The following is a 56959-nucleotide window of genomic DNA, read 5'->3' on the forward strand; positions in this document are numbered from 1 at the left end:
ATCATGGCGAGCGTCTCGAGCAGGATCGACACGCCGATCGCGGTGATGAGCGGCGCGAGGCGCGGTGCGCGGCGCAGCGGCCGGTAAGCGATTTTCTCGATCGCGTACCCGACGACCGCGCAGACGATCGCCGCGACGATCAGCGCGATGGTCAGCGTCGCGATGTTCCCGAGGCCCGGGAAATGATTGTGCAGCACGTTGATGGCGGACAGCGCAACCATCGCCCCGACCATCAGCACGTCGCCGTGCGCGAAGTTGATGATGCCCAGAATCCCGTACACCATGGTGTAGCCCAGTGCGATGATGGCGTAGATGCTGCCAAGCACCAGCCCATTCAGGATCTGCTGGATGAAGATATCCATTTAATGCTCCTTAGCCCGTGCGACCGGATTCGCGCTGTGCATCGGCCGGTGGGCGATGTTTTACGGAACCGCAACGACACTCTCGGGTACTGAAGTAAAAGACCGGTTACGGTTACCCACACCCGGTTCGAATCGCCGCTGTGTTACAGCGGCGGACTCCCCGGAAGCAGATGCAAAAACGGCACCGCCGGATGGTTCGGTGCCGTCGTGTTCAACTACCTGTAACGTTCGCGACGACACTATGGCCAATAGCCTCGCGGCCAACCATGGATGCGTCACGCGTCATGACTCCCTTCTGCATCCCGTCCTCGCTGCCGGGGTTGGCCGAAAACGCCGCATCGCTGCGAGCGGCTTCGGTCAGACCAGCCAACGAACCCCATTGCCGCGACGCGCCATTGTGAAAAATGGCGACGACGCGCGCTCTGCGGCTCGTCACGAAAACAGCGCTCGCGCCGGTGCGTGCACGAGCAAGTTGCATACCATTTGTCATGACTACGGGAACCGCGGTCATCCTTGTCCCCTTTGCAGCACGCGCGCTAAAAAGATGCGGCTTGCCGTTTTCATCGTCATGTCCTGAATGCACGTCGGTCTGCACGTCGGTCCCTGCCAGGCGCGCGGCCACCTTCGCCGCCGCCCCACCCGTCCCGGCACTGCTGTCGTGCCACGCATTGCGCAGCACAACCGCAGTCGCCGAAAACGCGGCGTAAGCAAAATCAACTTGCATTAATCAGGTCTCCTGCACCTACCGAATTATTCGCTGAAAGGCCGTCAAGCCTTCAGGACGCGCGCATTGTAACTCCAATTATGCGGGCAGCAATATGGTTGAACCGGCAGGGTTTTCCTGCATTGCAACCGCACTCCCAGACCAGCGAACAATATGGGTTGCACCGTCGGTAGCACCGGATTTTCGGTCATCAGTTGCACCAAAAGAACCAGGATTTGCACCAAGTGTTGCAGGCAGTGGCCGCAAGGCCTTGTCAGGCGGCGGCCTTTCGGAGCATTTAAGAGCACGAACGCAGCGGGTCGTCATGCGCCGTGTCGGCGCACTTTCTGTTCAGGTCGGCTGGAGGGTCGTCAGTAAATGGGGCCGCATTTAAAAATTCGGTTCGATTTTCGACCCGGGACGACCAAAAACCCCCAACTTTGTACGGGTTGATCGCCGCTTTACGCTGTTACGCCCCCATTTTATTGACTGTTTATGGCATGGTGGAGCGATCAACGGGCGAAAAAAACGCGCCGGCGGCGCGCTTTTCTGATCCGAACCTGAAAGCTTCAGCCCGGCAAACCGAGCCCGCGCGGCAACGGAAACGCGATGTTCTCCTCGATGCCTTCCAGCGCGCGCACATTGCGCACACCCAATTCGCGCAGACGCAGGATGATCTCCTGCGCAAGCGCCTCCGGCGCCGAGGCGCCCGCCGTCAGACCGATCCGGTGCTTGCCCACGAGCCATTGCGGGTCGATCTGGGAGGCGGCGTCCACCATATAGGCAGTGACGCCGCGCTTCTCGGCGACTTCGCGCAACCGGTTGGAATTCGAGCTGTTCGGGCTGCCGACCACGATCACGAGGTCGCACTGGGGCGCCATGAATTTCACGGCGTCCTGGCGATTTTGCGTGGCGTAACAGATGTCCTGCTTCTTCGGCTCGCGGATGGTGGGAAAACGCGCCTTGAGCGCCGCGATGATATCGGCCGCGTCGTCGACGGAGAGCGTGGTCTGCGTGACGAACGCCACGCGCGACGGATCGCGCAGCTGCAGCGCCGCTACGTCGGCGGCGTCTTCCACGAGATACATGCCCTCTTCGGCCTGCCCCATCGTGCCTTCGACTTCGGGGTGGCCCTTGTGGCCGATCATCACGATGTCGAGGCCCTCGTCGCGCATCTTCGCGACTTCGACATGCACTTTGGTGACGAGCGGGCACGTGGCGTCGTAGACGCGCAGCCCGCGCGCCTCGGCATCCGCGCGCACCGCCTTGGAAACGCCGTGCGCACTGAATATGACCGTGTTGCCGGACGGCACCTCATCGAGCTGCTCGATGAAGATCGCCCCTTTCTTGCGCAGATCTTCGACCACGTAGGCGTTGTGGACAATTTCGTGGCGCACGTAGATAGGTGCGCCGTGCTGCTTGATCGCGCGCTCGACGATTTCGATGGCGCGATCGACACCGGCACAGAAGCCGCGCGGCTGCGCGAGCAGGATTTCGGTGTCGGCAATCAAGGACGTGTCCGGGGAGGTCATGGGCTTACAGAATTCCGATGATTTTCACTTCAAACTCAACCGCCTGGCCTGCGAGCGGGTGATTGAAATCGAACAGTACCGAGGTCTCGTCGATCTCCTTGACCACGCCCGCAATGCGGCCGCCATCGGCTGCATTGAATTCGATCAGATCGCCGGGAGTGAACTCTTCGCGTTCCATGCCGTGTTCGTGCAGCGTGCCAAGCGAGATGCGCTGGATCAGTAAGGGGCTGCGCTGGCCGAAAGCGACGTCCGGCCCTAGCTGAAAGGTCGAATGGTGCCCCACCTTCAGGCCCTGCAAAATCTCTTCCAGCGGCGGTGCGATCTGTCCGGCGCCGATCATCAGGGTCGCCGGGTGCTCGGTGAACGTATTGACGACGTCGGTGCCGTCGGCGAGTGCGAGCCGGTAATGCAGCGTTACGTGGGAACCCGATTTCACCTCGGAGATGTCGATGATGGTCATACGGTACTCATTGTCGTCTGGTCGCACCCGTAAGGCGCCGGTCCGGCCGCGCTGGCGCAGCCGCAAAACCCGTATTGTAAGCCACTTATCCGAGGCGGTTGGGGCGTGCGTGCGCGATCCGGCGAAGCCCGGTTGTCGCACCAGGCGCGATCCGGCCGCCTTCCAGCCGCCCCATGGAGGTCGCAATGCTGGAAGCTGCCTGCGCAAAGCCAGTCTGGCCCAGCGCCGAAACACCGACGGGCGCTCCTCGCCCTGTTCATCCCGCTCGCCCTGTTCCCGCCAGGCGAGACGCGCCGCCCCCCGCCTGCGGCAACGCGGCGCAAGCGCACGCACGAAGCATGCCGCGAGAGCGCCTGCGCACGTCCGGCCCAGGCGCGCTTTCGGACGTGGAGCTGCTCGCCTTGCTGCTAGGCTCGGGCTTGCCGGGCCACGATGTCTTCGATGTCGCGCGCTCGCTCATCGACCGGTTCGGCTCGCTGCGCGTCATGCTCGACGCGCAACGCGAGGAGTTCGATGGCCTGCGCGGCATCGGTCCGGCGAAAGCCGCCAAGCTGCTTGCCGTGCTCGAACTTGCCCGCCGCGCACTGGCCGAGCAGCTCGACGAAAAACCGCTCGTCGATACACCGGGCGCGGTGGAGGACTATCTGCGCCTGATGATCGGCGCCCGGCCCTATGAAGTCTTCGTGTGCCTTTATCTGGACGTGCGGCATCGCCTGATCCGCCCAGAAGAAAGCTCGCGTGGCTCGCTCACGCGCATGGTGGTGTATCCTCGCGAAATCGTGCGGCGTGCGCTGATGCTCAATGCCGCGAGTCTGATCGTCGCGCACAACCATCCTTCGGGAGCCGTCCAGCCGAGCGCGAGCGACCGGCGCCTCACCCGGGTGCTGCGCGAAACGCTTGCGCTCGTGGACGTCCAACTGGTCGACCATCTCGTGATCGGCGCGCGGGAGACTTATTCGTTCGCCCGCAACGGCTGGAACTGACAGGCTCCATGCAAGCCGGCGCCACGAACGCCGGCACGGTCCGCACTATTGCCGTTGCAAATCGGGCTTGATTTTCCTGCGGTTTTTCCGCTAGAATTACGGTTTGCCTGTTTCCAACCCTGTTCCGAAGCCTGTCAAGGCGTTCCAGGGGGGAATGAGCTGGGTTCGAGGTTGTTTCTCATCCATACGTGAGCGCCCCCTTGCCCGCCATATCTCGCCTGGGAAACTTTAGCGGCTCACGAACTCAGAATTAGCGTATTAGGAGTGCTCTCATGGCACGCGTATGCCAAGTAACTGGGAAAGCGCCGATGAGCGGCAACAACGTTTCCCACGCGAACAACAAGACCAAGCGTCGTTTTCTCCCGAATCTGCAAAACCGCCGTTTCTGGGTTGAAAGCGAAAACCGTTGGGTGCGTCTGCGCCTGTCGAATGCAGGCCTGCGCCTGATCGACAAGAACGGTATCGATTCCGTGCTCGCAGATCTGCGCGCACGTGGCGAAGTCTAAGGAGTAAATCATGGCCAAGGGCATCCGCGACAAGATCAAGCTCGAGTCGACCGCAGGTACGGGTCACTTCTACACGACCACGAAGAACAAGCGCAACATGCCGGAAAAAATGTCGATCAAGAAGTTCGACCCGGTTGTTCGCAAGCACGTCGAGTACAAGGAAACCAAGATCAAGTAATCTGGTTCCGAGCCTGACGAAGACAGAAAACCCCGCACTTGTGCGGGGTTTTTCTTTTTCCGGTTCGCCACATCACTTCGCGCAAGACAGCTTTGCTCATCGTGGCATTCGTTCGGCTTTTCCTCTCGCCGCCGTTGGGAGTATGCTTCCCGCTTCATCGGCCGCACCGCGCGCCGCAATAGGACAAGAGATGGAGAAGCAGGACCATGAATTTCGATGTTGCGATCGTCGGCAGCGGCCTGGCGGGCCTGAGCGTCGCGCTTAACCTCGCCGACACACGGCGCGTCGTGGTGATCGCGAAACGCGATATGACCGAAGGCGCGAGCGATCGGGCGCAAGGCGGCATCGCCGCGGTACTCGATCCGACCGACAGCGTCGAGAATCACATCGGCGACACGCTGGTTGCCGGCGGCGGCCTGTGCGATGAAGGCGCGACGCGCTACATCGTCGAAAATGGCCGCGCCGCGATCGAGTGGCTGATCCAGCAGCAGGTGCCGTTCACGAAGGACGCCGCCGCCGAGCTGGGCTATCACCTCACGCGCGAAGGCGGCCACAGCCATCGCCGGATCATCCACGCCGCCGATGCAACCGGCCACGCCGTCGTGCAGACGCTCATCGAGCGCGCGCGCCAGCATCCGAACATCACGATCCTCGAAGATCACCACGCGATCGACGTGATCACGTCCGACCGCCTCGGCCTGCCCGGGCGCCGCTGTCATGGTCTTTACGCGCTCGATCTCAAGAACGACCGCACCGTGACGATCCAGGCGCCGCACACGGTCCTCGCGACCGGCGGCGCAGGCAAGGTCTATCTCTATACGACGAACCCCGACACGGCCACCGGCGACGGCATTGCCATGGCCTGGCGCGCGGGATGCCGCGTGGCGAACATGGAGTTCATCCAGTTCCATCCGACCTGCCTCTTCCACCCGCATGCGAAGTCGTTCCTGATTTCCGAGGCGGTGCGCGGCGAAGGCGGCGTGCTGCGTCTGCCCGACGGCACCCGGTTCATGCCCGAACACGACGCGCGCGCCGAGCTCGCGCCGCGCGACATCGTTGCGCGCGCCATCGATTTCGAAATCAAGAAGCACGGCATCGACTGCGTGCATCTCGACATCAGCCACCAGCCGGCCGCGTTCCTCGAAGAGCACTTCCCGACGATCCTCGCGCGCTGCCGGGATTTCGGCATCGACATCACGAAGGAGCCGATTCCCGTCGTACCGGCCGCGCACTACACCTGCGGCGGCGTCGTCACCGACCTCGCGGGCCGCACCGACCTCGCGGGCCTCTACGCCGTCGGCGAGACCTCGTACACGGGCCTGCACGGCGCGAACCGGCTCGCCAGCAATTCGCTGCTCGAATGCCTCGTGATCGGGCGTTCGGCGGCCCAGGCGATCGAGGCGGAAGGCTTCGCCGCCGCCGCACACGCACCGCTGCCCGACTGGGACGAAAGCCGCGTTTCTGACTCCGACGAAGAAGTCGTCGTCGCCCACAACTGGGACGAACTGCGCCGCCTGATGTGGAATTACGTCGGCATCGTGCGCACCGACAAGCGGCTCGAGCGCGCCCAGCATCGCCTCTCCCTCCTGCGCGACGAGATTCTCGAGTACTACGCGAACTTCCGCGTGACGCGCGATCTGCTCGAACTGCGCAATCTCGTCGAAGTCGCCTCGCTGATCGTCGAGAGCGCGCGCTCGCGGCGCGAAAGCCGCGGCCTGCACTACAGCCGCGACTGGCCGAACACGCTGCCGAAAGCATTGCCGAGCGTGCTCTCACCGGAGCGCGTGCGCAACCGCACGATCGGCTAGGCGCGCGAACACCGCATCAAAACAAAGGGCCGCCTCTTGCGAGGCGGCCCTTGTCGTTTGCGCTTGTCTTCGCTTGTTTTCGCGTGTCTTCGCCTTGCAGCGCGCGCGCTCAGACGATCCGCATCGAGTAGTCGGTTGCGCGCACGTCCTTCGTGAGCGCGCCGATCGAAATGCGGTCGACGCCCGTTTCGGCAATTGCACGCACGGTGTCGAAATTCACGCCGCCCGATCCTTCGAGCACCGCGCGGCCCGCCGTGAGGCGCACCGCGTCGCGCATCGCGTCGAGCGAGAAGTTGTCGAGCAGGATCGACTTCGCGCCATGCGCAAGCGCTTCGTCGAGTTGCGCGAGCGTCTCCACTTCGATCTGGACCGGCACGGCCGCGTCGAGCGCAAACGCGGCGTCTGCCGCCGCGCCCACGCCGCCCGCAGCGGCGATGTGGTTTTCCTTGATGAGGATGCCGTCGTAGAGCGCGAGCCGCTGGTTCGCCCCGCCGCCCACGCGCACCGCGTACTTCTGCGCGAGGCGCAGGCCAGGCAGCGTCTTGCGCGTGTCGACGATGCGCGTTTGCGTGTGCGCAATCGCATCCACGTAGCGGCGCGTCGCGCTCGCCACGCCCGAGAGCAGCTGCAGGAAGTTCATCGCGCTGCGCTCGGCGGTAAGCAGCGCACGCGCCGGACCGCGCAGCGAGCAGACCGTCGAGTCGACGCTCATGTGCTCGCCCTCGCGATAGTGCCAGTGCACCTCGATGCGCGCGTCGACGCTCTTCATCACGCCGTCGAACCACAGCACCCCGCACAGCACCGCTTCTTCGCGCACGATGATGCGTGCATCGCGCATTTCGTCCGCGCTCACGAGACGGCCCGTCTGGTCGCCGGCGCCGATGTCTTCCGCGAGTGCTTCGGCCACGTTGCGGGCGATGGCCGCGTCGAATGCCGCGCCGTACTGCGCGCGCACTTCAGCGAGCAACGGCGATGCCGCCTCGACGCCGATCAGAGCTCTCGCACCCATTTACGCCGCCCCCACGTTCGCGAAGAGCGCGCCGTCGCGCGCGAGGTCGCCGCTCGCCTGCACGCGGCGCTTGTGCTCGGCTGCGAAAGCCAGCATGCGGTCGATCGGCAGACGCGCACGTTCGCCGAGCGCCGCATCGACAAAAATCTCGTTGTGGCCGCGCTCCAGCACGTCCGCGAGATTTTCGAGGCCGTTCATCGCCATCCACGGGCAGTGCGCGCAACTCTTGCAGGTGGCGCTGTTACCGGCCGTGGGCGCGTCGATAAAGGTCTTGTTCGGCGCGGCGAGCCGCATCTTGTGCAGGATGCCGAGATCGGTCGCGACGATGAAGTGCGTCGCGTCGAGCTTCACGGCCGCGTCGATCAACTGCGTGGTCGAGCCGACCACATCGGCAAGTGCGACGACGGCTTCCGGCGATTCGGGATGCACGAGCACCTTTGCATCGGGATACTGGGCGCGCAGCAAATCGAGTTCGATGCCCTTGAACTCGTCGTGCACGAGACACGAGCCTTGCCACATCAGCATGTCGGCGCCGGTCTTCTTCTGGATATAGCTGCCGAGATGGCGGTCCGGCGCCCAGAGGATCTTTTGGCCCGACGCATGCAGATGCGCGACGATCTCAAGACCGATCGACGAGGTCACCATCCAGTCCGCGCGCGCCTTCACGGCGGCGCTGGTGTTGGCATAGACGACGACAGTACGGTCGGGATGTTCGTCGCAGAACGCGGAGAATTCGTCGATGGGGCAGCCGAGGTCGAGCGAGCAGGTCGCTTCGAGGTCCGGCATCAGAATGCGCTTGTTGGGGCTCAGGATCTTGGCCGTCTCGCCCATGAAGCGCACACCGGCCACGACGAGCGTTTGTGCTTCATGATCGCGGCCGAAGCGCGCCATTTCGAGCGAATCGGCCACGCAGCCGCCGGTTTCGTCCGCCAGCTCCTGTAGTTCGGGATCGACGTAATAGTGCGCGACGAGCACTGCCTTCTCGCGCAAGAGCAGCGCACGAATGCGCTCTTTCAATGCCACGCGTTGTGCTGCGCTCGGGGCATCGGGCACGCGTGCCCACGCCTGTCCGACGCTGCAAACGGCGCCCTGCGGCCGGTCGTATTCGACCTTCCTGATCGCCTGACTCATGATCTCCTCCTGTCGACCAGAGTTAGTGCTTTAGCACTTACTCTGGTCCCATGCCGGTAACGCAGTCGACCAGAGTTAGTGCTTCAGCGCTTACTCTGGTCCCATGCAAATTGGGCTGCACTGCCAATGGCTGCCGATAAATCCATGCGAGCGGCACAGGTTTTCGCGGCCCCAAAAGAAAAACCCCGCCAACGCGGGGTTTTGTGACGTACCTGAATTCTAATGGATTTTCTTACGTCTCATGCATAGCGCCGAAGACGCGAAGCGAATTCCTGAAGCGCCTTGATGCCGCTCTGCTCGGCGCGATGACACCAGTCCTGCAGTTGCGTGAGCAGTTGTTCGCGCGACGCGCTGGAACGATCCCAGATTGCCGCGAGTTCGTTGCGCAGTTCGATGAACGTGCGCAGTTGCTGGCTATTCGCGAAGAGCTGCGGAAGCTGGCGCTTCTGCGGCTCGTCGAGGCTCGATTCTTCCTTGTAGAACCATTTGCGCGCGCCGTGCATCAACTGGTACTTCTCGCGCGCGCCCACTTCCTTCAGGTGCGCGAGTTCCTGGCGATACGCCTGCTTCACGGCCTCCGCGTAACGCGCCATCACTTCATAGCGGTTCGACAGCACGGCCTGCAGCGTTTCCTGGTCGGGCACGAGTTTGCCCTTCGTGAGACGCGGCGTGGGCGCGACCTTCTTGACCTTGGCGAGCCCGCACATCGACATCAGGCGGATGTACATCCAGCCGATATCGAACTCGTACCACTTGTTCGACAGCTTCGCCGACGTCGCGAACGTGTGGTGGTTGTTGTGCAGTTCCTCGCCGCCGATGATGATGCCGAGCGGGAACAGGTTCGTGCTCGCATCCGCCGAATTGAAGTTGCGATAGCCGAAGAAGTGGCCGAGACCGTTGACGACGCCGGCCGCCCAGAACGGAATCCACGCCATCTGCACGGCCCAGACGGTCAGACCGACCGCGCCGAACAGCAGCACGTCGATCACCAGCATGATGCTCACGCCGAGGATCGGATACTTCGTGTAGATGTTGCGCTCGATCCAGTCGCTGGGCGTGCCGTGACTGTAGCGGCGCATCGTTTCTTCGTTCTTCGCTTCGGCGCGATACAGCTCCGCGCCTTCGAGCAGCACTTTCCAGAGGCCGCGCGTCTGCGGGCTGTGCGGATCTTCCTCCGTCTCGCACTTCGCATGGTGCTTGCGATGGATCGAGGCCCACTGGCCCGTGAGCATGCCAGTGGTCATCCACAGCCAGAAACGGAAGAAATGGCTGGCGATGGGATGCATGTCGAGCGCGCGGTGCGCCTGGCAGCGGTGGAGATACACGGTCACGCCGACAATCGTGATGTGCGTGACGACGGCCACGTACAGCAGGATCTGCCACCACGAGAAATGCAGCACCCCGTGTGCGAGGAAATCGAGCAGGGAATTCAACAAGGTCTGTACCTGAGAGACGAGTGACTTCAGCCTTACAACGTTGCCAAAGTCAGGGAAGTGAAAGCAGTGAGAAGCTTTGGACGGCATTCTACGCGAACCGTTCCAAGTGTTTGTAACAAATGAAGATTTTTTTCAGTTCCGGCGCGGCCTCGCGCGCCGGAGTGCGCGCTCGCGCACATTTGCGGCACCTTTCAGCCGGCGGTGGGCGTCTCGGTGCGGGCGCTGCGCTGCACAACGCCGGGAATCTCCGCCGCGCCGACGATGCGGATCTCGCGTTGCGCAAACGGGATCGAAATGCCGTGTTCGCCGAAGAGGCGCCAGATATTGACGTTCACGGCCGAGCGCACGCCCGCCGTGCCCGTGGCCGCGTCGGCGACCCAGAAACCCAGTTCGAGATCGATGCCGTCCGAGCCGAAACTCACGAGATACGGGGTCGGAGCAGGATCGGCCAGCACGCGATCCACGCCCTGTGCCGCCCGCGCGAGCAGCGCCATCGCGAAATCGAGGTCCGTGTCGTAGGCCACCTGCACCGCCGCTTTGGCGTAGCCGCGCGTGAGGTACGACGACTGGTTCTGCACGACGTCGGTGATGAGCTTTTCGTTCGGGATCAGCGTTTCGACGCCGTCGAGTCCGCGCACCACCGTGTAGCGCGTGCGGATCTGCGTGACCTTGCCCGCGAGGCCGCTCACGTTGATCGTGTCGCCGAGGTGCAGCGAGCGGTCGATCAGGATGATGAAGCCGGACACATAGTTGCTCGCGATCTTCTGCAGCCCGAAGCCGAGGCCGACGCCGAGCGCGCCGCCGAACACGCCGAGCACGGTGATGTCGATGCCGACGATCGAGAGGCTGAAGAGCACCGCCGCGAACACGAGCAGCGCGCGCCCGACGCGCGCGAGCACGACGCGCAGATTGGCGTCGAGCGTGGTGGCGCGCATCAGGCGGTCTTCGAGCGCCGAGCCCGCCCAGATCGCGACGACCATCGTCACGCAGACCCACAACACGGCGTTCGCGAGCGAGAGCAGGCTGATGTGCGAGGTGCCGACGTGAAAGCGCACGCTCGCCATCCAGTCGAGCGCGTCGTCCTGGATGCCGAGCACGGTCAGCGCCATGACGAGCCAGACAATCAGCGAGACGAGCTTCTCGATGATCGAGAGCCACGCATGCGTCGAGCCCTTGCCGCCGAACACGCGGCGCGCGAAGAAGAACGCGATGTAGATGAGGCCGATGCCGAACAGCGGCACGAGCGCGAGATTGAGGAGCGACGTGTGGAAGAAGTTGCTGGCGATCGCGCGCGCCACCCAGACGCAGCCCGCGCCGATCAGCGGAAAGAGCGCCTTGGTGAGGCTTTCCGCGCCAAAGGGCCGCGCCTCGTGGCGCGCCTTGCGGCGCGCTTCGATCCCGCGCCGCAAGAGCCGCGCGAGCACGAAGGCCACGATGAGCGCGCCGATCAGTACGCCGATCTGCCAGAGCATGACCGGCTGACCGAAGTCGTGAATCACGCCGCCCAGCATGTGAGTCAGCAAACGGTTTTCAATCATGGTGCGTATTGGCGCACGACGCGCGCGGCATGGGCGACGTGCGCGGCAAGCGCGCGCACGACAGGCACGCGTGCGGCGGGCCGTCCGGCGCTCTCCGTCGAACCCGCCGCGCCGCGCATGCGTGCCTGCGACCCGCTCGCGCGGGCGCGGCCGTGAGCCTGGTTATAAGCCAGAAAGTTACTCAGCGACATTCGGCTCGTCGGCGGTTTCGCTCGCCCGCGCAATCGCATCAGCCGCTTGCTGCGGCGCTGCCGATTCGTCCGGGGTGGCCTCTGCCTGCGCCTGCTTCTTCGACGGCCCCGCGTCGCCGCGGCGCTCCAGCACGGCGGCGAAGAAGCCGTCGGTGGCGTGGCGGTGCGGCCACAGCGACAGGTAATCGCCCGTATCGAGGCCCACGCGCTGCTCCGCAAGCACGTCGCGCGCGCTCACCAGCACGAAATCCGGATGCGCCTCCAGGAACTGCTTCACAACCGCTTCGTTCTCGGCTTCAAGAATGCTGCAGGTCGCGTAGACCAGACGGCCGCCACGCTTGAGCAAGCGCGCGGCGCTCGTGAGGATCGACAGTTGCTTGGGGGCGAGTTCGGCGACCGACTCGGGCGTCTGGCGCCACTTGAGGTCGGGGTTGCGGCGCAGCGTGCCGAGGCCGGAACACGGCGCATCGACGAGCACGCGGTCGATCTTGCCGACGAGCCGCTTGATCTTCGAGTCGTGCTCGCTGTCGATCAGCACCGGATTGACGTTCGAGAGCCCGCTGCGCGCGAGGCGCGGCTTGAGCTTCGCGAGGCGGCGCTCGGAGATGTCGAACGCGTAGAGACGCCCCGACGAGCGCATCATCGCGCCGAGTGCGAGCGTCTTGCCGCCCGCGCCCGCGCAGAAATCGACGATCATCTCGCCGCGGCGCGGCGCGAGCAGCGAGCACAGCAGCTGGCTGCCCTCGTCCTGCACTTCGAACCAGCCTTCCCTGAACGAATCGAGCTTCGAGAGCGCGGGCTTGCCGACCACGCGCACGCCGAACGGCGCGAACGGCGTTTCACCGGCCTCGATGCCGGACTCGCCGAGCGCGCGCAGCAATGCCTCGCGGCTTGCCTTGATGGGGTTCGCGCGCAGATCGAGCGGCGCCGGATAGTTCAGCGCCGCAGCCAGTTGCGCGAGTTCGGCGGGCTCGAAGCGCTGCTGGAGCGCGTTCATGATCCACTCGGGCAGGTTCAGCTGCACGCGCTGCGGCAGGCTCGCCGGATCGATCTTCGATACGTGTTCGAGCCAGCCCGCCTCGGCATCCGACACGAACGGACGCACCGCCGCGCGGCCCGCCGTCGCCATCAGACCGAGCAGCGCGAGGCGCCGCGTCGGGCTGCCGGAGCCGCTCTCGGCCAGATGCGCGAACTCCATGCGGCGGCGCAGGACCGCGAACACCGCTTCGGCGATCACGCCGCGCTCGCCGTGACCGAGCTTCGGATGCTCGCGGAAGAACCGGCTCGTGACCGCGTCGGCGGGGCCGGTGAACTTAAGGACGTCGGCGAGCAACGTTTCGGTTTGTCCGATCAGGAATCCATGCAGCCTCATGCGCCCTCCCCGGCGGCTTGTGCGTTTGCGTTCAGGTTCGCGTTCGCGTTGGTGTCGTCAAGGAAAAGCCACTGCGGCTCGGGCGGCGCGAGCGTCACGCGTTCGCCGTCGAGCGCAAGACGCTCTTCGACGAACCAGCGCACCGCGCGCGGGTAGATCACGTGCTCGGTCTTCAGGATGCGCGCGGCGAGCGCCGCGGCGTCGTCGCCCGTGCGCACGGGCACGACCGACTGCGCGACGATCGGGCCATGATCGAGCGCGGGCGTGACGAAGTGGACCGTGGCGCCGTGCACGCGGCAACCGGCGTCGAGTGCCTGCTGGTGCGTGTGCAGGCCCGGAAAGCTCGGCAGCAGCGACGGATGGATATTCAGCATCCGACCCGTATAGTGCGCGACGAACGGCTCGGTCAGGACGCGCATGAAACCGGCGAGAATGACGAGGTCGGGCTGATAGCCGTCGATCACCTGCGCGAGCGCCGCGTCGAACGCGGCGCGATCGGGAAACTGGCGGTGATCGACTACAGCCGTGGCAATGCCGTGCGAAGCCGCGAACGCGAGCCCCGCGGCATCCGGACGGTTGGCAATCACGGCAGCGACGCGCGCCGGCCACGCTTCGTGCGCGCACGCGCGCACAATGGCTTCCATGTTGCTGCCCCGTCCCGAGATCAGGATGACGAGATTTTTCATCCGCGGATTTTATCATCGAGGGCTACGTGCGACGCGGCAACGGCGGCGATTCCCGTTGCAGCGTTTATAATCTTCTGTTTCGTCGCGGCGGCCTTGCTGCAACGCCTCTCGCCACATTGATCACGCTTTGGCCACGCTTTGGCCACACATTAACGGTCCGTTCCGCTATCGTGAGAGTCTTCCGCGGTCTTCCCAACGCCGAAAGCCGCGCGCCCTGCGCGCTCACCATCGGCAACTTCGACGGTGTCCACCGCGGACATCAGGCGTTGCTCGCGCGCGTGCGCGAAGCCGCCCAGGCGCGCGGCCTGCCCGTCTGTGTGATGACCTTCGAGCCCCACCCGCGCGAGTTCTTCAATCCGGCCGGCGCGCCGCCGCGCATCGCCATGCTGCGCGACAAGCTCGAAGCGCTGCGCGACAACGGCGTGGACCGCGTGGTCGTCGAGCACTTCAACCACACGTTCGCAAGCCAGTCGCCCGACACGTTCGTCGAGCGCATCATCGTGCACGGCCTGCACACGCGCTGGATGATGATCGGCGACGATTTCCGCTACGGCGCGAAGCGCGCGGGCGATTTCGCCTCGCTCAAGGCGGCCGGCGAGCAGCACGGTTTCGAAGTCGAGCAGATGGCGACCGTGGCCGATCCGTCCGGCGCGCGCATCTCGAGTTCGGGCGTGCGCGCCGCGCTCGCCGCGGGCGACCTCGATGCCGCGCGCGCCGCACTCGGCTGCGGCTACGCGATCAGCGGCCACGTCGTGCACGGCCTGAAACTCGGCCGCGACCTCGGTTTTCCGACGATGAACCTGCCGATCGGCCACAAGCGGCCGGCGCTCAAGGGCGTGTTCGTCGTGCAGGTGCACGGCATCGCCGAGCACCCGCTGCCGGGCGTGGCGAGCCTCGGCGTGCGGCCCACCGTCGACGACTCGGGCCGTGTGCTGCTCGAAGTGCATCTGCTCGACTGGCACGGCAGCGCCTATGGCAAGCTCGTGCGCGTCGAATTCCTGAAGAAGCTGCGCGACGAGGAGAAGTTCGCCGACCTCGAAACGCTCACGTCGGCCATTGCGCGCGACGTGGTCGACGCCCGTGCGTGGTTCGCAGCCGCTCACGCGCCGGGCAGCCGCTCCACTGGTTTCGCCACTTCGGCCACCGACCGAATTAGGTAGTCCGCGGCCCGTGCGCGCGGCGACGCCGCACGGGTTGCCCGCCCCCGGCGCCCAGTCGTGATCGTGTGATCGCGCAAGCAAGCGACGGGCACGCGAGGCGACGGTTGAGCGGCGAGGCCGCAGAGTCCGACGCCGTGCATCCCCTGAATTCACCGTGATTTCACCATGAGCGACAAGAAAGCATCCTCCGGCAAGCCCGCGCAGAAGACCGAATCGAAATACCCCGTCAACCTGCTGGACACTCCGTTCCCGATGCGCGGCGATCTGCCGAAGCGCGAACCCCAGTGGGTCAAGGAATGGCAGGACAAGGAGATCTACCAGAAGATCCGCGCGGCCTCGAAGGGCCGCAAGAAGTTCATCCTGCACGACGGCCCGCCGTATGCGAACGGTGACATCCACCTCGGCCATGCGGTGAACAAGATCCTCAAGGACATGATCATCAAGGCGCGCAATCTCGCGGGCTACGACGCGGTCTACGTGCCGGGCTGGGATTGCCACGGCATGCCGATCGAGATCCAGATCGAAAAGCAGTTCGGCAAATCGCTGCCCGCGACCGAAGTCATGCAGAAGGCGCGCGAATACGCAGCCGGCCAGATCGAGACGCAAAAGGCCGGCTTCCGGCGCCTTGGCGTGCTCGGCGACTGGGACAACCCATACAAGACGATGAACTTCGCGAACGAGGCCGGCGAGATCCGCGCGCTCGCGAAGATCATCGAAAAAGGCTACGTGTTCCGCGGCCTGAAGCCCGTGAACTGGTGCTTCGATTGCGGCTCGGCGCTGGCCGAGGCGGAAGTCGAGTACAAGGACAAGACCGATCCGACCATCGACGTGATGTTCCCGTTCGCGCAACCGGCGGAAACGGCCGCCGCGTTCGGCCTCGCCGCCCTGCCGCGCGAGGAAGGTGGCATCGTGATCTGGACCACCACGCCGTGGACGATTCCGGCCAACCAGGCGCTGAACGTCCATCCGGAAGTGATCTACGCGCTCGTGGATACGCAGCGCGGCCTGCTGATTCTCGCCGAAGAGCGCGTCGAAGCCTGCATGAAGGACTTCGAACTCGATGGCCGCGTGATCGCCACGGCGCCGGGCGCGAAGCTCGCGCATCTGCGCTTCCATCACCCGCTTGCGGCGGCGCATCCGGGCTACAAGCGCACGTCGCCTATCTACCTCGGCGACTACGTGACGACCGACACCGGCACGGGCATCGTGCACTCGGCCCCGGCCTACGGCGTGGAAGACTTTGCCTCGTGCAAGGCCCACAACATGGCCGATTCGGACATCATCAGCCCGGTCATGGGCGACGGCCGCTACATCGAATCGCTGCCGCTCTTCGGCGGCCTCTCGATCTGGGCGGCGAACCCGAAGATCGTCGAAGCGCTCGACAACGCGGGCACGCTCCTGCGCAGCGAAAAATACCTGCACAGCTACATGCACTGCTGGCGCCACAAGACGCCGATCATCTACCGCGCCACCTCGCAGTGGTTCGCGGGCATGGACGTGAAGCCGAACGACGGCAGCAAGACGCTGCGCGAGACCGCGCTCGAAGGCATCGAGGCGACGGCGTTCTATCCGTCGTGGGGCAAGCAGCGCCTGTACGCGATGATCGCGAACCGCCCGGACTGGACGCTCTCGCGTCAGCGCCAATGGGGCGTGCCGATGGCGTTCTTCGTCCACAAGGAAACGGGCGAGCTGCATCCGCGCACGCTGGAGCTGCTCGAAGAAGTCGCCAAACGCGTCGAAAAGAGCGGCATCGAAGCGTGGCAAGCGCTCGATCCGCGCGAGCTGATCGGCGACGACGCCAATCTGTACGAGAAGAACCGCGACACGCTCGACGTGTGGTTCGACTCCGGCACGACGCACTGGCACGTGCTGCGCGGCTCGCACAAGGACGATCTGCAGTTCCCGGCCGACCTCTATCTGGAAGGCTCGGACCAGCATCGCGGCTGGTTCCACTCGTCGCTGCTCACGGCGTCGATGCTCGACGGCCGCCCGCCTTACGACGCGCTGCTCACGCACGGCTTCACCGTCGACGGCGAAGGCCGCAAGATGTCGAAGTCGCTCGGCAACGGCGTCGATCCGCATGAGGTGGCGAACCGCCTCGGCGCGGAAATCATCCGTCTGTGGATCGCATCGACCGACTACTCGGGCGAACTTGCGATCTCCGAGGAAATCCTCAAGCGCGTGACGGAGGGCTATCGCCGTATCCGCAACACGCTGCGCTTCCTGCTCTCGAACCTCTCCGACTTCGAGTTCGACAAGAGCGCGCTGCCCGCCGCCGAGTGGCTCGAAATCGACCGCTACGCCGTGGCGCTCACGCACACGCTGCAAAACGACGTGCTCGCGCACTACGACCGCTACGAGTTCCACCCGGTCGTCGCGAAGCTGCAGACGTTCTGCTCGGAAGACCTGGGCGGCTTCTATCTCGACGTGCTCAAGGACCGCCTGTACACGAGCGCGGTCGACTCGAAGGCCCGCCGCGCCGCGCAGACCGCGCTCCATCACATCACGCACAGCCTGCTGCGCATCCTCGCACCGTTCCTTTCGTTCACGGCCGAAGAAGCGTGGAAGGTGTTCCAGCCGCACACCGAAACCATCTTCACCGAGACGTTCCACGCGTTCCCGGACATCGCGCAGGGCGACATGCAGGCCGAAGCGCTGATCGCGCGCTGGACGCTGCTGCGCGAAGTGCGCGGCAACGTGACGAAGGCGCTCGAAGAGGCACGCGTGGCCAATGCGATCGGTTCGTCGCTGCAGGCCGAAGTGCGCATTCTCGCGAGCGGCGCGCGCTACGACGCGCTCGCCTCGCTCGGCGACGACCTCAAGTTCGTACTGATCACCTCGGCGGCCGAGGTCGTCAAGGTCGAGAGCGAGGCGGACGAAGGCGTCGAGGTCATCACGTCGAAGTACCTCAAGTGCGAGCGCTGCTGGCACTACCGCGAGGAAGTCGGCGCAAACGCCGAACATCCGGGGCTGTGCGGCCGCTGCGTCGCCAATCTCTTCGGTAACGGCGAAACACGGAGCGCGGCATAATGGCGAAATCCAGGCCGTTGCAGTCCCGCGCGAGCGGCACGCTGGCGCCGTGGCTCGGCATCGCGGTGGTCGTGATCCTGTGCGACCAGCTCACGAAGATCGCCATCGCCCGGGTGTTCAGCTACGGCGAAGGCCGCGCGATCACGTCGTTCTTCAACCTCGTGCTCGTGTACAACAAGGGCGCCGCATTCAGCTTTCTCGCCGCGGCGGGCGGCTGGCAGCGCTGGGCGTTCACGGCGCTCGGCGTGGCTGCGGCACTCGTGATCAGCTATCTGCTCAAGCGCCACGCGGGGCAGCGCATGTTCTGCACGGCGCTTGCGCTGATTCTCGGCGGCGCGCTCGGCAATGTGCTCGACCGGCTGATGTACGGCCACGTGATCGACTTCCTCGACTTCCATGTGGGCGGATGGCACTGGCCGGCGTTCAACGTCGCGGACAGCGCGATTACGATCGGCGCGGTGCTGCTGGTGATCGACGAGCTGCGGCGCGTGCGCGGCGCGCGCTGAGCGGGCATCGTGCCTGGGATCGGAGTCAGGGCTGAAGCGCCAACTCCGATCGACCGCCTTGCGCGTGACCAGAGTAAGGAGACTGGACTTGAACACCGCTGCTGCCAACCCGGGCGAACTCGCCGGTAAGCACCTCGTCATCGGCATGACCGGCGGCATCGCCTGCTACAAGATCGCCGAGCTCACGCGCCTTCTGACCAAGGCCGGCGCAACCGTGCAGGTCGTCATGACCGAGGCGGCAACGCAGTTCATCACGCCCGTCACCCTGCAGGCGCTGTCGGGCCGGCCCGTCTACACCAGCCAGTGGGACGCGCGCATGCCCAACAACATGGCGCACATCGACCTCTCGCGCGGCGCCGACGCCATCGTCATCGCACCCGCCTCCACCGACTTCCTCGCCAAGCTCGCGCACGGTTTCGCCGACGACCTGCTCTCGACACTGTGCGTCGCCCGCGACTGCCCGCTGCTGGTTGTTCCGGCGATGAACCGGCAGATGTGGAACAACCCGGCCACGCAACGCAACGTCGCCCAACTGCGCGCAGACGGCGTCGAAACGCTCGGCCCCGATTCCGGTCCGCAGGCATGCGGCGAAGTGGGCGACGGCCGCATGCTGGAGCCTGAAGCCGTCTACGCAGCGATCGTCTCGTTCTTCGCGCCGAAGTTGCTCGCACACCGTCGCGTGCTGATCACCGCCGGGCCGACCTTCGAGCCGCTCGACCCGGTGCGCGGCATCACGAACCGTTCGAGCGGCAAAATGGGCTTCGCCCTCGCTCGCGCGGCGCAGCAGGCCGGCGCCGACGTCCATCTCGTCGCGGGCCCGGTCACGCTCGAAACGCCGTGGGGCGTCTATCGCGAAGACGTGCAGACGGCCCAGCAGATGTACGACGCGGTCATGCGCGCCGTGCCCGACTACGACGTGTTCATCGGCGTGGCGGCCGTGGCCGACTGGCGCGTCGATCGCATCGCGACGCAGAAGATCAAGAAAACCGCCGAGGGACAGGTTCCCGGCTTCACGTTCGTCGAGAATCCCGACATCCTCGCGTCGGTCGCCGGGCTGCCGCATCCGCCGTATTGCGTCGGCTTCGCGGCAGAAAGCGGCGACCTCGACGTCCATGCCGAGCAAAAGCGCGTGCGCAAGAACGTACCGCTCCTGATCGGCAATCTCGGCCCGCAGACCTTCGGACTCGACGACAACGAAGTCGTCCTCTTCGAAGCTGCCGGAAGCACGAAGCTGCCACGCGCAGCCAAGCAGGCGCTCGCGCAGACGCTGATCGCCGAGATCGCGCGCCGCCTGCCCGACCAGAGCATCATCTCGTGACGCGCGCGGCGCCGTCGGCGGATCAGGCCGAGGCGGCGCGCGTCGCGAAAGAAGCAGGGTGAGCTGTCATGACGCTTCTTTCCGTACTCGACCAGTCGCCCGTGATTACCGGGCATACGGCCGCCGACGCCATTGCCGCGACCCTCGAACTCGCGCAGCTCGCCGACGACCTCGGCTACACGCGCTACTGGTGCGCCGAACACCACGGCCTGCTCGGCGTGTGCAACCCCTGCCCCGAAATCATGCTTGCGCGGCTCGGCAGCGTGACGAAGCGCATCCGCATCGGTTCGGGCGGCGTGATGCTTCCCTACTACAGCCCGTTCAAGATCGCCGAGCAGTTCATGATGCTGGAGGCGCTCTTTCCGAACCGCGTCGATCTCGGCGTGGGGCGCGCGCCCGGCGGTGACATGCGCACGGCACAGGCCGTCGCAGCCGGTTCTTACAGCCGCGGCGAACAGTTCGCACAGCAGGTGCGCGATCTGGTCGGACTCATGGACGGCACGCTGCCGGACGACCACATCGCGAGCGGCACGCTCCTGCAACCGCAGATCGAAACGCGGCCGCAACTGTGGGTGCTCGGTTCGAGCGACTTCGGCGGCGCACTCGCCGCACAGCTCGGTCTGCGCTTTTCGTTCGCGCATTTCATCAACGCGCATTTCGGGCACCTGGTGGCGAACGCCTATCGCGACCGCTTCCAGGCCGGCCACGAAGCGACGCCGTACCTGGCCTGCGCGGTGTTCGTGATCTGCGCGGATACCGAACGGGAAGCCGCCGACCTCGAAAAAGCCGTCGATCTGCGCCGCGTGCAGATGGCGCTCGGCCTGAACGCGCCGATCCCGACCGTCGAGCAAGGCCTCGCACAGGAATACGGCGAACGCGAGCAACTCGTGATCGACCGCGAGAAGCCGCGCAGCATCGTCGGCACGCCCGAAAGCGTCACGGAACGCCTGCGCGTGCTGCAAGAGCGCTTTGCCGCCGACGAACTGATCGTGCTCACCATCGCCGGAAGCTACGCGGCGCGGCTGCGCTCTTATGAACTGCTGGCCGAAGCGTTCGCGCTCTCTCGCCTCTGATCCCTACGCCAACCCCACTTTTACTCATGAAAATCGACATCAAGATCCTGAACGAACGCATGCGCGACCAGTTGCCCCAATACGCGACGCCCGGCAGCGCGGGACTCGACTTGCGCGCGTGCATCGAGACGCCGCTCACGCTCGAACCGGGCGAAACGAAGCTCGTGCCGACGGGGCTCGCGATCCACGTCGCCGATTCGGGCTACGCGGCGCTGATCCTGCCGCGCTCGGGGCTTGGCCACAAGCACGGCATCGTGCTCGGCAACCTCGTGGGGTTGATCGATTCGGACTACCAGGGCGAACTCATGATCTCGACGTGGAACCGCGGCCATGCGACGTTTACGCTCAATCCGCTCGAGCGCCTCGCGCAACTCGTGATCGTGCCGGTCGTGCAGGCGCAGTTCAATATCGTCGACGACTTCGAGACGAGCGAGCGCGGCGCGGGCGGTTTCGGCAGCACCGGCAAGCACTGATCGCGCACGCGGCGCACCAACAGGCAAAAGCCGGCAAAGGCCGCGCAAACATGAAAAAGCACGCCTGGGCGTGCTTTTTCAGCTTCTGACGCCCCGATCAGCAGACGTCGCTCAACCGGGGGCGAAGCTTAAGCGGCTTCGCCTGCTGCTTCGAGACGCCGCCGGTACCAGAGCAAATACACGGCCACCAGCGCGACGAGGAACGCGAGGCCGTACACGAGCGTCATGGCGAACTCGCGCGTGAACGCGGTCGTGATGAGAATGCCGGCCATCAGCAGCGCGCCGAGCACGCTCGTGAACGGGTATCCCCACATGCGAAAGGCCGGCTTGGGACCCGTATGACGCGCCCGGAAAAAAAGGTGCGTGACGAAGATCATCAGCCACGTGAACATCGCACCGAACATTGCAATCGACATCATCAGCGTGAAGGCCGTTTGCGGCCACAGCGCGTTGAGTACGGCCGCCACGGCGATGCCGATGGTCGAGAGCGACAGCGCTGCGGCGGGCACGCCATGGCGCGTGAGACGCCCGAATACGGCGCTCGCGTAGCCCGCGCGCGAGAGGCTGAACATCATGCGCGTGGTGATGTAGAGCTGACTGTTCATCGCCGACAACGCGGCCACGAGCACGATGAAGTTGATCGCCCCCGCCGCGTACGGAACACCCGTTTCAGCCATCACTTTCACGAACGGGCTCTCGTTTGCACCGGCCTCGGTCCACGGCACGATCGCGAGCATCAGCGCGAGCGTCAGCAGATAGAACAGCACGAGACGCAGCATGGTCCCGCGAAACGCACGCGTGACCGCGCGCTGCGGATCGCGCGCCTCGGCCGCCGCCACGGCGATGGTCTCGACGCCCAGATAGCTGAAGAGCGCGACGATCGTGCCGACCCACACGCCCCACCAGCCTTTCGGCAGCAGGCCGCCGTGCGAGGTGTAGTTCGCGAAGCCGACCCCCGAGCTTGCGGGCGCACGCCACACGAACCATGCGCCGAGCACGATGAACGCGACGATTGCGGCAATTTTCAGGCTGGAAAAAACATATTCGATGGTGCCGTACGCGCGCACGCTCATTGCGTTCACAACGATCAGCGCCGCTGAAAATCCGATGATCCAGTAAAGCCCCGGCACCTGCGGGAACCAGAACTTCATGTAGACGGCGATGGCGGCCACCTCGGTGCCGACGGCGAGCACGTAGGCCGACCAGTACGCGTAGCGCACGACGAAACCCGCCATCGGCCCGATATAGTGCTCTGCGTAGGCGCCGAACGAGCCGGACGTGGGATGCGCGACGGTCATTTCCGCGAGCGCGCCCATCAGCAGCAGTGCGACCAGCGCGCCAATCGCATAGGAGACGAGCACGCCCGGCCCCGCAAAGCTGATCGCGAAGCCGCTACCGAGGAAAAGCCCGGTGCCGACCGCGCCGCCGATCGCAATCATCGTCATCTGGGCGGCGGACAGGCCGCGCCGCAAACCGCGCTCGCGCTCGACGATCGAATCGAACGCGCCATTTTTATCTGCTGCCAAAACATCCCCCTGCTGCGCACGTTCAAACGGTATGCGCAAAAACAAAACGGCGCGGGCTCGGGCGCCCACGCCGTTTACCTCATGTACATGTGCTGACAACGCACCGTTACGCGCCAACGAAGCGCTTATTCTACTTCGACCGCCTCCGGATTCGGATTACGCGGCGCCGGATGCTCGTCGAACGTGAGCTGCACCTTGTCGTCGGCATCGACATCGACGGTCACGCGGCCGCCGTTCATCAGCTTGCCGAACAGCAGCTCGTCGGCCAGCGCACGGCGGATCGTGTCCTGGATCAGGCGCTGCATCGGCCGCGCGCCCATGAGCGGGTCGAAGCCGTGCTTCGCGAGATGCTTGCGCAGCGCGTCGGTGAAGAGCGCATCGACCTTCTTCTCGTGCAACTGGTCTTCCAGTTGCATGAGGAACTTGTCGACGACGCGCATGATGATCTCTTCATCGAGCGCGCGGAAGCTGATCGTCGCATCGAGCCGGTTGCGGAACTCGGGCGTGAACATGCGCTTGATGTCGGCCAGTTCGTCGCCCTGTTCGCGGCGGCTCGTGAAACCGATGGTCGACTTGTTCATCGCCTCGGCGCCCGCGTTCGTCGTCATGACGATGATGACGTTGCGGAAATCCGCCTTGCGGCCGTTGTTGTCGGTCAGCGTGCCGTGGTCCATCACCTGCAGCAGCACGTTGAAGATGTCCGGGTGCGCCTTTTCGATTTCGTCGAGCAGCAGCACGCAGTGCGGCTTCTTCGTGACGGCTTCGGTCAGCAGACCGCCCTGGTCGAAGCCGACATAGCCCGGCGGCGCGCCGATCAGGCGGCTCACCGCGTGACGCTCCATATATTCGGACATGTCGAAGCGGATCAGCTCGATGCCGAGCGTGAACGCAAGCTGGCGCGCCACTTCGGTCTTGCCGACGCCAGTCGGACCCGAGAACAGGAACGAGCCGATCGGCTTGTCGGTCTTGCCGAGCCCCGCGCGCGCCATCTTGATCGAAGCGGACAGCGCGTCGATGGCCGGATCCTGGCCGAACACGACGGCCTTCAGATCGCGGTCGAGCGTCTGGAGCTTGCTGCGGTCGTCCTGCGACACGCTTTGCGCCGGCACGCGCGCGATCTTCGAAATGATCTCTTCGATCTCGCTCTTGCCGATGGTTTTCTTCTGCTTCGACTTCGGCAGGATGCGCTGCGCGGCGCCCGCCTCGTCGATCACGTCGATCGCCTTGTCGGGCAGATGACGGTCGGTGATGAAGCGCGCGGACAGCTCGGCCGCCGCATTGAGCGCACCCGAGGAGTACTTCACGCCATGGTGCTCTTCGAAACGCGATTTCAGCCCGCGCAGGATCGCGACGGTCTGCTCCACGGTCGGCTCGACCACGTCGATCTTCTGGAAGCGCCGCGAAAGCGCCGCGTCCTTTTCGAAGATGCCGCGATATTCGGTGAAGGTCGTCGCGCCGATGCACTTGAGCGTGCCCGACGAAAGCGCCGGCTTGAGCAGGTTCGACGCATCGAGCGTGCCGCCCGACGCGGCGCCCGCGCCGATCAGCGTATGAATCTCGTCGATGAAGAGAATTGCGTGCGGACGCTCCTTGAGTTCCTTGAGCACGGTCTTCAGACGCTGCTCGAAGTCGCCGCGATACTTGGTGCCCGCCAGCAGCGCGCCCATGTCGAGCGAATAGACCTGCGCGTCGGCGAGGATATCCGGCACTTCGCCGCGCGTGATGCGCCAGGCGAGCCCTTCCGCGATCGCGGTCTTGCCCACGCCCGCTTCGCCCACGAGCAGCGGATTGTTCTTGCGGCGGCGGCACAGCACCTGCACGACGCGCTCGACTTCCAGCTCGCGCCCGATCAGCGGATCGATGCGGCCGTCCTTCGCCATCTGGTTCAGGTTCTGCGTGAACTGGGCGAGCGGCGTTTCCTTCTGGCTGGCGGCGTCTTCGGCTTCGGCGTTCGCATCGCTTGCCTTGGCGGCTTCGCCGCTGCTGGTCTTCGCGATGCCGTGCGAAATGAAGTTCACCACGTCGAGACGCGTGACGCCCTGCTGCTGCAGGTAGTACACCGCGTGCGAGTCCTTCTCGCCGAAGATCGCGACGAGCACGTTCGCGCCCGTCACTTCCTTCTTGCCGTTCGAGGTGGACTGGACGTGCATGATCGCGCGCTGGATCACGCGCTGAAATCCGAGCGTGGGCTGCGTATCGACGTCGTCCGTGCCTGGAACCGTGGGGGTGTTGTCGTGAATGAAGTTGCGCAGGTTCTGGCGCAGGTCTTCGATATTCGCGGCACACGCGCGCAGCACTTCAGCGGCCGTTGGATTGTCCAACAGCGCCAGCAGTAGATGCTCGACTGTTATGAACTCGTGCCGTGCCTGACGTGCTTCCATGAACGCCATATGCAGGCTGACTTCCAGTTCCTGGGCAATCATGCTTCCTCCATCACACACTGCAGCGGATGCCCTGCCTGCCGTGCGTGGGTAACGACTTGCTCAACCTTGGTCGACGCGATGTCCCGCGTATAGACCCCACAAACTCCCCTGCCTTCGCGATGGACCTTCAGCATGATCTGCGTCGCGGTCTCGCGGTCCTTATTGAAATATTCCTGAACGACCATCACGACGAATTCCATCGGCGTGTAGTCGTCGTTCATCAAGACGACCTTGTACATGGAGGGCGGTTTGACCTTTTGCTCCTGCCGCTCCAGTACGGTTGAATCCTGCTTGTCCGGGATAATCGCCATACACCCATTCTAAACAACTCGGACAGGCCCGCAATCCTGCCGCGAAACCCGACCGGACGGCCGGTAAAACAGCCGCGCGCGTGCCCTGTGCAGCGCGCCCTCCCCGTCCAGCCACTACCGGCTGCGGGGCCGGTTCGAGACACGCAAGGCGCACGACCTGCGTGCGCCGAACCTGCCCTTTTCCTGCTGCCGGTGGCCTTTTCGTCACCGGTCGATTTGAGTATCGCACAACCCGCGCGGCACCGTTGGCGCGTACTGTAAGGGGCCGCACCAAGGCGGGGAATTTCCGCACCGCAACGCGGCTTGTGTCCGCCGATTATGCGTGTTTTCAGGGGTTGCCGCCCGCCGTGATGCTGCACTTGAGAAAAGCAGTAAAAACCCTGGCAATGTTCTCTTTACAACGCGTCATACAACGTCTCAAAATATTCTTGACAGCAGAATAAAGAGCCTCAACAATCAAGCTGGCACTTTTTTCAACCGCTTCATATTCGAAAAAATGCCGTTGGTGAGCTTGTTTGTGAGGAGGGGGCGATCGCATTACGTGGTCGTTTGGCTTTTCGAACTGCTCGTGTGGTAGTGACATGAGTTACAGGGGAAGTAGGTATGGCAACCGGTACGGTCAAGTGGTTTAACGACGCGAAGGGTTTCGGATTCATTACGCCTGACGAAGGCGGCGAGGATCTGTTCGCTCACTTCTCGGCCATCCAGATGAATGGCTTCAAGACCCTCAAAGAAGGTCAAAAGGTGAGCTTCGAGGTCGTGCAAGGCCCGAAAGGCAAACAGGCATCGAACATTCAGGCAGCAGCCTGATCCGTTCGATTCCCGTACCCTGAAACCCGGCTTCGGCCGGGTTTCCTTTTTGCAGCGCCCTTTTCTGCATTTACTGTGGAAAACAGGGTCAAGTTTCACCGCGCCATCGCACGATACCTGTGACAGCGCACCGCATCCGTATTCCGGCTGGATAGAACGGCAGCGGTAAAAGCCGCGCCGCGAAATAAATACGCCCAGCGCGGAAACGGTTCGATTCACGTTCAAATATTTAAATGGCATAACCAGGCAAATCGAGCCGATTTGCGCGTTGCCATTGCCGATGAAGTTCGTATTGGCAGCCTGTCTCAATTGAGGCACTTCGCCACACCACCCGAATCCCGCTCAATACGACCGGAAAACACGCACTTTCCCGAGCATCCGGAAGACAAAAACCCCGGCGACACATCGTGTCCACCGGGGTTTTCGAAAATGACGCCGAACGCGCCAGTACGGCTTACATGTTTTCGATCATCACCTGCCCGAACGCCGAGCACGATACCTGCGTCGCGCCTTCCATCAGCCGCGCGAAGTCGTACGTCACGCGCTTTTCCTGAATCGACTTTTCCATCGACGCGATGATGAGATCGGCGGCCTCGGTCCAGCCAAGGTGGCGCAGCATCATTTCGGCCGAAAGAATCTCGGAGCCCGGATTCACGTAGTCCTTGCCCGCGTACTTCGGCGCCGTGCCGTGCGTCGCCTCGAACATCGCCACCGAATCGGACAGGTTCGCGCCCGGGGCAATGCCGATGCCGCCGACCTGAGCCGCCAGCGCGTCCGAGAGGTAGTCGCCGTTCAGGTTCAGCGTAGCGATCACGTCGTATTCCGCGGGGCGCAGCAGGATCTGCTGAAGGAACGCATCGGCGATCACGTCCTTCACGACGATGTCGTTACCGGTTTTCGGATTCTTGAACTTCATCCACGGACCGTCGTCGATCAGCTCCGCACCGAACTCGCGCTGAGCGAGCGCATAGCCGTAGTCGCGGAACGCGCCTTCGGTGTACTTCATGATGTTGCCCTTGTGCACGAGCGTCACCGAGCGGCGATCGTTGTCGATCGCATACTGCAGCGCCTTGCGCACGAGGCGTTCGGTGCCCTCGCGCGAGACCGGCTTGATGCCGATTCCCGACGTTTCCGGGAAGCGGATCTTCGATACGCCCATCTCTTCGCGCAGGAACCGGATGACCTTCTTCGCGGCTTCCGATTCGGCGGGCCACTCGATGCCCGCGTAGATGTCCTCCGAGTTCTCGCGGAAGATCACCATGTTGACCTTCTCGGGCGCACGCACCGGGGACGGCACGCCCTTGAAATACTGCACCGGGCGCAAGCACACGTAGAGGTCGAGCTGCTGGCGCATCGCCACGTTGAGCGAACGGATGCCGCCGCCGACCGGCGTCGTGAGCGGCCCCTTGATCGACACGACGTATTCCTTCACGACTTCCAGCGTTTCGTCGGGCAGCCATACGTCGGGACCATAGATGCGCGTGGCCTTCTCGCCCGCATAGATCTCCATCCAGTGGAGCTTGCGCTTGCCGCCGTAGGCTTTTTCCACCGCCGCGTCGACCACCTTGATCATCACCGGCGTGATATCGACGCCCGTGCCGTCACCCTCGATGTACGGGATGATCGGCTGATCCGAGACGTTGAGCGAAAAATCCGCGTTGACGGTGATCTTCTCACCGCTCGTCGGAACCTTGATGTGCTGATACGGCATGATCGACTCCAGTTGAGGACTTGGCTGGTGGTAGCGGGCAATTCACAGTGCAAGCGGATCCGGCGAAGTGTGCGCGCGAAACATGCGCGGCCTCGCAGCACCCGTTGCGCTCAATGCTTGCGGACTGGCTGATATTCTAGCCCACGCCCCGTCGCTGCATGCCGCCCGTTCCGACGGCGCACATGGCGCGCGACGCCACGCCTGGCGGCCCACCTGACAGCACCGGCGCGCGCTACGAATAGAACAGCCCGCGCGGACGCATCGAACGAGGCACCCGCGAGGCACCCCGCGCTGGAGCCGATCCATGGCATCCGGCCCGGCGTCCCGCCCGATGCATTAACATCTCGCCGCATCACGACGCGACTTCGACACAACGTCGACTAAACCTCGACAAAACCTCTTTCCTCACCCGGCTCTCATGCGTTTAATCGCCCTTAACAAACCGTTCGGCACGATTTGCCAGTTCTCGCCGCACGAAACACGCCCTTCCCTTGCGGACTGGGTCAAGGTGCCGGGCGTCTATCCAGCGGGCCGCCTCGATTCGGACAGCGAGGGCCTGCTGCTGCTGACCGACGACGGCGCACTCCAGGCGCGCATCGCCGAGCCGCGCCGCAAACTCGTGAAGCGCTACTGGGCCCAGGTGGAAGGCGAGCCCGGCGCCGACGCGCTCGCGGCACTGGAACGCGGCGTCGATCTCGGCGACTTCGTGACCCAGCCGTGCCGCGCAAAAACGATCGCACCGCCCGAACATCTCTGGCCACGCAATCCGCCGATCCGCTATCGCGCATCGATTCCCACCACATGGGTCGAACTCGCGATCAGCGAAGGCAAGAATCGCCAGGTACGGCGCATGACCGCCGCGGTCGGCTTTCCCACACTGCGGCTCGTGCGCGTAGCAATTGGCGTGCTCGATATTTTTTCGCTCGCAATTGCACCCGGCGAAAGCATCGATATTCCGACCGATGCGCCATGGCAACGTATAAATCCCGCACGCCGATCAGGGTGAATGTTGCATTTGCATTTTTTGATCATCGTCAATAAGTGCGGCATCGACGCGTCTTTAAAGGGCGAGACAGGGCGAAGGAAATGAAATTTTCCCGTCAACCGCCGCATTACACGATGCGTTAAACGACGCAGATGCCGCCCGAAGCTATCCGGCATTCAGCCTTCAGGTACCCGCCTTGCGCGCGCAAGCCGCGATGATGGATTACCGACCGCTGGCAGGTGCATTCGTAAACTTTTCTCCGAATTTTTCGAATGTGACTGTCAACCGAAAGGTGGATGGCACCGTTTACCGACCTGACTCCAAAAACCGGGTCACTTGGTTAATTAACTCAAGCTGAGGATTTACAACATGAACAAGCTCATCGCTGCTCTGGTCGCTGGCCTCTTCGCAACGGCTGCTTTCGCACAAGCTTCGGCTCCGGAAGCTGCTCCGGCTGCTGCTGCTTCGGCTGCTGCTCCGAAGGCTAAGGCTGCTCACAAGAAGGCTCACAAGAAGGCACACAAGAAGGCAGCTAAGGCTGAAGCCGCTTCGGCAGCTTCGGAGTAAGCTTGTTGTAAGGCGAAATGTCGATCGGCATTCATTGCCGATCTTCATCGCGTTAAAAGGCAGACCGTCGCAAGGCGTTCTGCCTTTTTGTTTTTCAAGGCCTTTTCAGGCATTTGACTCGTGCGACGCGTCGCGTGTCGCGGTTCGTATTCGACTCGCTTTGACCCGCTTCGCTCTCCTCGCGTAACATGCGCGGGTTATATCTCAAGCAAGGAGCCCAGTCGTGCGATTTTCCCTGCGCCCGCTTTTAGCGCTCGCCATGCCGCTCGCTGCCGCGGCGGTCCTGACGCTCACGACGCTCGCCACGCCCGGCGTGGCACACGCCCAGCAATTGCCGCCCGGCGCGAAGCAGCCCAGCGCCTTTCCGCACGCGAAGCTGACCGCCGGTATGTATGCGATCGACGCCGCCGTCGCCGCCAATGACGCCGACCGCGAGCAAGGCCTCATGTATCGCTCGCAGCTTGGGCCGAACGAAGGCATGCTGTTCGTGTTCGGCGAAAACGCCGTGCATTGCTTCTGGATGAAGAACACGCTGATCCCGCTGTCCATCGCGTTCATGCGCGCGGACGGCACAATCACCGACATCGACGAGATGCAGGCCGAGACGACCAACAACCACTGCCCGCGCAATAACGGCGTCTTCGCGCTCGAAATGAGCAAGGGCTGGTTCGCGTCGAAGGGCATCAAGCCCGGCATGCAGATCCAGGGCCTGCCGCCGCAGCAGTAACGCGCGGCGAAGCCCGCGCGCACGCGCCGCGCGCAGCGAACGCTGCAAGGCGCACAGGCGACCCGCCCCGAAAGCCGGCCCCGCTCTGAGCGGCGCCGGCTTTTTTGCGTCCGTACGGTCACCTTCCAGCACATGCGGGCGCATACCGGCGCATACCGGCGCATACCGGCGCGCACCGGCGCACACCGGCGCATAGCCGAAGCCCCCGGCGCCTACGCGAAATCCGCGCCGCTGCGCGCGCCCTGCAAAACCGCGTAGCACGCGCTATGCTACTAATCCGGCACCCGCGTAAATCGGGCACCGCGCGTGGCGAGAGGCGACGCGCAACCCGCGCCGCGCGTCGTCCGGCTCCCTTCACGGCGCGTATTCCAAGGAGATCATCGTGCCTCGCAAGACTCCCATCGAGCGCTATCGCAACATCGGGATCAGCGCTCACATCGATGCCGGCAAAACCACCACGACCGAACGCATCCTGTTCTACACCGGCGTGAATCACAAGCTCGGGGAGGTTCACGACGGCGCGGCAACCATGGACTGGATGGAACAGGAACAGGAGCGCGGCATCACGATCACGTCGGCCGCGACCACCGCGTTCTGGAAAGGCATGGCCGGCAATTATCCCGAGCACCGCATCAACATCATCGACACCCCGGGGCACGTCGACTTCACGATCGAAGTCGAGCGCTCCATGCGCGTGCTCGACGGCGCGTGCATGGTGTACGACTCGGTGGGCGGCGTGCAGCCGCAGTCCGAAACGGTGTGGCGCCAGGCGAACAAGTACAAGGTGCCGCGCATCGCGTTCGTCAACAAGATGGACCGCGTCGGCGCGGACTTCTTCCGCGTGCAGCGGCAGATCGGCGAGCGCCTCAAGGGCGTGGCCATCCCGATCCAGATCCCGGTCGGCGCCGAGGACCATTTTCAGGGCGTGGTCGACCTCGTGAAAATGAAGGCGATCGTCTGGGACGACGAGAGCCAGGGCGTGAAATTCCTCTATGAGGACATCCCGGCGAATCTCGTCGAACTCGCGACGGAGTGGCGCGAAAAGATGGTCGAAGCCGCCGCCGAAGCCGACGAGGAACTGCTCGAAAAGTACCTCGACGATCACGAGAGCCTGACCGAAGACGAAATCAAGCGCGCGCTGCGCAAGCGCACGATCGCCGGTGAAATCGTTCCGATGCTGTGCGGCAGCGCTTTCAAGAACAAGGGCGTGCAGGCGATGCTCGACGCGGTGATCGACTATCTGCCCTCGCCGGTCGACGTGCCCGCGATTCTCGGCCACGACCTCCACGACAAGGAAATCGAGCGCCATCCGAGCGACGAAGAGCCGTTCTCGGCGCTCGCGTTCAAGATCATGACCGACCCGTTCGTCGGCCAGCTGATTTTCTTCCGCGTTTATTCGGGCGTCGTCGAATCGGGCGACACCGTGCTCAACGCGACGAAGGACAAGAAGGAGCGTCTGGGCCGCATCCTGCAGATGCACGCGAACGAGCGCAAGGAAATCAAGGAGGTGCGCGCGGGCGACATCGCAGCGGCGGTCGGCCTGAAAGAAGCGACGACCGGCGACACGCTCTGCGATCCGGCGCACGCCATCGTGCTCGAAAAGATGATTTTCCCCGAGCCGGTGATCTCGCAGGCCGTCGAGCCGAAGACAAAAGGCGACCAGGAAAAAATGGGCATCGCGCTCAACCGGCTCGCGCAGGAAGATCCGTCGTTCCGTGTGCAGACCGACGAGGAGTCCGGGCAGACCATCATCTCCGGCATGGGCGAGCTGCACCTGGAAATTCTCGTCGACCGCATGCGGCGCGAGTTCGGCGTCGAGGCGACCGTCGGCAAGCCGCAGGTGGCATACCGGGAGACCGTGCGCAACAAGGCCGAGGACGTCGAGGGCAAGTTCGTCAAGCAGTCGGGCGGGCGCGGCCAGTACGGCCACGCGGTCATCACGCTCGAACCGCAGCCGCCGGGCAAGGGCTACGAGTTCGTCGACGCGATCAAGGGTGGCGTGATTCCGCGCGAATTCATTCCGGCCGTCGACAAGGGCATCCAGGAAACGCTCAAGGCGGGCGTGCTCGCGGGCTACCCGGTGGTCGACACAAAGGTCACGCTCACGTTCGGCTCGTATCACGATGTCGACTCGAACGAAAACGCGTTCCGCATGGCCGGCTCGATGGCGTTCAAGGAAGCGATGCGGCGCGCAAAGCCCATACTGCTCGAACCGATGATGGCCGTCGAAGTGGAAACGCCCGAGGAGTTCATGGGCAACGTGATGGGCGACCTGTCGAGCCGACGCGGCATCGTGCAGGGCATGGAGGACATCGCGGGCGGCGGCGGCAAGATCGTGCGCGCCGAAGTGCCGCTCTCGGAGATGTTCGGCTACTCCACGTCGCTGCGCTCGCTCACGCAGGGCCGCGCGACCTACACGATGGAGTTCAAGCACTACGCGGAAACGCCGCAGAACGTGGCCGAAGCGGTCATCAACGCTAAAAAGTAATAAGCGAGCAATAAGCCAGCAACAGGCGCACACCAGGCGCGTCGTGTTTCCCGAAGCCCGTTCCGTTACCGGAACGGGCTTCTTCATTGGCGCGCCCGCCGCGCCGCTCCCGCCGTCCCGTCCCCGGCCTTCGCCCGCGTTGCCGAATCGCTTAAACTGGACCCGAATTCGTCGTCTGCCGCACCGCCCGCCGCCGTCGCGACTGTCCTGTAAGACACGTCGCGCCCACTCACGGAACCGCACGGAAAACCCGCACCGATGACACAACCGCAGTCTGCCGCCCCCGCCCCCCTCCTCGACCTCGACTTGCTGCGCCGCGACGCTGGCGACTACGGCAATCACGCCATCGACGAATATCTGGCCGGCCGCCTCACCCGCCGCGAGTTGCTGCGCTACGCGGGCATGCTCGGCCTCGCGCTTGCGGGCAGCGGACTCGCTACGCCGCGCCTCGCGCGGGCCCGGCAACCGACGAACCAGACCATCCGTGTCGCGCATCTGATGCCCGCAGGCTCCGTCGATCCGCTCACGGTGACCGATGCGGGCGGCCTGAGTCTTCTGAACCAGACCGGCGAATTCCTCCTCGACGACGACGCCACCGGCCAGCTCCGGCCCGCGCTCGCGCTCTCGTGGCAGCCGAACAGCAAAGCGGACATCTGGACCTTCAAGCTGCGCCCGAATGTGAAATTCCACGACGGCCAGCCGTTCGGCGCGCGCGACGTGGTGGCGACGTTCGACCGTCTCGCCGATCCGGCGAGCGGCTCGGCGGCGCTTTCGGTGCTCAAGGGCGTGCTGTCGAAAGGGGGTGCGAAGATGGTCGACGAGCACACCGTCGCATTCCATCTCGATGCGCCGAACGGCAACTTCCCGTACTACGTTTCATCCGACAACTACAACGCCATACTGTTGCCCGCCAACTATGCGGGTAATTACGAAAAGAGCTTCATCGGCACGGGCGCATTCAAGTTCGAAAGCTTCCGGCCGCGCCAGGGCGCAAGCTTCGTTCGCAATCCCGACTACTGGGGCGACAAGGCGCTGCCCGCGCGCGTGCAGTTCGCCTTCTACGCCGACGAACAGGCGCAGATCCTCGCGCTCCAGGGCCGCCAGGCCGACGTGATGGGCACGTTTACCGTGCAGGGCGGCATCGGCATCCTGAACAATCCCGACTTCAAGGTGATCGGCGTGCGCTCGAGCGCGCATCGCCAGATCCACATGCGCAACGATGCGCCCATGTTCAAGGACAAGCGCGTACGCCAGGCACTGGCGCTCGCGCTCGACCGCGACGTCATGGTGCGCGGTCTGTTCAAGGGCCGCGCCGAGGTCGGCAACGACAGCCCGTTCGCGCCCGTCTTTCCGTCGAGCCCGGCGGGCGTGCCGCAGCGCAGGATCGACGTCGCGAAGGCACGCCAGTTGCTCGCGCAGGCAGGCGTGGCGAACGGCTTCGATGTGACGCTCACCACCGAGAAGTACATGGAGATTCCGGATCTGGCCGTCGTGGTGCAGAACGCCGCGAAGGCGATTGGCGTGCGCATCGCGCTCAAGGTCGAAAGCCAGGGGCAGTACTACGGCGCGGGCACGTACGGCAAATCGGACTGGCTCGACTCGCCGCTCGGCATCACCGACTACGGTCATCGCGGCGTGCCGAACGTGTTCCTCGACGCGCCGCTCACGAGCGGCGGCACGTGGAATGCAGCGCACTTTCGCAACGCGCAGTACGACACGCTGGTCGCGCAGTTCGTCGCGACGCTCGACGTGGCCGCGCAAAAACGGCTCGCCGCGCAAATCGCAACACTGCTGCTCGACGAAACGCCCATGATCATCCCGTACTTCTACGATCAGTTGATCGCGCAACGAACAGCACTGCAGGGCATGCGCTTCACGGCGCTCGCGCAGCTTTGCTTCGACCGCGCCACGCTCGCGGCATGACGCGTAGCGCATAACGCGCCCAGCATGACGCATAACGCAGCGCGCACGCAAACAGGAGTCCGATGGCTACTCCGCTGACGAGTCCGCCTCAACCAGCCTACGCCGCGCCCGCGGTTCGCTTCATCGCGCGCCGCGCGGCGTGGGCGCTCTTCACGTTGTGGCTGCTCTCGGTTCTCGTCTTCGCAGGCGGGCAACTGCTGCCCGGCGACATCGGCCGCGCGGTGCTCGGCCCGCTTGCCGATGCGCGCGCCGTCGCGGCACTCAATCATCAGCTCGGCGCAGACCGCCCCGCGCTCGAACAATACGTCGCGTGGATTTCGCACGCGCTGCGCGGCGACTTCGGTGAATCGTGGAGCTATCGCGAGCCAGTCGCACCGTTCGTTGGCGCAGCGCTGCTGCAATCCGCCAAACTCGGACTGCTCGCGTTCGTTATTGTGGTGCCGCTCGGCATCGGCGGCGGCGTGTGGGCCGCGCTGCACGCGGGCCGTCCGCTCGACCGCGCCATCAGCACCGGCGGACTGTGCGCGAGCGCCGTGCCCGAGTTCGTCTCCGCCATCGTGCTCATTCTGGTCTTCGGCGTGTGGCTGCGCTGGCTGCCGACCGAAGCCGTCGCACCACCCGGTTCGGGCGCGGCCGAACAGTTGCGGCACCTGGCGCTGCCCGTGCTGCCGCTTGTCTTCGCGTTCTTCGGCTATCTCGCGCGCATGGCGCGCGCGGGCATGCTCGGGGCGCTCGACGCCGACTACACGCGCACCGCGATCCTCAAGGGCCTGCCGCAGCGCGTCGTCATCGTGCGGCACGTGCTGCGCAATGCGCTCCTGCCCACGGTGACGGTCGCCGCGACGCAGCTCGGCTATCTGATCGGCGGACTCGTGGTCGTGGAGACGCTGTTCCGCTATCCGGGCATCGGCTCGCTGATCTACAACGCCGCGAAGGCGAAGGACTTTCCGATGCTCGAAGCGGGCGTGCTCGCGATCGGCGCGGTGTACACGCTCGCCAATTTCGCAGCCGATCTGCTGCACGCGCGGCTCGATCCGCGGCTGCGCACGACGGGAGGCTCATGAGCGACAGCAGCGCCGGTCCATCAGACGCATCGGCTGAATACGCAGCCGAGAGCGCAGACGACACGCGCTTTCACGTGCTGCGCACCCTGCTGCGCTCGCCCGCGTTTCTCGTGAGCGCGGCGATCCTGCTGTGGTGGATCGCCTGCGCGCTCGCGGGGTACGCGTTTGTTCCGTTCGACCCTTACGCTTCCGATCCGCTCAACTCACTGACGCCGCCCGATCACACGCACTGGTGCGGCACCGATCAGTTGGGCCGCGACGTGTGCTCACGCGTGATCACGGGCGCGCGCGACATCCTCACGATCGCGCCGCTCGCCACGCTCGCCGGTACGCTCACAGGCACGGTGCTCGGTCTCATCACCGGCTATTTCGAGGGCTTTGCTGGCAGTCTCGTCGCCCGCACGCTCGACGCAGTGCTCGCGCTGCCGCTCGTGATCGTCGCGCTGCTCGTGCTCGCGGCCGTGGGCGCGTCGAATCTCGCGGTCGTGCTCGTGATCGGCATCACGTTCACGCCGATGATCGCCCGCACGGTGCGCGCAGCCGTGCTCACGGAACGCCATCTCGACTACGTCGCCGCCGCACAACTGCGCGGCGAGCGCTCGCCGTACATCATGTTCGCGGAGATTCTGCCGAACGTGTGGCCGCCGGTCGTCGTCGAAGCGACGGTGCGGCTCGGCTACGCCATCTTCGCGGTTGCGACGCTCTCGTTTCTCGGCTTCGGCATCCAGCCGCCTTCGGCCGACTGGGGGCTTGCGCTCGGCGAGTCGTATGCGCTGATCGCGGGCGGCGCGTGGTGGACGGTCGCATTCGATGCGCTCGCAATCGCCTCGCTCGTCGTCGCCGTGAATCTGATCGCCGACAGCCTGCGCGAAGCGCTCGAATCATGAACCCGCGCACGAGTCCATCACGATGAGCCCGCAACGATGAGCCCACAGCGCGCCGCCCCGCTTGCGACATTCGACGCCCCGTTCGGCAACGGTAGCGGCGGCGACGATGCGCTCGTGCTCGTCGGCCTTACCGTCGCGTATCGCACGCGGGGCCGCGAGCGCGACGTGCTGACCGACGTCTCGCTGCGCATCCGGCGCGGCGAGACGTATGGGCTCGTCGGCGAATCGGGCTGCGGCAAGTCGACGGTGGCGCTCGCGGCGCTGCGCTATCTCGCGCGCAATGGCCGCGTGAAAGCGGGACGCATCGCCATTGCCGGGCAGGACGTGCTCGCGCTCGACCAGGAACGCTTGCGCACGTTGCGGGCCAACGCGGTGTCGATGGTTTATCAGGATCCGGCCAGCGCACTCAATCCGTCACTCACGATCGCGCGCCAGCTGAGCGAGGCATTCGAGGCCGCCGGTGCGAGCGCCGACGAAGCGCTCGCGCAAGTGCCAAAGATGCTAGAGCGCGTGCGCATAGCCGAACCGGCCCGCGTGATGACGAGCTACCCGCATCAGCTTTCGGGCGGCATGCAGCAACGCGTCGTGATTGCGATGGCGCTCGCGTCGCGCCCCGCGCTCCTGATCCTCGACGAGCCGACGACCGGGCTCGACGCCACCGTCGAAGCCGAAGTGCTCGCGCTGATTGCGCAACTGCGCGCGGAATTCGGCATGGCGGTGCTGCTGATCAGCCACGATCTCGGCGTGATCGGGCAGATGTGCGATCGCGTCGGCGTGCTGTATGCCGGCCGTCTCATCGAAGAAGGCGCGACGCGCGACGTGTTCGCACGCGCGCGGCACCCGTACACGGTCGGGCTGCTGCGCTGCCTGCCCGCGCGCGGTCGCAGCAAGGCCATCGGCCCGCTCGACACGATTCCCGGCGAGCTGCCGGCGCCTGGCACGCTCCTGCGCGGCTGCATCTATGCGCCACGCTGCCGCCTCGCCGACGCGCGCTGCCGCGAACAGGCACCGCCGCCGCATCGCATGGAAGCGCCGCACGGCGAGCGCATGGCGCGCTGCCATTATCACGAGCGCGCCATCGACCTGCCGCTCGCCGAGCCCGCGCAGGCGGACGTGCAGGCCGCCAGAGCGACCGATTCCGCAGCCGAGCCCGCTGCCGATCCCGCGGTCGTGCTGCGCGCCATCGACGTATCCCGCACCTTCGGACGCGGCGCACGTGCCGTGCGCGCGCTCAACGGCGTCTCGATCGAACTGCGCGCGGGCGAGACGCTCGGGCTCGTCGGCGAGTCGGGCAGCGGCAAGACCACGCTCGCGAAACTGCTGCTCGGCCTGTACGCGCCAAACGCGGGCGGGCGCGTCGAACTGGACGGCGAGCCGCTGCCTGCCCGCGTCGGGCGTCGCAGCGCGAAGCAACTCGAAGCGCTGCGGCTCGTGTTCCAGCATCCGGACGCCTCGCTCAATCGTGCGCTGCCGGTGAGGCGGCTGATCGCTCGTGCGCTCGCCCGCACCAGCCCATCTCGCACGAACGAGCCCACGCGGCTCGAAGCGCTGCTTGACGCCGTGCGCGTGCCCGCGCGCTATCTCACCGCGCGCGCGCACCAGCTCTCAGGCGGACTCAAGCAACGCGTCGCCATTGCGCAGGCATTCGCGGGCGAGCCGCGCGTCGTCGTCTGCGACGAGCCGACTTCGGCACTCGATGTCTCCGTGCAGGCGGCGATCCTGAACCTGCTCGCGCGACTTCAACGCGAACGCGGCGTGAGCTATCTGTTCATCTCCCACGACCTCGACGTGGTGCGCTATCTCGCCGATCGCGTGATGGTGCTCTACGCGGGCCAGGTGGTGGAAACCGGTCCTGCCGATGCGCTCTTCGGCGGACCCTGCCATCCGTACACGGAAACACTGCTCGCCGCGCAAACACTGCGTGCGAGCGACAAGACAGGTGCGCGCGCATCGAACGCGGGCTGCATCTTCAGCGCGCACTGCCCGCGCCGCATCGGCGCGATCTGCGACGAACAGGCGCCGCCGTTCGCCGAAGCGGGCAGCGGCCATCGCATACGCTGCCACATTCCCGTGGTCGAACTGCGCACGCTGCAAACCGCGGCGAACACCTCGCGCACAAACGTCTGATAAACGTCTGATGTTCGCGCATCGCGTGAGACGTGAGACACAGTGCGCGTCCGCCGCGCGAAACGCCGGAAAGATGCGCCGCGCGTTTCATCATCGATACGTTTTTGGCGGGTTTTGCGTCGCGCATACGCCATGCGGATCGCCGGATGCCGCTGCGTAGCGGCGCAGCGTCCAATGGCACATAACTCGCTAGATCAAGACCAGGCATCCGGGCGCTGACCTGCCGCGTCGTACGGCGGGTAATCACGCGAGGCCAGTGGACCACCTGGCGCATCGCGCACTTGTTTTCTGCCGCCCGCCCCCGCGGGCGGCGGCAACCGGCAAGTCGCCCTGCTCGTTCCGGCTTTCCGGCGCTTCGTTGACCGGATGCCTGCCAAACCGCCTGCGTCGGCTCCCATGCGCTTGACGATGCACCGTGGTGGTGACCTGACGGGGATCGGCGGGCGGGCGGGAAAGCATGTCGCCGGATATCAGGCGCACGAGAGGCGTCGGCGCGATTACTCCGGCGCTTCCCGAGGGAAGATCATGAACAACTCGATATGCGATAAGCAGTGCTGTTTATTACTACGGGGTTGGTCGATACGGGGTGTGGCGATGTATGCGATCGGGGCAGGCTTCCTGTTGCCGGGAATCGCGGCCCGCGCTGCGGACAGCGGCGCGCCCGACGCAATCGCCATGCAGTTCATCGCGCTAGCGGACACCGACGTTGGGGACTCCGGCACGGCCTGCGATCCGGCGAATGAACCCGCGAATGATCCGGTGAACGATCCGACGACCGGTCCGGGCGGCGGGCACGGAGGCGGCCATGGCAACGGTCATTGAATTCGCTCCGCAAAGCGCCCGCGCCGCCTCGGCCAGCGCGAGCCGACACGACGGCCGCTCGCGTCAGGCACGGCATCGGCGGCGGCATCCCGGTCCCACGGCCGGGCACCGCAGCCGGGGGCCGGACCTCGGTTTCCCCTGCTGCATCTTCGCGTCGCGAATTCCGCTTTGACGCCACGGTGCTGCATCCGTGTCCAGCCGCTACGCGCGCCTTGGCAACGTCAGAGCATGTCCAGCCGCTGCCTGGTGCACGGCGGCCTGAAGTACGCGTCGAGCGCCGCGTGTTCCTCCGCACTCAGTTCGAGATCGAGCGCCGCATGGTTGTCGCGCACGTGCTCGATGCGCGCGGCTGTCGGGCAGCGCAACGCGGGGGATTTCGGTCGTCATGATGGCTGGCTCCTTGCATCGCGCCATGTTCGATGTGCGTTGTGCGGATACGGCAATCGTCGGCGATAAACATAACGAAAGATCGTAAAACATCGCAAAACGTCACGAACCGTCACAAAAAGGCCAGTGTATCGCCGCGCACGGCGCGCTTTTCGTGCGCGCATCGGTGCGTTGCCCGATGGCGTCTTCACATGCGTCTGTCATAAAATCGGCGTTCGCCTTTCATGCCCGCTTCCCATGAACGCATCCACGGAAGACCGCTGGCGCAATCTGCGCCCGGACCCGGAAAACGATACGCCGCTCTATCTGCAGCTCGCGCGCAAGCTGAGCAGCGCGATCCACGAAAACCGCTGGAACGCCGGGGAGGCACTGCCTTCCGAGCGCGTGCTCGCCGATGCGCTCGGCGTCTCGCGCATCACCGCGCGCAAGGCCATTGCGCTGCTCGTCGAACAGGGGCTGATCCGCCGCACGCAGGGCGCGGGCAGCTTCATCACGCCGCGCTACGAAGATCCGCTCTCGCGTCTCACGAGCTTCAGCGAAATGCTGCGCCAGCGCGGCTTCACGCCGAGTTCGCGCTGGCTCTCGCGCGAAATCCAGCCCGCGAGCCGCGATGAGGTGATCCAGCTCGGGCTCTCGCCCGCCTCCGCGGTGACGCGGCTGAAACGTCTGCGGCTCGCCGACGGCATCGTGATGGCCGTCGAGAATTCGACCTTTCCGGCCGCGCTGATTCCCGATCCGGAAGCCATCGGCGACTCGCTCTACAGCTTCCTCGAACAGCGCGGGCTCGCGATCGTGCGCGCGCTGCAACACTTTCGCGCGGTAAACGCGAGCGAAGAAATCGCCCGGCAGATGAGCATTGCCCCCAACGAAGCGCTGCTGCTGATCACGCGCGTGGGCTACACCGCCGACCACCGCGCAATCGAGTTGACCGACACCTACTGCCGCAACGACTACTACGACTTCGTCGCGGAACTGCGCAAGTAGCGCTTACGTGGTCCGCGCGGGCCGCGTGGTCCATGCCGGCCGCGTGAACGCTTCAGCGCCGGCAGGCGCGCGTGCGGGACGGTGGCGCCTGCGCACGCCGCTACGCGGTTTTCCCTAGAATGACGGCTGCCCGCCACGCGCCTGCGCGCTCCAGCCATCGCCCATGTCCGTCCCCAGTCCGTCATCCGCGCCGTCGCGCCGCTCGTTGTCGGTGCTGCTGTGGCTCGTCGCCACCGGCTTTTTCATGCAGACCCTCGATTCGACCATCGTCAACACGGCGCTGCCCGCGATGGCGAAGAGCCTCGGCGAGCGCCCGCTCAGCATGCAGTCGGTCGTGGTCGCGTACGCGCTGACGATGGCTGTGATGATCCCGGTCTCCGGCTGGCTCGCTGACAGACTCGGCACGCGCCGCGTGTTCCTCGGCGCGATTCTGGTGTTCACGATCGGCTCGGTACTCTGTGCGAGCGCGCCCACGCTCGACCGGCTCGTGCTCTCGCGCATCGTGCAGGGCGTGGGCGGCGCGATGCTGCTGCCGGTCGGCCGGCTCGCGGTACTGCGCACGTTCCCCGCCGAACGCTATTTGCCTGCGCTCTCATTCGTCGCGATTCCGGGCCTGATTGGCCCGCTGATCGGGCCGACGCTCGGCGGCTGGCTCGTGCAGATCGCATCGTGGCACTGGATCTTCCTCATCAACGTGCCGGTGGGCATCGTCGGCTGCATCGCGACGTTCATCTTCATGCCCGACAGCCGCAATCCCAACACGGCCCCATTCGACATGCGCGGCTACCTGATGCTCGTCACGTCGATGGTGACGATCACGTTCGCGCTCGACGGCCGCACCGAACTCGGCATCCAGCACGCCACCGTGCTCGTGTTGCTGATCCTCTCGCTCGCCGCGTTCGTCGCCTACGGCCTGCACGCGGCGCGCACGCCCCGCCCGATCTTTTCGCTCGAACTGTTCAAGATCGACACGTTCAGCGTGGGCCTGCTCGGCAACCTGTTCGCGCGGATCGGCAGCGGCGCCATGCCGTATCTGATTCCGCTCTTGCTGCAGGTGGCGCTCGGGTACACGCCGTTCCAGGCGGGCCTCATGATGCTGCCCACGGCAGCCGCGGGCATGTTCTCGAAGCGGCTCATCACGCGCCTCATCATGCGCTACGGCTACCGGCGCGTGCTCGTGACGAACACGGTGCTCGTGGGTCTCGCGATGGCGAGCTTCGCGCTCTCGACGCCCAACGAGCCGCTGTGGCTACGCATCGTGCAACTGGCGCTCTTCGGCGCGGTGAACTCGATGCAGTTCACCGCGATGAACACGCTCACGCTGAAGGATCTCGGCACGGGCGGCGCGAGCAGCGGCAACAGCCTGTTCTCGCTCGTGCAGATGCTTTCGATGAGCCTCGGCGTGACCGTCGCGGGCGCGCTGCTCACCACGTTCACGGGGCTCATCGGCCACCACACGGGCTCGAGCGTGATCCCCGCCTTCCACGCGACGTTCATCTGCGTGGGCATCATCACGGCAGGCACGTCGTGGATCTTCGGGCAGCTTTCGCCCGATCTGCGCCATACCGCGAAGAAAACCGACCCTTCCGAGCGCACGTAACCGCGCCGCACCGCGGCAGTGCACACCGCCACCGCGCGGTGCGCGCCCGCTCGCCGGATGCACCGCGAGCGCCGGGTGCGCCGGACGTCACACGCTGCATGCGCAGCGAAACGCGACCGCGCGCTGTGTTCCCGGGCTCGCATACTTTTTGCTGACCTATCCTGTAAACTTGTCGCTCAGGCGCGGCATCTGCCACGCGCGCATCCATCGAAATGACGAGCATGATCGAACTCGATCCTCCCGGCTTCCAGTCGCGCCCCGTCGCCGGCGAGCAGGGCGCCCGGCGCACCGTGCTGTACGGCAGCTACACCATCTTCAGCGTATTCCAGCCGGTGTTTTCGGTCGCGCACCGCCGCGCGATCGGCTACCACGCGTCGCTACGCGCGCACGACGAGCACGGCCAGCAGGTTCCCTCACAGGAAGTCTTCACGCAGGCGGCGCGCCGCGGCGATCTGCTGGAACTCGGCCGCCTCGCCGAATCGCTGCACCTCGGCAACTTCAACGCCTTCGATTCGCATGACGAATGGCTCTTCCTGAGCCTGCATCCGGCCGCGCTCATGGACACGAGCTACGGCGACGCGCTGCTCGCCGGCATCAAGGCGCTCGGGCTGCAGCCGCAGCGCGTCGTGCTCGAAGTGTCGGAACAGGCAGGCGGCGAAAATCTGCGCTTCGCGGAAATCATCGACGGGCTGCGCAAAAGCGGCTTCGTGATCGCACTGGACGGCTTCGGCGCGAAACATTCGAACATCGACCGCGTGTGGCAACTGCGCCCCGATATCGTCACGCTCGACCGCAGCCTGCTCGCGCAGGCAAGCCGCCACGCGCATATCGAACGCGTGCTGCCGGGGCTCGTCTCGATGCTGCACGAGTCCGGGCAGCTCGTGCTGGTGGGCGGTCTTGCGACCGAACGCGACGCGCTCATCGCGCTGGAGAGCAACGCCGATTTCGTGCAGGGCACCTACTTCGCGCGGCCCGACGTCGAGCCGGTGCTGCCCGCCATGGCGGCCAAGCTGATGGACGATCTCTCGGCGCGCCTGCGCGGGTGCATCAGCGCGCGCGAGCGCATGCAGTCGACCCGGCTCGCGCCGTACATGGGTGCGCTCGAAACCGCGGGCGCACGGCTCGGCGAGGGCGTGCCCATGGCCGAAGCCACGCAGCCGCTGCTCGGCCTGCACGAGACGGCGCGCTGCTTCCTGCTCGACGCGTCGGGCCGCCAGATCGGCGACAACGTGCTGCCCGTCGCGCGCACGACGCAGCGCGCAAAGCGCTTTCGCCCGCTCCTGCATTCGGAGGGCGCAAGCTGGGAACGCAGGCCGTATTTCATCGGTGCAATGCGCACGCCGGGCCGCGTTCACGTCACGCCGCCCTATCTGTCGATCAACGAGGCGCACCTGTGCGTGACCGCATCGATCGCCGCGCAAACGCCGCACGGTTTGCAGGTGCTGTGCGTCGACATCAACTGGGAAGTGGCCGCGTATCGCCGTGAGGAAACCGGCGCGGCAGGCAGCAAATAGAGGCAAGGCAGCACGCAGGGGCGAGACCGCACTCCCCCGCGTTCGCGCGGCGCGCAAGGCGCACCGCACCGTGCATGCAGCGTCAGCCGAGCCGCACGGCCAGCCACGTCGAGAGCACGCCCTTGTACTCGGCCACGAGCAGCTTGCGCTCTTTGGGCTTCGCCGCCGCGTAGAGCGGATTGAGGCTCTTGATGACCTCCAGCATCACTTCGGCAATGCGAAACGCCTCATCGGCGCCGAGCGCTGCGTTGTAGCGCCTGAAGAGCGCGGCGAAGCGCTCGCGCAGCCGGTTGCGCGTGGCGGCGTCGCGGCGGAACCCGAGCGGCACCGAAAGCAGCGGCAGATACGCCGGATAATCCGCCATCAATTCGACCATCAGATCGAACAGCCGCCCGGCCAGTCCCGCGAGCGGCAGCGCGGCATCGTCGGCTTCGATCAGCGCGCTCCAGCGCGCGTCGATCTCGTCGCCATAGCGCTTGCGCAGCGCGAACGCGACTGCCTCCTTATTCGGAAAGTACTGATACGCCGCGCCGATCGACACGCCGGCCTGCTGGGCGATCTGCGTCATCGTCGCGCCGTCGAAGCCGTGCTCGGCGATGGCATCGCCCGCCGCCGCCAGCAGCGCCTCGACCGTGCGCGCCGCGCGCTCCTGTCGCGGCACGCGTCGCGAAGCGGCCGGATCGTCTTCCGCGGCCCGCGCCATACCTGAACCCTCCCTCACGTTCCGTACGATAATGTGAGTTCATCCTCACATATTGGCGATCCATGACGCAAGCCCTTTCCCTCGACCCGCGCACCACGGCGCTCGTGATGATCGATCTGCAGCACGGCATCGTGGGCCGTCCGATCGCACCGCACAGCGGCACAGAAGTCGTCGCGCGCGCGAAGCAACTGGCCGACACGATGCGCGCGAAAGGCGCGGCAATCGTGTGGGTGCGCGTACTGCTCAACGAACTGCACCTGCCGTCGGCCGATGCGCCCTCGCGCGCGCCCGACGCGCCGCCCGCACCGGCCGAAGCATCCGAACTCGTGCCCGAAACCGGCCTGCAGCCGGGCGACGTGATCGTCTCGAAGCGCCAGTGGGGAGCGTTCTACGGCACCGACCTCGAATTGCAACTGCGCCGCCGCGGGATCAAGACGATCGTGCTCGGCGGCATCGCGACGAACTTCGGTGTCGAATCGACGGCCCGCGCGGCATTCGACCAGGGCTTCGGCCTTGTGTTCGTCGAGGACGCCACGTCGAGCCTGAACGAGGAAATGCATCACCTCACCTTCAGCAAGCTGTTCCCGCACATGGGTCACGTCCGTTCGACGCAGCAGGTGATCGACGCGCTGGCGTAAGCACTCGCATACGTTGCAGGCATAAAAAAACCCTCGACCTGAAAAATCGAGGGTTTTTTGCTGGCGCGCCGCGCGATGCGGCGCATTCGCGGCTGGCGCTGTCGCTCAGGCGAAATTCTTCGAGGCGAAGTCCCAGTTCACGATGTTCCAGTACGCTTCGACGAACTTCGGACGTGCGTTGCGGTAGTCGATGTAATACGCGTGTTCCCAGACGTCGATCGTGACGAGCGGCTTCGCGTCGGTGGTGAGCGGCGTGGCGGCGTTGCTGGTCGAGACGATGTCGAGCGAGCCGTCCGCCTTCTTCACGAGCCACGTCCAGCCCGAACCGAAGTTGCCGACTGCGGCCTTCGAGAACGCTTCCTTGAACGCGTCGAACGAACCCCACTTCGCGTTGATCGCGTCGCCGAGCGCACCGGCCGGCGCGCCGCCGCCCTGCGGCGACAGGCTGTTCCAGAAGAACGTGTGATTCCAGATCTGGGCTGCGTTGTTGAACACGCCACCCGACGACTTCTTGATGATCTCTTCGAGCGAGAGCTTTTCGAACTCGGTGCCCGGGATCAGGTTGTTCAGGTTGGTGACGTAAGCCTGGTGATGCTTGCCGTAGTGGAACTCGAGCGTTTCTTCCGACATGTGCGGAACAAGAGCGTTTTTCGCGAACGGCAGCTGCGGGAGCGTAAATGACATGATGCGGTTCCTTCGTCGTGTTATGGGGAGTTCTGCGGGATAACCGGCATGGAGCCTCAGATTGTAGTTGACTTGAATCAACCCCACAAACCAGAGGGCTTTATCAAGAATATCGTATGTGCTTGGGTTTCGCGCTGTGCTTGACCGATGGCGTGAGACGGCATGCGAAGCGCACATTTCGTGCGCATCTCGTGAGACGGCATGCGAAGCGCACATTTCGTGCGCATCTCGATACGCATCGGACGACACGCGATAGACGAACGGACGCCATGCCGAATCGCGCAAGTGCAGCTAGCACAGCAAACCGCGCGCCCGCAGCGGCCAATGATGCGCCAGTGCGTCAGAAGCTATCGGCAAGGCGCGGCTGAACGTCGGCAAGCGCCACGTCGGCACTGCCCTGCGCGAGATGCACGGTCAGCCGTTTGCCGGGCTTGAGCGCCGAAGGCGAGCGCACGGCGGCGCCGCTTTGCGCGTCGAGCAGCGCCGCGTAGCCGCGCTCCAGCGTACGCTGCGGACTGAGCACTTCGAGCCGCGCCGTCAATTCCGAAACGCGCGCCGCCTCGCGTTCGCGCCGCCGTGCGAACGCGGCGTCGAGCCGACGGCCAAGCGTCTCGACATGGACCGCCTGCGACGCAGCGTCGGGCCGCACGCGCTGCCAGCGCATCTGCAGGACGTTGAAACGCGCGCGGGCATCGGCCGTTGCGCGCGAGCCCGCCGAGGCGAGCCGGATCGCCAGTTGCCGCAGATGCGCGCGCTGCTGCTCAAGCCGCTGTGCGGGCGAAACAAGACGCCGTGCGAGCCAGTCGAGTTGCTGCGCGCGCCGCTCCATCTGCCGGCCAAAGCCGCGTGCAAGCAGCGCATGGCGCTGATCGAGCTCGCGCAGCAGCAGCGCGCGCTGGGGACTCACGAGTTCGGCGGCGCCTGTCGGCGTCGGCGCGCGCATATCGGCGGCGAAATCGGCGATGGTGAAGTCGGTTTCATGGCCCACGCCGCTCACCACAGGAATCGCGCTCGCCGCAATCGCACGCGCGAGTGCCTCGTCGTTGAACGACCAGAGATCCTCGATCGAGCCCCCGCCGCGGCACAGCACCAGCACATCCACTTCGGCGCGCGCGTTCGCGATTTCGAGCATCGCCGTGAGCTTCTCGGCCGACCCCGCGCCCTGCACGGGCGCCGGATAGACGATCACCGGCACGTGCGGCGCACGGCGGCAGAGCGTGGTGAGCACGTCGCGCAACGCGGCGGCCTGCATCGACGTGATCACGCCGATGGCGCGCGGGTGCGTCGGCAGCGCGCGCTTGCGCGCGGCGTCGAAGAGCCCTTCGGCCTCCAGTTGCGCCTTCAGGCGCAGGAACGCTTCGTAAAGCCGCCCCTGCCCGGTGCGCCGGATCGCCTCGACGTTCAGCTGCAGCTCGCCACGCGGCTCGTACATCGTGACGAGCGCGCGCACCTCGATACGGTCGCCTTCGCGCGGCGTGAACTCGGCGTACTGGGCGCGTCCGCGAAACATCACGCAGCGGATCTGCGCCTGGGCATCCTTGATCGAGAAATACCAGTGGCCACTCGCGGCGCGCGTGAAATTCGACACCTCGCCCGAAATCCACGCGAGCGGAAACGATCGCTCGAGCATCGAAGCAATCGCGCGGTTGAGCGCCGAAACCGGCACGACAGCGTCGCCGCCCGAAGCGAAGGGAGAAGCGGAAAATCGATCGGAATTCATGGGGGAGTGTGCGAAAAATCAGGCCGGACAGACGATAGACCGATCGGCACGGCTACGTCCAGCACGAACTGCTAAAGGCGCCAGGCACGGTGAAGTTTCCACATGATTTCAATCAGGTGTACGGCACGTAAACGCAGCCGGGGAGACGCCGCAATTACGCCGTATGAGCTTGATTTTATGTGGCTTTTTATCAAAACAACCGAGCTGGCCGCCGATCAAACGCAGCACGAATGGGCCTTCCAGCCCGTCAGACCGGGGTTTGTCCACAAAGTTATCCACAGGTGGCCACGAGCCTGGTCGCGAGCCTGGCCCTGGCCTTGAAAGTGGCGAACCGCACCGGCGAGGCAGGCAGCTTGCCGCATGGCGGGCACACGCGCTAGAGTCCCGGGTTCACAGTGGCCTCGCGGCCACTGCGGGCCAGGTGGCGCGGCGGCACGTCGAACGTCGCGTTGTGCGTCGCTGCGCGCCTTGTCCGACCCAATTGTTCACGCTCCGGAGAACCGCCCGATGCCAGTCTCGTCCGTCCTGCTTTCACGCGCGACGCCCGCACACGGACGCGCACGCGCGCACCGGTCGCGCCGGTTCCTGGCCCGATGAGCGGCCTCGCTTCGCGCATCGAGAGCCGGCTGACACGCGAGTGGCAGCGGCGTGGCCCGCTCGCGTGGGCGCTCACGCCGCTTGCGGCCGTGTTCGCCGCGATCAGCGGCGCGCGCCGCGCCGCTTACGCGCTCGGCTGGCTCAAGACCGTGCACGTCGGCGTGCCCGTCGTCGTGGTCGGCAACGTGACCGTGGGTGGCACCGGCAAGACGCCGACCGTGATCGCGCTCGTCGACGCGCTGCGCGCCGCCGGCTTCACGCCGGGCGTCATCTCGCGCGGCTACGGCGCGAAAATCGAACGGCCGACGCCCGTCACGTCGGCCACGCCTGCGCGCGTCGCGGGCGACGAACCCCTTCTGATCGCCCGCCGCACCGGCGCGCCGGTGTGGGTTTCGCCCGATCGCGTCGCCGCCGCGCAGGCGTTGCGCGCCGCGCACCGCGACGTCGACGTAATCATCAGCGACGACGGCCTCCAGCACTACCGTCTTGAGCGCGACGTCGAACTCGTCGTGTTCGACCACCGGCTGGGCGGCAACGGCTTCCTGCTGCCCGCCGGGCCGCTGCGCGAGACGCTCTCGCGCAGCCGCGACGCAACGCTCATCAACAATCCGTTCGAGCGTGCGCTGCCGCCCTGGCCCAATACGTTCGCGCTGAAGCTCGAACCCGGCGAAGCGTGGCATCTGTCCAGTCCCGCGCTGCACCGTCCGCTCGCGCAGTTCGCGAGCGCGCCGGACCAACAACCCGCCCAACCCGCCCAACCCGCCCAGCGCATTGTGGCGGCGGCCGGCATCGGCTCGCCCGAGCGCTTTTTCGCGACGCTGCGCGGCGCGGGGCTCGCCCCGCAAACCATGCCGCTGCCCGATCACTACGCATTCGCGACCAATCCGTTCACCGATGTCAAGGCCGACGCGATCCTGGTCACCGAAAAGGATGCAGTAAAATTGTCGGCCTGGAACGATGCGCGCATCTGGGTCGTCCCGGTTGTTGCCGCGCTCGATCATCGTCTTATTACCCTGGTTGTGGAGAAACTACGTGGACGCCCGTCTGCTTGAAATCCTGGTCTGCCCGATCTGCAAGGGCCCGCTCACCTACGACCGCGCAGCGCAGGAGCTGATCTGCAACGCCGACAAGCTCGCCTTCCCGATCCGCGACGGCATTCCCGTGATGCTCGTCGACGAGGCGCGCCAGACGGTCGAGGGCACGCCGGTCGATCCGGCCGGTCCTGGCGCCGCCTGAGATCCCGCGGCGCGCTGCGCGTTTCGCGCAAAGCACGCCCGATCTGAAGTCTTGCCCGTGCGCGCCGCCTGCGGCGCGTTTTCGTTTTCCGCCCTCCCCGAACTGGCCATGACCGTACCCGTGCAACCTTTCATCGCTGTTGTCCCGGCGCGTCTCGCGTCGACGCGGCTGCCGAACAAGCCGCTCGCCGACATCGGCGGCAAGCCGATGGTGGTGCGCGTGGCCGAGCGCGCGAAGGCCTCCGGCGCGCAGCAGGTGCTGATCGCCTCCGACGCCCAGAGCGTGCTCGACGCCGCACGCGATCACGGCTTCGAAGCCGTACTCACGCGCGCGGACCATCCGTCGGGCACCGACCGCCTCGCGGAAGTCGCAACGCAGTACGGTTGGAGCGATGACACGATCGTCGTCAACGTGCAGGGCGACGAGCCGCTGATCGATCCGGCACTCATATGCGACGTTGCGTCGCACCTCGCCGCGCACCCCGAATGCGCGATTGCGACGGCAGCGCATCCGATCACGGCCCCGGAGGAGATTTTCAGCCCGAATGTGGTGAAGGTCGTGTTCGATGCACGCGGCGTGGCGCTCTACTTCTCGCGCGCGCCCATTCCCTGGGCCCGCGACGCGTGGCAGCCGCACTGGTCGCCCGCTCGTCTCGATCTGGCCGCCATGCCCGCGCCGGGCGCGACCGTCTACCGCCACATCGGCCTGTACGCGTATCGCGCGAAATTCCTGCGCAGCTATCCGGCACTCGAACACTCGCCCATCGAGCAAGTCGAAGCGCTCGAGCAACTGCGCGCAATGTGGCATGGCGAGCGCATCGCCGTGCTCGTAACGGCCGAGGCGCCGGCGCCCGGCGTCGATACGCCAGCGGATCTCGCACGCGTGCAGGCGCTATACCGACCTTAATTCCGGCCGTAGGGCCAATATCCCGTGGCATAATCAATCGTTCGTGCGCGCCGTCAACGCCTTTGTGCGCCGGGGTTTTCCCTCGGGGTTTTCCCCTCGCTCACCGATCTCGCCCTGCTGCGCCGTCCGCGCCAAAAACCGCGGATGCTGCCGCGCAGGATGTGCCCGCAACCCGCTGGCACGGTCGAAAGCGGCATGCGCGCGAACGGGAAGGAGACACACGACCGCCGCCGATGCTGCCCACATGGGGCACGCCGCGCCGCAAGAATTCACATAGCTTTGGAGATTGTTGATATGCGTTTGATCCTGTTGGGCGCCCCGGGCGCGGGCAAGGGAACCCAGGCAAACTTCATCAAGGAGAAGTTCGGCATCCCGCAAATCTCGACCGGCGACATGCTGCGCGCGGCCGTGAAAGCCGGCACACCGCTCGGCATCGAAGCCAAGCGCTTCATGGATGCGGGCGAACTCGTGACTGACGAGCTGATCATCAACCTCGTGAAGGAACGCCTTCAGCAACCCGATTGCGCGAACGGCTACCTGTTCGACGGTTTCCCGCGCACGCTGCCGCAAGCCGAAGCCATGAAGCAGGCCGGCGTGCCGATCGACTACGTGCTTGAGATCGACGTGCCGTTCGACGAGATCATCACGCGCATGAGCGGACGCCGCATGCACCCGGCGTCCGGCCGCACGTACCACGTCAAGTTCAATCCGCCGAAAGAACCGATGAAGGACGACGTGACCGGCGAGGCGCTCGTCCAGCGCGACGACGACCAGGAAGAGACCGTGCGCAAGCGTCTCGACGTGTACGTCGCGCAGACCAAGCCGCTCATCGCCTACTACAGCGACTGGGCGGAGCGCGGCGAGGAAAACGGGCTGAAGGCGCCGCAGTACCGGGCCATCTCGGGCCTTGGCGGCGTCGACGAAATTCGCGCCCGCGTGTTCGACGTGCTCAAGTAAGCCACTCGACGCCGGCCAGCCGGGGAAGACCGGCGTGGCCGGCTCCCCCAGTCATGCTTTAGCCGGCCGTGCTCGGATCTTGCTGGTTTGCCTGCGGGCCGGCTGGCGTCGCGCCACAAGTGCGACGCCGGGCGGCCCGTTTTTCATGCGTGCCGCCTGCATCACACCCATCACAAATGGAGAAGAGACATGCAGATCCGCGACAACGTATTCCTCATCACCGGCGGTGCGTCGGGCCTCGGTGCCGCGACGGCGCGCCTGATTGCGGCCGAAGGCGGCAAGCCCGTCATCGCCGACCTCAATGAAGACGCAGGCGTTGCGCTCGCGAAAGAACTGGGCGGCGTGTTCGTGAAGTGCAACGTCGCGGGCGAAGAAGACGGCGCCCGCGCCGTGGCGGCGGCAACGGCGCTCGGCACGCTGCGCGGCCTCGTCAACTGCGCGGGCATCGCCCCCGCGGTGAAGACGGTCGGCAAGGACGGCCCGCACCCGCTCGACGTGTTCGCGAAGACCATTTCGGTCAATCTGATCGGCACGTTCAACATGATCCGTCTCGCGGCTGCCGCGATTACGCAGACCGCGCCCGCGGAAGGCGGCGAGCGTGGCGTGATCGTCAATACGGCGTCGGTCGCCGCCTACGACGGTCAGATCGGCCAGGCGGCCTATGCGGCTTCGAAGGGCGGTATCGTCGGCATGACGCTGCCGGTTGCGCGCGACCTCTCGCGCAGCGGCATCCGCGTGATGACCATCGCGCCCGGTATCTTCGAAACGCCGATGCTGCTCGGCATGCCCAAGGAAGTGCAGGACGCGCTCGGCGCAATGGTGCCGTTCCCGTCGCGCCTCGGCAAACCGGCCGAGTACGCGATGCTCGTCAAGCAGATCTTCGAGAATCCGATGCTCAACGGCGAAGTGATCCGGCTCGACGGCGCGATCCGCATGCAGCCGAAGTGATTCCGCACCGCGCCTGCCGTGAATGAAAATAAACCGCGACATGTCGCGGTTTATTTATCGGCGCGCGGTCATGCGCGAAGTCGCGTTCAGTTCTGTTCGCTCAGTCCTGTTCGTTGTTGAGCACGCGCTGACGTAAATCCTGCAACTGCGATTCGACGACCATCGCGTCGTCGGCGTCGGGACGCTCGTCGAGATAGTGCTCGAGATCCTCGAGCGCCGGGCGCAGGTAGTCGAGCCGCGAATACGCGAAGCCGCGGTCGCGCACTTCCTCGATGTCGTGCGGCAGCAGGATCACGAGCCGCTGCTGGATCGCGAGCAGGCGCTGCCAGCGTTCCGTCTGCAGATAGATCGATTTCAGGTTGCGCAGCATGCGCGCGACGATCTCGCGGCGCGTCGCCGGTTCGAGCAGCATGCGCAGCGCCCGTGCGACCGAATCGCCCGCCTTCGCCACGAACGGCTCCAGCAATTCGACCATGTCCGACTCCGACAACGTGTGCCCCGTCGTGGGGTCGAGCATCGCATCGCCTTCGGGCAGCGACGCCCGCAGCAGGAAATGCCCCGGAAATGCCACGCCCTGCACCGGCAGATCCAGTTGCTGGGCGATCTCCAGATACAGCACCGCGAGCGAAATGGGAATGCCGCGCCGGCGCGTGAGCACGGCGTTCAGATGGCTGTTGTCGGGATCGTAATAGTCGTTGAGGTTGGCGGCGAAGCCGAACTCGCGGAAGAAGCACTGGTTCAGGATCGAGATCTGCTCGCGAACGCCCGCGCCTTCGGGCAGGCGGCGGCGCACGCGCATGGCGAGTTCGTCGATTTCGGCGAGCGTGCCTTGCATGTCGAGATCGGGGTACGCGTCCTGCGCGATCGACAGCGCCGCTTCGGTGAGCGGCAGGCTGTCGTCATCGGCGACGAGCGCGCTGAAATAATCGAGAACCCGCGTGCTGATCGTGGTCACTTCGCCCGCCTCTTGAAGTACGCGTACTTGAAGCCCATGAGCCAAAGCATACCGAAATATAGCGCGGCGAACAGCACAAGGCAGGCGCCGAGCAGCGCGATGCGCGCGAGCGGCGCGTGGCGCAGGCCGATCCAGTCGTAGGCGTTCGCGCTCCAGTGCATCGCACCCGCCAGCACGAGGCATGCCCCGAGCAACTGCACGAAGAACTTCGCCCAGCCCGACGACGGCGTGTAGATGCCGCGCCGGCGCAGGCCGATGAAGAGCAGGAGCGCGTTGATGCACGCGCCGAGCCCGACCGACAGCGTCAGGCCCGCGTGCGACAGGATCGGCACGAAGATGTAGTTGCTGATCTGCGTGGCGACCAGCACGCCCACGCCGATCTTCACGGGCGTCTTGATGTCCTGGCGCGCATAGAAGCCGGGCGCGAGGATCTTGATGAGAATGAGGCCGATCAGGCCCACGCCGTACGCGGAAAGCGCGCGCCCCACCATGACGACCGAACGCGCGTCGAACTTGCCGTAGTGGAAGAGCGTCGCGGTGAGCGGCTCGGCGAAGAAAAAGAGCGCAATCGCCGAAGGTGCGGCGAGCAGGAAGGTCACGCGCAAGCCCCAGTCGAGCAGTGCGGAATATTCGTGCGTATCGGCGTCGACGTGCGCCTTCGAGAGACTCGGCAGCAGGATCGTGCCGAGCGCGACGCCGAGCAGCGCGGTCGGGAACTCCATGAGCCGGTCGGCGAAGTTGATCCACGAAACCGCGCCCGGGCCAAGGCGCGACGCGATGTTGGTGTTGATGATGAGACTGATCTGCGCGACCGAGACGGCGAACATCGCGGGCACCATCTTCGCGAGCACGCGCTTCACGCCGCGGTGCGCGAGCGCCTTGAGCGGGTTCCAGCCGATGCGCGGCGTCATGTCGATGCGCTTGAGGCCCGGCAACTGCACGAAGAACTGCAGCACGCCACCGGCGATCACGGCCCACGCGAGCGCATACACCGGCTGCTTCAGGTGCGGCGCGACGACCACGGCCGCGAAGATGAACGCGACGTTGAGCAGGACCGGCGCGAACGCGGGCAGCGAGAACTGCTTGTACGTATTGAGCACGCCGGCCGCGAGCGACGTCAGCGAAATGAACACGATGTACGGAAACATGATGCGCGTCATCGCGACCGCAAGCGTGAACGCATGACCGTCGGTCTTGAGCCCGCCCGCGACGACCGTCACGACGAACGATGCGCCGAAAATGCCTAACACGGACAGAATGGCGAGCGCCCAGGCGAGTACCGTCGACATGGCGTCGACGAGATCTCGGGTCGCGTCATGGCCCTTCTGGTTCTTGAACTCGGCGAGGATCGGCACAAAGGCCTGCGAAAACGCGCCTTCCGCCGAAATCCGGCGCAGCAGATTGGGGATGCGGAACGCGACGTAGAAGGCGTCGGTGAACTGGCTCGCGCCAAAAGCGCGTGCAATCAGCGTTTCGCGCGCCAGGCCGGTCACGCGCGACAGCAGCGTGAAGCCGCTGACCGTCAACAGGGCTCGGAATAGATTCATGGGGCGCTCATTATACGGGTGCCACGCGGTGCGCCGTCGAAGCGCATCGGCTACATTGACCGCATCGGCTGCATAGGCCGCTTCAGCCGCGTCAGCCCGCCAGTGTCTCGCGTCTTACCGCCAACGCGCGCAGCGGTTGCCACGCCCCTGATTTTGTTGCTATAATTCGCAGTTTCGAAGCTCACATGCCTTCGGAATATTAAAATTCGTCTTTTGCTTTGGCGTCTTTTTCGCGTGGTTCGAGTGAATCGTGAATCAATCACTCGCAACCAAATCGTGCGGGCGCCCTCAGCACCAAGGCAGTCGCTGCGCCAGTGGATAATCGAACGGTAGAACGGTGCCCAAGGTACCCAAACCGGAAAAAAACACCAGGCGCACCCGGCCAAACACGTTTTGCGCTTTCGGACAAACACTTTGCCGGAAGTTCGGATCAAGGCAAGCAGCGCCACCCAGCCTGACTGATTGTCAGCGGGCCGGCACTGGAAACAGGAACAGGACAAGGAACCGTAATGGCTAACTCCGCACAAGCACGCAAGCGCGCCCGTCAGGCCGCGAAGGCAAACTCGCATAACTCTGCGCTGCGCTCGAAGTTCCGCACCGCTATCAAGGCTGTTCGCAAGGCTATCGACGCTGGCGACAAGGCTGCGGCCGCTGAAATCTTCAAGGCATCGGCAAAGACGCTCGACATCATCGCCGACAAGAAAATCGTTCACAAGAACAAGGCTGCTCGCCAGAAAAGCCGCCTGTCCGCCGCCCTCAAGGCGATGCAGGCCAGCGCGCAGTAAATCCCGGCTAGCCCGCTTCGGCGGGCTGCCTCCTGTTTCCGCTGCGCTTCATGAAAACCCGCTTCGGCGGGTTTTTTTGTACGTGGCGGAACGGCGCTCAACCAGGCGTCAGACGGCACCCGCGAACAACACCCGGCGAGCAGGCGCAAAAAAACCCGCCTCGGCGGGTTATTTTTTGAGGGGTTGCGCGAGCGCCTTATGTGCTCAGGGCGGTGCTCACGGTGGTGGTCACAGCGGCGCTCAGCGGCTTGCGCCCTTCTGCGTCGCGTGGTCGAGCGGGAGTTCGCACGCTTCGGTCACGACGAGGTCGTTGTCTTTCGCGAAATTCAGGACGAAGTTGAATGCCATCGGCTCGATGTCCTTCAAGCGCGAATCGAGCACCACACACTTGAGATCGCCGATCATCGTCGGCCGGACATACAGCGAGTACCCCAGGTAGGCATTCGGTCCCCGCGCGTTCATCGCAGCCTTGGGCCCGAAGCTGGACATCACGCCGGCCAGGCGCTCCGACCAGTCGCTGGGGCGAAATTTCTTCCCCTTCGAAGTGATGCCTTGAATGAAGTATTCGGTTGAGGCTTCGTCGGCCATTTACGGTACCTGTGTGACTGCACGCTGTGCTGCAGCACGAAACATCGGCGCGCTCGCGCCACCCGCGCGTTGCCGCCGGGTTACGGGCCGCAGGCCAAAAGCCTTGCGACCTCGCGCGCGAATACAGTCCGATGGACAGGGCGCGGCCGTCCGCACACTGGTACCCGCTCCGCGCCGCATCGAGATCGTCGAACTTGCGGCGCACAGCCACCAGCGTATAAGCCGCTGCCGCGAGCCGCCCGAGATGCCTGGCGATATAACCGCTGAAATGCGTGCGCTGTTATGCCAGCGCTGTTATGCCAGGATACCCGCCGGGCTCGCTGTCGTGCCTGAGGGAAAACCCCGCGATTATAGCCTACCCAGGGGTATTCCGCACTGTACACA

Annotated in this window: 52 protein-coding genes; 30 read left to right on the plus strand and 22 right to left on the minus strand. The window is 65.2% G+C overall.

The features are described from left to right. The 4 genes from ACFPTO_RS07655 to ACFPTO_RS07670 all read right to left on the minus strand — a co-directional run. A partial coding sequence (locus ACFPTO_RS07655; protein WP_377710570.1) for a branched-chain amino acid ABC transporter permease occupies positions 1–362 on the minus strand: 362 nt, incomplete at its 3' end. A 211-nt stretch (positions 363–573) separates the two neighbouring features. Further along, positions 574–1086 carry a hypothetical protein gene (locus tag ACFPTO_RS07660; RefSeq protein ID WP_377710571.1) on the minus strand — a complete coding sequence of 171 codons (513 nt, stop codon included), beginning with the start codon at positions 1084–1086 and terminating at the stop codon, positions 574–576. Positions 1087–1634: 548 nt separating this feature from the next. Beyond that, positions 1635–2597, minus strand: a complete 963-nt coding sequence (gene ispH / locus ACFPTO_RS07665; protein ID WP_377710573.1) for a 4-hydroxy-3-methylbut-2-enyl diphosphate reductase — start codon at positions 2595–2597, stop codon at positions 1635–1637. A gap of 4 nt (positions 2598–2601) precedes the next feature. Further along, entirely contained in the window at positions 2602–3057 is a 456-nt protein-coding gene (locus ACFPTO_RS07670) for an FKBP-type peptidyl-prolyl cis-trans isomerase (RefSeq protein ID WP_377710574.1), read from the minus strand. A gap of 185 nt (positions 3058–3242) precedes the next feature. Between ACFPTO_RS07670 and radC the strand changes: the two genes are divergently transcribed. The 4 genes from radC to nadB all read left to right on the plus strand — a co-directional run bounded on the left by radC (position 3243) and on the right by nadB (position 6532). Continuing rightward, the gene (radC, locus tag ACFPTO_RS07675; RefSeq protein WP_377710576.1) at positions 3243–4040 is read left to right on the plus strand and encodes a RadC family protein; all 798 of its coding nucleotides are present in this window, start codon (positions 3243–3245) and stop codon (positions 4038–4040) included. A gap of 272 nt (positions 4041–4312) precedes the next feature. Next, positions 4313–4546 carry a 50S ribosomal protein L28 gene (gene rpmB / locus ACFPTO_RS07680; protein WP_293046108.1) on the plus strand — a complete coding sequence of 78 codons (234 nt, stop codon included), beginning with the start codon at positions 4313–4315 and terminating at the stop codon, positions 4544–4546. A 10-nt stretch (positions 4547–4556) separates the two neighbouring features. After that, positions 4557–4724, plus strand: a complete 168-nt coding sequence (gene rpmG / locus ACFPTO_RS07685) for a 50S ribosomal protein L33 (protein ID WP_027817504.1) — start codon at positions 4557–4559, stop codon at positions 4722–4724. Between the two features lie 206 nt (positions 4725–4930). Then, positions 4931–6532, plus strand: coding sequence for an L-aspartate oxidase (gene nadB, locus ACFPTO_RS07690; RefSeq protein ID WP_377710579.1), 1602 nt, complete (start codon positions 4931–4933; stop codon positions 6530–6532). Between the two features lie 109 nt (positions 6533–6641). Here the strand turns inward: nadB and nadC are convergent, their stop codons facing one another. From nadC to purN, 7 genes are all read right to left on the minus strand, one after another. Continuing rightward, positions 6642–7541: a carboxylating nicotinate-nucleotide diphosphorylase gene (gene nadC / locus ACFPTO_RS07695; protein ID WP_377710581.1), complete on the minus strand. Its 900-nt coding sequence runs from the start codon at positions 7539–7541 to the stop codon at positions 6642–6644. Then, the gene (gene nadA / locus ACFPTO_RS07700) at positions 7542–8672 is read right to left on the minus strand and encodes a quinolinate synthase NadA (protein ID WP_377710582.1); all 1131 of its coding nucleotides are present in this window, start codon (positions 8670–8672) and stop codon (positions 7542–7544) included. Positions 8673–8911: 239 nt separating this feature from the next. After that, the gene (locus ACFPTO_RS07705) at positions 8912–10108 is read right to left on the minus strand and encodes a DesA family fatty acid desaturase (RefSeq protein WP_377710583.1); all 1197 of its coding nucleotides are present in this window, start codon (positions 10106–10108) and stop codon (positions 8912–8914) included. A gap of 191 nt (positions 10109–10299) precedes the next feature. Continuing rightward, positions 10300–11646, minus strand: a complete 1347-nt coding sequence (locus tag ACFPTO_RS07710; protein WP_377710585.1) for a mechanosensitive ion channel family protein — start codon at positions 11644–11646, stop codon at positions 10300–10302. Further along, a complete protein-coding gene (locus ACFPTO_RS07715) occupies positions 11643–11837 on the minus strand; it encodes a hypothetical protein (RefSeq protein ID WP_377710586.1) in 195 nt (64 codons plus the stop codon). The genes ACFPTO_RS07710 and ACFPTO_RS07715 overlap by 4 nt, the downstream gene beginning before the upstream one ends. Beyond that, complete coding sequence (locus ACFPTO_RS07720; RefSeq protein ID WP_377710588.1) at positions 11824–13209, minus strand: RsmB/NOP family class I SAM-dependent RNA methyltransferase; 1386 nt, start codon at positions 13207–13209, stop codon at positions 11824–11826. The genes ACFPTO_RS07715 and ACFPTO_RS07720 overlap by 14 nt, the downstream gene beginning before the upstream one ends. Then, positions 13206–13895: a phosphoribosylglycinamide formyltransferase gene (gene purN, locus ACFPTO_RS07725; protein ID WP_377710590.1), complete on the minus strand. Its 690-nt coding sequence runs from the start codon at positions 13893–13895 to the stop codon at positions 13206–13208. The genes ACFPTO_RS07720 and purN overlap by 4 nt, the downstream gene beginning before the upstream one ends. A gap of 170 nt (positions 13896–14065) precedes the next feature. On the opposite strand from purN, the gene ACFPTO_RS07730 reads away from it, so the two are divergent. From ACFPTO_RS07730 to dut, 6 genes are all read left to right on the plus strand, one after another. Continuing rightward, positions 14066–15055, plus strand: a complete 990-nt coding sequence (locus ACFPTO_RS07730; protein WP_377710591.1) for a bifunctional riboflavin kinase/FAD synthetase — start codon at positions 14066–14068, stop codon at positions 15053–15055. A gap of 165 nt (positions 15056–15220) precedes the next feature. Then, the gene (ileS, locus tag ACFPTO_RS07735) at positions 15221–18085 is read left to right on the plus strand and encodes an isoleucine--tRNA ligase (protein WP_377710593.1); all 2865 of its coding nucleotides are present in this window, start codon (positions 15221–15223) and stop codon (positions 18083–18085) included. After that, positions 18085–18591 carry a signal peptidase II gene (gene lspA, locus ACFPTO_RS07740; RefSeq protein ID WP_377710595.1) on the plus strand — a complete coding sequence of 169 codons (507 nt, stop codon included), beginning with the start codon at positions 18085–18087 and terminating at the stop codon, positions 18589–18591. The genes ileS and lspA overlap by 1 nt, the downstream gene beginning before the upstream one ends. Before the next feature lie 88 nt (positions 18592–18679). After that, positions 18680–19909, plus strand: a complete 1230-nt coding sequence (coaBC, locus tag ACFPTO_RS07745) for a bifunctional phosphopantothenoylcysteine decarboxylase/phosphopantothenate--cysteine ligase CoaBC (protein ID WP_377710596.1) — start codon at positions 18680–18682, stop codon at positions 19907–19909. A gap of 68 nt (positions 19910–19977) precedes the next feature. Continuing rightward, positions 19978–20982, plus strand: a complete 1005-nt coding sequence (locus tag ACFPTO_RS07750) for an LLM class flavin-dependent oxidoreductase (RefSeq protein WP_377710598.1) — start codon at positions 19978–19980, stop codon at positions 20980–20982. Positions 20983–21008: 26 nt separating this feature from the next. Then, positions 21009–21455: a dUTP diphosphatase gene (gene dut, locus ACFPTO_RS07755; protein ID WP_377710599.1), complete on the plus strand. Its 447-nt coding sequence runs from the start codon at positions 21009–21011 to the stop codon at positions 21453–21455. Between the two features lie 128 nt (positions 21456–21583). Here the strand turns inward: dut and ACFPTO_RS07760 are convergent, their stop codons facing one another. From ACFPTO_RS07760 to clpS, 3 genes are all read right to left on the minus strand, one after another. After that, positions 21584–22900, minus strand: a complete 1317-nt coding sequence (locus ACFPTO_RS07760; protein ID WP_377710707.1) for an amino acid permease — start codon at positions 22898–22900, stop codon at positions 21584–21586. Positions 22901–23106: 206 nt separating this feature from the next. Next, positions 23107–25404, minus strand: a complete 2298-nt coding sequence (gene clpA, locus ACFPTO_RS07765) for an ATP-dependent Clp protease ATP-binding subunit ClpA (RefSeq protein WP_377710600.1) — start codon at positions 25402–25404, stop codon at positions 23107–23109. Then, complete coding sequence (clpS, locus tag ACFPTO_RS07770; protein WP_028213389.1) at positions 25401–25715, minus strand: ATP-dependent Clp protease adapter ClpS; 315 nt, start codon at positions 25713–25715, stop codon at positions 25401–25403. Before clpS ends, clpA begins: the two co-directional genes overlap by 4 nt. Before the next feature lie 603 nt (positions 25716–26318). On the opposite strand from clpS, the gene cspD reads away from it, so the two are divergent. Then, entirely contained in the window at positions 26319–26525 is a 207-nt protein-coding gene (gene cspD, locus ACFPTO_RS07775) for a cold shock domain-containing protein CspD (protein ID WP_017776809.1), read from the plus strand. Between the two features lie 454 nt (positions 26526–26979). On the opposite strand, the gene icd is transcribed toward cspD, so the two are convergent. Next, positions 26980–28236 (minus strand): NADP-dependent isocitrate dehydrogenase, encoded by a 1257-nt coding sequence (icd, locus tag ACFPTO_RS07780; RefSeq protein ID WP_377710602.1) that lies wholly within the window; start codon positions 28234–28236, stop codon positions 26980–26982. A gap of 418 nt (positions 28237–28654) precedes the next feature. Between icd and ACFPTO_RS07785 the strand changes: the two genes are divergently transcribed. The 9 genes from ACFPTO_RS07785 to ACFPTO_RS07825 all read left to right on the plus strand — a co-directional run bounded on the left by ACFPTO_RS07785 (position 28655) and on the right by ACFPTO_RS07825 (position 39826). Next, a complete protein-coding gene (locus ACFPTO_RS07785) occupies positions 28655–29242 on the plus strand; it encodes a pseudouridine synthase (protein WP_377710604.1) in 588 nt (195 codons plus the stop codon). 348 nt (positions 29243–29590) lie between these two features. After that, the gene (locus ACFPTO_RS07790; RefSeq protein WP_293036048.1) at positions 29591–29788 is read left to right on the plus strand and encodes a hypothetical protein; all 198 of its coding nucleotides are present in this window, start codon (positions 29591–29593) and stop codon (positions 29786–29788) included. 223 nt (positions 29789–30011) lie between these two features. Next, positions 30012–30515, plus strand: coding sequence for a DUF192 domain-containing protein (locus ACFPTO_RS07795; RefSeq protein WP_377710605.1), 504 nt, complete (start codon positions 30012–30014; stop codon positions 30513–30515). A 382-nt stretch (positions 30516–30897) separates the two neighbouring features. Beyond that, complete coding sequence (gene fusA / locus ACFPTO_RS07800) at positions 30898–33003, plus strand: elongation factor G (protein WP_377710607.1); 2106 nt, start codon at positions 30898–30900, stop codon at positions 33001–33003. Positions 33004–33261: 258 nt separating this feature from the next. Continuing rightward, positions 33262–34926 (plus strand): ABC transporter substrate-binding protein, encoded by a 1665-nt coding sequence (locus ACFPTO_RS07805; RefSeq protein WP_377710609.1) that lies wholly within the window; start codon positions 33262–33264, stop codon positions 34924–34926. Positions 34927–34988: 62 nt separating this feature from the next. Continuing rightward, positions 34989–35990: an ABC transporter permease gene (locus ACFPTO_RS07810; protein WP_377710610.1), complete on the plus strand. Its 1002-nt coding sequence runs from the start codon at positions 34989–34991 to the stop codon at positions 35988–35990. Beyond that, on the plus strand, positions 35987–36877 hold the full coding sequence (locus ACFPTO_RS07815) for an ABC transporter permease (protein WP_377710611.1): 891 nt from the start codon (positions 35987–35989) through the stop codon (positions 36875–36877). Before ACFPTO_RS07810 ends, ACFPTO_RS07815 begins: the two co-directional genes overlap by 4 nt. A 36-nt stretch (positions 36878–36913) precedes the next feature. Next, complete coding sequence (locus ACFPTO_RS07820; RefSeq protein WP_377710612.1) at positions 36914–39004, plus strand: dipeptide ABC transporter ATP-binding protein; 2091 nt, start codon at positions 36914–36916, stop codon at positions 39002–39004. Between the two features lie 525 nt (positions 39005–39529). Beyond that, entirely contained in the window at positions 39530–39826 is a 297-nt protein-coding gene (locus ACFPTO_RS07825) for a hypothetical protein (protein ID WP_377710614.1), read from the plus strand. A gap of 221 nt (positions 39827–40047) precedes the next feature. Here ACFPTO_RS07825 and ACFPTO_RS07830 read toward each other — a convergent pair whose 3' ends face one another. After that, positions 40048–40191: a hypothetical protein gene (locus ACFPTO_RS07830; RefSeq protein ID WP_377710615.1), complete on the minus strand. Its 144-nt coding sequence runs from the start codon at positions 40189–40191 to the stop codon at positions 40048–40050. 259 nt (positions 40192–40450) lie between these two features. Here ACFPTO_RS07830 and ACFPTO_RS07835 point away from each other — a divergent pair, with 259 nt between their 5' ends. The 3 genes from ACFPTO_RS07835 (at position 40451) to ACFPTO_RS07845 (ending at position 44311) form a co-directional block, all read left to right on the plus strand. Continuing rightward, positions 40451–41197, plus strand: a complete 747-nt coding sequence (locus tag ACFPTO_RS07835; RefSeq protein ID WP_293042985.1) for a GntR family transcriptional regulator — start codon at positions 40451–40453, stop codon at positions 41195–41197. Between the two features lie 163 nt (positions 41198–41360). Further along, complete coding sequence (gene mdtD, locus ACFPTO_RS07840; RefSeq protein ID WP_377710616.1) at positions 41361–42797, plus strand: multidrug transporter subunit MdtD; 1437 nt, start codon at positions 41361–41363, stop codon at positions 42795–42797. A gap of 212 nt (positions 42798–43009) precedes the next feature. Continuing rightward, positions 43010–44311 (plus strand): EAL domain-containing protein, encoded by a 1302-nt coding sequence (locus ACFPTO_RS07845; protein WP_377710617.1) that lies wholly within the window; start codon positions 43010–43012, stop codon positions 44309–44311. Between the two features lie 82 nt (positions 44312–44393). Here the strand turns inward: ACFPTO_RS07845 and ACFPTO_RS07850 are convergent, their stop codons facing one another. Further along, positions 44394–45014, minus strand: a complete 621-nt coding sequence (locus ACFPTO_RS07850; protein WP_377710619.1) for a TetR/AcrR family transcriptional regulator — start codon at positions 45012–45014, stop codon at positions 44394–44396. Positions 45015–45076: 62 nt separating this feature from the next. Here ACFPTO_RS07850 and ACFPTO_RS07855 point away from each other — a divergent pair, with 62 nt between their 5' ends. Continuing rightward, on the plus strand, positions 45077–45652 hold the full coding sequence (locus ACFPTO_RS07855) for a hydrolase (protein ID WP_296658848.1): 576 nt from the start codon (positions 45077–45079) through the stop codon (positions 45650–45652). A gap of 105 nt (positions 45653–45757) precedes the next feature. Here the strand turns inward: ACFPTO_RS07855 and ACFPTO_RS07860 are convergent, their stop codons facing one another. Together ACFPTO_RS07860 and xseA are read right to left on the minus strand one after the other, a co-directional pair. After that, positions 45758–46336, minus strand: coding sequence for a superoxide dismutase (locus ACFPTO_RS07860; RefSeq protein WP_377710621.1), 579 nt, complete (start codon positions 46334–46336; stop codon positions 45758–45760). 340 nt (positions 46337–46676) lie between these two features. Next, the gene (xseA, locus tag ACFPTO_RS07865; protein WP_377710623.1) at positions 46677–48056 is read right to left on the minus strand and encodes an exodeoxyribonuclease VII large subunit; all 1380 of its coding nucleotides are present in this window, start codon (positions 48054–48056) and stop codon (positions 46677–46679) included. Positions 48057–48649: 593 nt separating this feature from the next. Between xseA and lpxK the strand changes: the two genes are divergently transcribed. The 5 genes from lpxK (at position 48650) to ACFPTO_RS07890 (ending at position 52700) form a co-directional block, all read left to right on the plus strand. After that, positions 48650–49705, plus strand: coding sequence for a tetraacyldisaccharide 4'-kinase (gene lpxK / locus ACFPTO_RS07870; protein WP_377710625.1), 1056 nt, complete (start codon positions 48650–48652; stop codon positions 49703–49705). After that, the gene (locus ACFPTO_RS07875) at positions 49686–49889 is read left to right on the plus strand and encodes a Trm112 family protein (protein WP_293039086.1); all 204 of its coding nucleotides are present in this window, start codon (positions 49686–49688) and stop codon (positions 49887–49889) included. The genes lpxK and ACFPTO_RS07875 overlap by 20 nt, the downstream gene beginning before the upstream one ends. Positions 49890–49997: 108 nt before the next feature. After that, on the plus strand, positions 49998–50795 hold the full coding sequence (kdsB, locus tag ACFPTO_RS07880; protein ID WP_377710626.1) for a 3-deoxy-manno-octulosonate cytidylyltransferase: 798 nt from the start codon (positions 49998–50000) through the stop codon (positions 50793–50795). A 294-nt stretch (positions 50796–51089) separates the two neighbouring features. Beyond that, positions 51090–51752 carry an adenylate kinase gene (gene adk, locus ACFPTO_RS07885; protein ID WP_377710627.1) on the plus strand — a complete coding sequence of 221 codons (663 nt, stop codon included), beginning with the start codon at positions 51090–51092 and terminating at the stop codon, positions 51750–51752. Positions 51753–51941: 189 nt separating this feature from the next. Beyond that, positions 51942–52700 carry a 3-hydroxyacyl-CoA dehydrogenase gene (locus tag ACFPTO_RS07890; RefSeq protein WP_377710629.1) on the plus strand — a complete coding sequence of 253 codons (759 nt, stop codon included), beginning with the start codon at positions 51942–51944 and terminating at the stop codon, positions 52698–52700. Between the two features lie 100 nt (positions 52701–52800). Here the strand turns inward: ACFPTO_RS07890 and ACFPTO_RS07895 are convergent, their stop codons facing one another. Together ACFPTO_RS07895 and murJ are read right to left on the minus strand one after the other, a co-directional pair. Further along, positions 52801–53655: a SirB1 family protein gene (locus tag ACFPTO_RS07895; protein ID WP_377710631.1), complete on the minus strand. Its 855-nt coding sequence runs from the start codon at positions 53653–53655 to the stop codon at positions 52801–52803. Next, positions 53652–55202, minus strand: coding sequence for a murein biosynthesis integral membrane protein MurJ (gene murJ, locus ACFPTO_RS07900; RefSeq protein ID WP_377710633.1), 1551 nt, complete (start codon positions 55200–55202; stop codon positions 53652–53654). Before murJ ends, ACFPTO_RS07895 begins: the two co-directional genes overlap by 4 nt. A 509-nt stretch (positions 55203–55711) precedes the next feature. Here murJ and rpsT point away from each other — a divergent pair. Continuing rightward, positions 55712–55987 (plus strand): 30S ribosomal protein S20, encoded by a 276-nt coding sequence (gene rpsT / locus ACFPTO_RS07905; RefSeq protein WP_293039069.1) that lies wholly within the window; start codon positions 55712–55714, stop codon positions 55985–55987. Between the two features lie 240 nt (positions 55988–56227). Here the strand turns inward: rpsT and ACFPTO_RS07910 are convergent, their stop codons facing one another. Next, positions 56228–56575, minus strand: a complete 348-nt coding sequence (locus ACFPTO_RS07910; protein ID WP_293036592.1) for a DUF3579 domain-containing protein — start codon at positions 56573–56575, stop codon at positions 56228–56230. Between the last annotated feature and the right edge of the window lie 384 nt (positions 56576–56959).

The sequence above is a fragment of the Paraburkholderia denitrificans genome, from assembly GCF_042655705.1.
Classification (GTDB): domain Bacteria; phylum Pseudomonadota; class Gammaproteobacteria; order Burkholderiales; family Burkholderiaceae; genus Paraburkholderia; species Paraburkholderia denitrificans.

What these genes read in the sequence shown, in the direction of transcription:
- rpmG (WP_027817504.1), top strand. Translation starts at nt 4,557, where the DNA reads ATGGCCAAGGGCATCCGCGACAAGATCAAGCTCGAGTCGACCGCAGGT.
- rpsT (WP_293039069.1), top strand. Translation starts at nt 55,712, where the DNA reads ATGGCTAACTCCGCACAAGCACGCAAGCGCGCCCGTCAGGCCGCGAAG.
- ACFPTO_RS07850 (WP_377710619.1), bottom strand. Translation starts at nt 45,014, where the DNA reads ATGGCGCGGGCCGCGGAAGACGATCCGGCCGCTTCGCGACGCGTGCCG.
- ispH (WP_377710573.1), bottom strand. Translation starts at nt 2,597, where the DNA reads ATGACCTCCCCGGACACGTCCTTGATTGCCGACACCGAAATCCTGCTC.
- nadC (WP_377710581.1), bottom strand. Translation starts at nt 7,541, where the DNA reads ATGGGTGCGAGAGCTCTGATCGGCGTCGAGGCGGCATCGCCGTTGCTC.
- ACFPTO_RS07845 (WP_377710617.1), top strand. Translation starts at nt 43,010, where the DNA reads ATGACGAGCATGATCGAACTCGATCCTCCCGGCTTCCAGTCGCGCCCC.
- ACFPTO_RS07660 (WP_377710571.1), bottom strand. Translation starts at nt 1,086, where the DNA reads ATGCAAGTTGATTTTGCTTACGCCGCGTTTTCGGCGACTGCGGTTGTG.
- ACFPTO_RS07820 (WP_377710612.1), top strand. Translation starts at nt 36,914, where the DNA reads ATGAGCCCACAGCGCGCCGCCCCGCTTGCGACATTCGACGCCCCGTTC.
- radC (WP_377710576.1), top strand. Translation starts at nt 3,243, where the DNA reads ATGCTGGAAGCTGCCTGCGCAAAGCCAGTCTGGCCCAGCGCCGAAACA.
- adk (WP_377710627.1), top strand. Translation starts at nt 51,090, where the DNA reads ATGCGTTTGATCCTGTTGGGCGCCCCGGGCGCGGGCAAGGGAACCCAG.
- rpmB (WP_293046108.1), top strand. Translation starts at nt 4,313, where the DNA reads ATGGCACGCGTATGCCAAGTAACTGGGAAAGCGCCGATGAGCGGCAAC.
- ACFPTO_RS07750 (WP_377710598.1), top strand. Translation starts at nt 19,978, where the DNA reads ATGACGCTTCTTTCCGTACTCGACCAGTCGCCCGTGATTACCGGGCAT.
- kdsB (WP_377710626.1), top strand. Translation starts at nt 49,998, where the DNA reads ATGACCGTACCCGTGCAACCTTTCATCGCTGTTGTCCCGGCGCGTCTC.
- murJ (WP_377710633.1), bottom strand. Translation starts at nt 55,202, where the DNA reads ATGAATCTATTCCGAGCCCTGTTGACGGTCAGCGGCTTCACGCTGCTG.
- ACFPTO_RS07760 (WP_377710707.1), bottom strand. Translation starts at nt 22,900, where the DNA reads ATGACGATGATTGCGATCGGCGGCGCGGTCGGCACCGGGCTTTTCCTC.
- xseA (WP_377710623.1), bottom strand. Translation starts at nt 48,056, where the DNA reads ATGAATTCCGATCGATTTTCCGCTTCTCCCTTCGCTTCGGGCGGCGAC.
- lspA (WP_377710595.1), top strand. Translation starts at nt 18,085, where the DNA reads ATGGCGAAATCCAGGCCGTTGCAGTCCCGCGCGAGCGGCACGCTGGCG.
- ACFPTO_RS07810 (WP_377710610.1), top strand. Translation starts at nt 34,989, where the DNA reads ATGGCTACTCCGCTGACGAGTCCGCCTCAACCAGCCTACGCCGCGCCC.
- mdtD (WP_377710616.1), top strand. Translation starts at nt 41,361, where the DNA reads ATGTCCGTCCCCAGTCCGTCATCCGCGCCGTCGCGCCGCTCGTTGTCG.
- clpS (WP_028213389.1), bottom strand. Translation starts at nt 25,715, where the DNA reads ATGGCGATTATCCCGGACAAGCAGGATTCAACCGTACTGGAGCGGCAG.
- clpA (WP_377710600.1), bottom strand. Translation starts at nt 25,404, where the DNA reads ATGATTGCCCAGGAACTGGAAGTCAGCCTGCATATGGCGTTCATGGAA.
- ACFPTO_RS07790 (WP_293036048.1), top strand. Translation starts at nt 29,591, where the DNA reads ATGAACAAGCTCATCGCTGCTCTGGTCGCTGGCCTCTTCGCAACGGCT.
- nadA (WP_377710582.1), bottom strand. Translation starts at nt 8,672, where the DNA reads ATGAGTCAGGCGATCAGGAAGGTCGAATACGACCGGCCGCAGGGCGCC.
- ACFPTO_RS07910 (WP_293036592.1), bottom strand. Translation starts at nt 56,575, where the DNA reads ATGGCCGACGAAGCCTCAACCGAATACTTCATTCAAGGCATCACTTCG.
- ACFPTO_RS07805 (WP_377710609.1), top strand. Translation starts at nt 33,262, where the DNA reads ATGACACAACCGCAGTCTGCCGCCCCCGCCCCCCTCCTCGACCTCGAC.
- cspD (WP_017776809.1), top strand. Translation starts at nt 26,319, where the DNA reads ATGGCAACCGGTACGGTCAAGTGGTTTAACGACGCGAAGGGTTTCGGA.
- ACFPTO_RS07785 (WP_377710604.1), top strand. Translation starts at nt 28,655, where the DNA reads ATGCGTTTAATCGCCCTTAACAAACCGTTCGGCACGATTTGCCAGTTC.
- lpxK (WP_377710625.1), top strand. Translation starts at nt 48,650, where the DNA reads ATGAGCGGCCTCGCTTCGCGCATCGAGAGCCGGCTGACACGCGAGTGG.
- ACFPTO_RS07715 (WP_377710586.1), bottom strand. Translation starts at nt 11,837, where the DNA reads ATGTCGCTGAGTAACTTTCTGGCTTATAACCAGGCTCACGGCCGCGCC.
- ACFPTO_RS07860 (WP_377710621.1), bottom strand. Translation starts at nt 46,336, where the DNA reads ATGTCATTTACGCTCCCGCAGCTGCCGTTCGCGAAAAACGCTCTTGTT.
- ACFPTO_RS07720 (WP_377710588.1), bottom strand. Translation starts at nt 13,209, where the DNA reads ATGAGGCTGCATGGATTCCTGATCGGACAAACCGAAACGTTGCTCGCC.
- nadB (WP_377710579.1), top strand. Translation starts at nt 4,931, where the DNA reads ATGAATTTCGATGTTGCGATCGTCGGCAGCGGCCTGGCGGGCCTGAGC.
- ACFPTO_RS07710 (WP_377710585.1), bottom strand. Translation starts at nt 11,646, where the DNA reads ATGATTGAAAACCGTTTGCTGACTCACATGCTGGGCGGCGTGATTCAC.
- dut (WP_377710599.1), top strand. Translation starts at nt 21,009, where the DNA reads ATGAAAATCGACATCAAGATCCTGAACGAACGCATGCGCGACCAGTTG.
- ACFPTO_RS07835 (WP_293042985.1), top strand. Translation starts at nt 40,451, where the DNA reads ATGAACGCATCCACGGAAGACCGCTGGCGCAATCTGCGCCCGGACCCG.
- ACFPTO_RS07815 (WP_377710611.1), top strand. Translation starts at nt 35,987, where the DNA reads ATGAGCGACAGCAGCGCCGGTCCATCAGACGCATCGGCTGAATACGCA.
- ACFPTO_RS07670 (WP_377710574.1), bottom strand. Translation starts at nt 3,057, where the DNA reads ATGACCATCATCGACATCTCCGAGGTGAAATCGGGTTCCCACGTAACG.
- ACFPTO_RS07825 (WP_377710614.1), top strand. Translation starts at nt 39,530, where the DNA reads ATGAACAACTCGATATGCGATAAGCAGTGCTGTTTATTACTACGGGGT.
- ACFPTO_RS07855 (WP_296658848.1), top strand. Translation starts at nt 45,077, where the DNA reads ATGACGCAAGCCCTTTCCCTCGACCCGCGCACCACGGCGCTCGTGATG.
- purN (WP_377710590.1), bottom strand. Translation starts at nt 13,895, where the DNA reads ATGAAAAATCTCGTCATCCTGATCTCGGGACGGGGCAGCAACATGGAA.
- ACFPTO_RS07890 (WP_377710629.1), top strand. Translation starts at nt 51,942, where the DNA reads ATGCAGATCCGCGACAACGTATTCCTCATCACCGGCGGTGCGTCGGGC.
- icd (WP_377710602.1), bottom strand. Translation starts at nt 28,236, where the DNA reads ATGCCGTATCAGCACATCAAGGTTCCGACGAGCGGTGAGAAGATCACC.
- ileS (WP_377710593.1), top strand. Translation starts at nt 15,221, where the DNA reads ATGAGCGACAAGAAAGCATCCTCCGGCAAGCCCGCGCAGAAGACCGAA.